The 57,671-nt window shown below is 66.7% G+C and carries 42 protein-coding genes (1 of these 42 running past the window's edge); 29 read left to right on the forward strand and 13 right to left on the reverse strand.

The features are described from left to right. Positions 1–32: 32 nt before the first annotated feature. The 4 genes from AC3WJI_RS07185 to AC3WJI_RS07200 form a co-directional block, all read right to left on the reverse strand. On the reverse strand, positions 33–1,817 hold the full coding sequence (locus AC3WJI_RS07185) for a methyl-accepting chemotaxis protein (protein ID WP_492756574.1): 1,785 nt from the start codon (positions 1,815–1,817) through the stop codon (positions 33–35). 75 nt (positions 1,818–1,892) lie between these two features. Continuing rightward, a complete protein-coding gene (locus AC3WJI_RS07190) occupies positions 1,893–3,488 on the reverse strand; it encodes a DHA2 family efflux MFS transporter permease subunit (RefSeq protein WP_492756575.1) in 1,596 nt (531 codons plus the stop codon). A gap of 1 nt (position 3,489) precedes the next feature. Next, positions 3,490–4,605 carry an HlyD family secretion protein gene (locus AC3WJI_RS07195; protein ID WP_492756576.1) on the reverse strand — a complete coding sequence of 372 codons (1,116 nt, stop codon included), beginning with the start codon at positions 4,603–4,605 and terminating at the stop codon, positions 3,490–3,492. Further along, positions 4,598–5,044 carry a MarR family winged helix-turn-helix transcriptional regulator gene (locus AC3WJI_RS07200; RefSeq protein ID WP_492756577.1) on the reverse strand — a complete coding sequence of 149 codons (447 nt, stop codon included), beginning with the start codon at positions 5,042–5,044 and terminating at the stop codon, positions 4,598–4,600. The genes AC3WJI_RS07195 and AC3WJI_RS07200 overlap by 8 nt, the downstream gene beginning before the upstream one ends. Positions 5,045–5,137: 93 nt before the next feature. Between AC3WJI_RS07200 and AC3WJI_RS07205 the strand changes: the two genes are divergently transcribed. The 5 genes from AC3WJI_RS07205 to AC3WJI_RS07225 all read left to right on the forward strand — a co-directional run bounded on the left by AC3WJI_RS07205 (position 5,138) and on the right by AC3WJI_RS07225 (position 9,735). Next, positions 5,138–5,581 carry a GFA family protein gene (locus AC3WJI_RS07205; RefSeq protein ID WP_492756578.1) on the forward strand — a complete coding sequence of 148 codons (444 nt, stop codon included), beginning with the start codon at positions 5,138–5,140 and terminating at the stop codon, positions 5,579–5,581. After that, entirely contained in the window at positions 5,562–6,323 is a 762-nt protein-coding gene (locus AC3WJI_RS07210; RefSeq protein WP_492756579.1) for an alpha/beta fold hydrolase, read from the forward strand. Before AC3WJI_RS07205 ends, AC3WJI_RS07210 begins: the two co-directional genes overlap by 20 nt. Positions 6,324–6,557: 234 nt before the next feature. Further along, positions 6,558–8,387, forward strand: a complete 1,830-nt coding sequence (locus tag AC3WJI_RS07215; RefSeq protein ID WP_492756580.1) for a M2 family metallopeptidase — start codon at positions 6,558–6,560, stop codon at positions 8,385–8,387. Next, the gene (locus AC3WJI_RS07220) at positions 8,384–8,947 is read left to right on the forward strand and encodes a hypothetical protein (RefSeq protein WP_492756581.1); all 564 of its coding nucleotides are present in this window, start codon (positions 8,384–8,386) and stop codon (positions 8,945–8,947) included. Before AC3WJI_RS07215 ends, AC3WJI_RS07220 begins: the two co-directional genes overlap by 4 nt. Before the next feature lie 47 nt (positions 8,948–8,994). Continuing rightward, positions 8,995–9,735: an SIMPL domain-containing protein gene (locus AC3WJI_RS07225; RefSeq protein WP_492756582.1), complete on the forward strand. Its 741-nt coding sequence runs from the start codon at positions 8,995–8,997 to the stop codon at positions 9,733–9,735. Positions 9,736–9,741: 6 nt separating this feature from the next. On the opposite strand, the gene AC3WJI_RS07230 is transcribed toward AC3WJI_RS07225, so the two are convergent. The 4 genes from AC3WJI_RS07230 to AC3WJI_RS07245 form a co-directional block, all read right to left on the reverse strand. Continuing rightward, on the reverse strand, positions 9,742–9,882 hold the full coding sequence (locus AC3WJI_RS07230) for a hypothetical protein (RefSeq protein ID WP_492756583.1): 141 nt from the start codon (positions 9,880–9,882) through the stop codon (positions 9,742–9,744). Between the two features lie 45 nt (positions 9,883–9,927). Further along, positions 9,928–11,364 carry an AMP nucleosidase gene (locus AC3WJI_RS07235; protein ID WP_492756584.1) on the reverse strand — a complete coding sequence of 479 codons (1,437 nt, stop codon included), beginning with the start codon at positions 11,362–11,364 and terminating at the stop codon, positions 9,928–9,930. A gap of 89 nt (positions 11,365–11,453) precedes the next feature. Beyond that, positions 11,454–11,711, reverse strand: a complete 258-nt coding sequence (locus AC3WJI_RS07240; RefSeq protein ID WP_492756585.1) for a hypothetical protein — start codon at positions 11,709–11,711, stop codon at positions 11,454–11,456. A gap of 74 nt (positions 11,712–11,785) precedes the next feature. Beyond that, complete coding sequence (locus AC3WJI_RS07245; RefSeq protein ID WP_492756586.1) at positions 11,786–12,268, reverse strand: peroxiredoxin; 483 nt, start codon at positions 12,266–12,268, stop codon at positions 11,786–11,788. 95 nt (positions 12,269–12,363) lie between these two features. Between AC3WJI_RS07245 and AC3WJI_RS07250 the strand changes: the two genes are divergently transcribed. Then, the gene (locus AC3WJI_RS07250) at positions 12,364–12,924 is read left to right on the forward strand and encodes a YqgE/AlgH family protein (protein WP_492756587.1); all 561 of its coding nucleotides are present in this window, start codon (positions 12,364–12,366) and stop codon (positions 12,922–12,924) included. A gap of 23 nt (positions 12,925–12,947) precedes the next feature. On the opposite strand, the gene rplM is transcribed toward AC3WJI_RS07250, so the two are convergent. Both rplM and AC3WJI_RS07260 read right to left on the reverse strand, forming a co-directional pair. Further along, the gene (rplM, locus tag AC3WJI_RS07255) at positions 12,948–13,403 is read right to left on the reverse strand and encodes a 50S ribosomal protein L13 (protein ID WP_492756632.1); all 456 of its coding nucleotides are present in this window, start codon (positions 13,401–13,403) and stop codon (positions 12,948–12,950) included. A gap of 178 nt (positions 13,404–13,581) precedes the next feature. Further along, positions 13,582–14,061 (reverse strand): ADP-ribosyltransferase, encoded by a 480-nt coding sequence (locus AC3WJI_RS07260; protein ID WP_492756588.1) that lies wholly within the window; start codon positions 14,059–14,061, stop codon positions 13,582–13,584. 169 nt (positions 14,062–14,230) lie between these two features. Here AC3WJI_RS07260 and ahcY point away from each other — a divergent pair, with 169 nt between their 5' ends. From ahcY to AC3WJI_RS07345, 17 genes are all read left to right on the forward strand, one after another. Further along, a complete protein-coding gene (ahcY, locus tag AC3WJI_RS07265; RefSeq protein WP_492756589.1) occupies positions 14,231–15,655 on the forward strand; it encodes an adenosylhomocysteinase in 1,425 nt (474 codons plus the stop codon). A 202-nt stretch (positions 15,656–15,857) separates the two neighbouring features. Beyond that, the gene (locus AC3WJI_RS07270) at positions 15,858–18,920 is read left to right on the forward strand and encodes a TonB-dependent receptor plug domain-containing protein (RefSeq protein WP_492756590.1); all 3,063 of its coding nucleotides are present in this window, start codon (positions 15,858–15,860) and stop codon (positions 18,918–18,920) included. Between the two features lie 373 nt (positions 18,921–19,293). After that, positions 19,294–19,545 carry a hypothetical protein gene (locus tag AC3WJI_RS07275; RefSeq protein ID WP_492756591.1) on the forward strand — a complete coding sequence of 84 codons (252 nt, stop codon included), beginning with the start codon at positions 19,294–19,296 and terminating at the stop codon, positions 19,543–19,545. A 79-nt stretch (positions 19,546–19,624) separates the two neighbouring features. Then, positions 19,625–21,958, forward strand: coding sequence for a sensor histidine kinase (locus tag AC3WJI_RS07280; RefSeq protein WP_492756592.1), 2,334 nt, complete (start codon positions 19,625–19,627; stop codon positions 21,956–21,958). A gap of 143 nt (positions 21,959–22,101) precedes the next feature. Further along, on the forward strand, positions 22,102–22,545 hold the full coding sequence (tsaE, locus tag AC3WJI_RS07285; RefSeq protein WP_492756593.1) for a tRNA (adenosine(37)-N6)-threonylcarbamoyltransferase complex ATPase subunit type 1 TsaE: 444 nt from the start codon (positions 22,102–22,104) through the stop codon (positions 22,543–22,545). After that, positions 22,542–23,516, forward strand: a complete 975-nt coding sequence (locus AC3WJI_RS07290; RefSeq protein WP_492756633.1) for an aminoglycoside phosphotransferase family protein — start codon at positions 22,542–22,544, stop codon at positions 23,514–23,516. Before tsaE ends, AC3WJI_RS07290 begins: the two co-directional genes overlap by 4 nt. Then, positions 23,513–24,268, forward strand: coding sequence for a nucleotidyltransferase family protein (locus AC3WJI_RS07295; protein WP_492756594.1), 756 nt, complete (start codon positions 23,513–23,515; stop codon positions 24,266–24,268). Before AC3WJI_RS07290 ends, AC3WJI_RS07295 begins: the two co-directional genes overlap by 4 nt. A gap of 124 nt (positions 24,269–24,392) precedes the next feature. Then, positions 24,393–27,323, forward strand: a complete 2,931-nt coding sequence (gene addB, locus AC3WJI_RS07300) for a double-strand break repair protein AddB (RefSeq protein WP_492756595.1) — start codon at positions 24,393–24,395, stop codon at positions 27,321–27,323. A 128-nt stretch (positions 27,324–27,451) separates the two neighbouring features. Next, positions 27,452–30,874: a double-strand break repair helicase AddA gene (gene addA / locus AC3WJI_RS07305; RefSeq protein WP_492756596.1), complete on the forward strand. Its 3,423-nt coding sequence runs from the start codon at positions 27,452–27,454 to the stop codon at positions 30,872–30,874. Between the two features lie 53 nt (positions 30,875–30,927). Beyond that, entirely contained in the window at positions 30,928–31,278 is a 351-nt protein-coding gene (gene trxA / locus AC3WJI_RS07310) for a thioredoxin (RefSeq protein WP_492756597.1), read from the forward strand. Between the two features lie 303 nt (positions 31,279–31,581). Continuing rightward, a complete protein-coding gene (locus AC3WJI_RS07315; RefSeq protein ID WP_492756598.1) occupies positions 31,582–33,867 on the forward strand; it encodes a GH92 family glycosyl hydrolase in 2,286 nt (761 codons plus the stop codon). A gap of 13 nt (positions 33,868–33,880) precedes the next feature. Further along, positions 33,881–35,839, forward strand: a complete 1,959-nt coding sequence (locus AC3WJI_RS07320; protein WP_492756599.1) for a glycoside hydrolase family 2 protein — start codon at positions 33,881–33,883, stop codon at positions 35,837–35,839. Between the two features lie 193 nt (positions 35,840–36,032). Continuing rightward, a complete protein-coding gene (locus AC3WJI_RS07325; protein WP_492756600.1) occupies positions 36,033–39,068 on the forward strand; it encodes a TonB-dependent receptor in 3,036 nt (1,011 codons plus the stop codon). 151 nt (positions 39,069–39,219) lie between these two features. Further along, the gene (locus tag AC3WJI_RS07330) at positions 39,220–40,275 is read left to right on the forward strand and encodes a glycoside hydrolase family 43 protein (protein ID WP_492756601.1); all 1,056 of its coding nucleotides are present in this window, start codon (positions 39,220–39,222) and stop codon (positions 40,273–40,275) included. A gap of 211 nt (positions 40,276–40,486) precedes the next feature. Next, a complete protein-coding gene (locus AC3WJI_RS07335; protein WP_492756634.1) occupies positions 40,487–42,772 on the forward strand; it encodes a GH92 family glycosyl hydrolase in 2,286 nt (761 codons plus the stop codon). Next, complete coding sequence (locus tag AC3WJI_RS07340; RefSeq protein ID WP_492756602.1) at positions 42,769–44,196, forward strand: glycoside hydrolase family 125 protein; 1,428 nt, start codon at positions 42,769–42,771, stop codon at positions 44,194–44,196. Before AC3WJI_RS07335 ends, AC3WJI_RS07340 begins: the two co-directional genes overlap by 4 nt. Before the next feature lie 176 nt (positions 44,197–44,372). Further along, positions 44,373–46,691 carry a GH92 family glycosyl hydrolase gene (locus tag AC3WJI_RS07345; RefSeq protein ID WP_492756603.1) on the forward strand — a complete coding sequence of 773 codons (2,319 nt, stop codon included), beginning with the start codon at positions 44,373–44,375 and terminating at the stop codon, positions 46,689–46,691. Between the two features lie 121 nt (positions 46,692–46,812). Here the strand turns inward: AC3WJI_RS07345 and AC3WJI_RS07350 are convergent, their stop codons facing one another. After that, positions 46,813–48,009, reverse strand: a complete 1,197-nt coding sequence (locus tag AC3WJI_RS07350; RefSeq protein ID WP_492756604.1) for an ROK family protein — start codon at positions 48,007–48,009, stop codon at positions 46,813–46,815. 100 nt (positions 48,010–48,109) lie between these two features. Further along, on the reverse strand, positions 48,110–49,438 hold the full coding sequence (locus AC3WJI_RS07355) for a sugar porter family MFS transporter (protein WP_492756605.1): 1,329 nt from the start codon (positions 49,436–49,438) through the stop codon (positions 48,110–48,112). 112 nt (positions 49,439–49,550) lie between these two features. Between AC3WJI_RS07355 and AC3WJI_RS07360 the strand changes: the two genes are divergently transcribed. The 5 genes from AC3WJI_RS07360 to AC3WJI_RS07380 all read left to right on the forward strand — a co-directional run bounded on the left by AC3WJI_RS07360 (position 49,551) and on the right by AC3WJI_RS07380 (position 55,923). Continuing rightward, complete coding sequence (locus AC3WJI_RS07360) at positions 49,551–50,498, forward strand: ROK family protein (RefSeq protein WP_492756606.1); 948 nt, start codon at positions 49,551–49,553, stop codon at positions 50,496–50,498. A 105-nt stretch (positions 50,499–50,603) separates the two neighbouring features. After that, a complete protein-coding gene (locus AC3WJI_RS07365) occupies positions 50,604–51,929 on the forward strand; it encodes an MFS transporter (protein WP_492756607.1) in 1,326 nt (441 codons plus the stop codon). 108 nt (positions 51,930–52,037) lie between these two features. Beyond that, positions 52,038–53,639, forward strand: coding sequence for a DUF4153 domain-containing protein (locus AC3WJI_RS07370; RefSeq protein ID WP_492756608.1), 1,602 nt, complete (start codon positions 52,038–52,040; stop codon positions 53,637–53,639). A gap of 11 nt (positions 53,640–53,650) precedes the next feature. Further along, positions 53,651–54,355, forward strand: a complete 705-nt coding sequence (locus AC3WJI_RS07375; RefSeq protein ID WP_492756609.1) for a response regulator transcription factor — start codon at positions 53,651–53,653, stop codon at positions 54,353–54,355. Then, positions 54,352–55,923: a sensor histidine kinase gene (locus AC3WJI_RS07380; RefSeq protein ID WP_492756610.1), complete on the forward strand. Its 1,572-nt coding sequence runs from the start codon at positions 54,352–54,354 to the stop codon at positions 55,921–55,923. Before AC3WJI_RS07375 ends, AC3WJI_RS07380 begins: the two co-directional genes overlap by 4 nt. Positions 55,924–56,354: 431 nt before the next feature. Here the strand turns inward: AC3WJI_RS07380 and AC3WJI_RS07385 are convergent, their stop codons facing one another. Further along, a complete protein-coding gene (locus AC3WJI_RS07385) occupies positions 56,355–56,960 on the reverse strand; it encodes a TetR family transcriptional regulator C-terminal domain-containing protein (RefSeq protein WP_492756611.1) in 606 nt (201 codons plus the stop codon). Between the two features lie 50 nt (positions 56,961–57,010). Here AC3WJI_RS07385 and AC3WJI_RS07390 point away from each other — a divergent pair, with 50 nt between their 5' ends. Beyond that, a protein-coding gene (locus tag AC3WJI_RS07390; RefSeq protein ID WP_492756612.1) for an aromatic ring-hydroxylating oxygenase subunit alpha crosses the window boundary here: on the forward strand, positions 57,011–57,671 show its 5' portion. The gene runs 524 nt beyond the window's last position; 661 of the gene's 1,185 nt are visible here — the first part of the coding sequence; the start codon lies at positions 57,011–57,013; the stop codon falls past the right edge of the window.

Here is a 57,671-nt window from a genome sequence, read left to right on the forward strand (position 1 = left end):
CCCCCGACCCCTCCCTTGCAGGGAGGGGAGAATTACTGCGCCGTCGTCGGACCAGCGACTTCGAAGACGTCGCGGCGGATGCTGCGGGTTTCCTGGACGCGGAAGGTGCGCGCCTGCTGGGCGAGGCGATCGACCTGCTCGGAGAGGTTGCGCGCGGCGGCCGAGGTTTCCTCGACCATGGCTGCGTTCTGCTGGGTCGAGCGGTCCATCGCGCCGATCGCGGTGCTGATCTCGCCGATCGCGGAGGACTGCGCCGAATTGTCGGTGGCGATCCGCGCGACCAGGCCGTGGACCTCGCCGACGGTGTCGACGATTCCGGAAAGCGCCGCGTCGACCTTCTCAACCGCATCGACGGCCGAGACGATGTCCGTCTGCGTAGCGGTGAGTTGGTCGCGGGCGCGGGCGGCTTCCTCTTCCGAGCGCATTGCGAGCGCGGACACCAGGTCGGCGACGACCGCGAAGCCACGCCCGGCCTCGCCGGCGCGCCCAGCCTCAACGGCCGCGTTCATCGCGAGAACGCGGGTCTGGAAGGCGATCTTGTCGAGGCCCTCGATCACGCTGTCGATGCCCTTGGCGCCCTCGGCAACCCGGCTCATCGCCTGCACCGCATCGTCGGCAACGGCACGGCCACCCGAGACGATGGTGATAGCGCCATCGGCACGTTCGACGGTGCGCGTCGCAGCCGACGCGGTTTCGCCGACGCGATCGTTCATCTGGGTAACCGCGGCAGCGGTCTCTTCGAGGCTGGCGGCATTGCTCTCGGTGCGGCGCGCCAGGTCCTCGGACGCGGTGGCAATCTCGGTCGCACCGCTGCGGATCGTGTCGGTGCTCTCGAGCACGGTGCCGACCAGGGTCGAAAGCGCACCCAGCGCGTCGTTGAAATTGGTGCGCAGCTCGGCATAGCTGGCCGGGAAGCGCGCATCGAGCGTCGCGCCGAGATCGCCCTCGGATACCCGGCGGAGCGATTCGTTGAGCACCGTCATCGCGGTCTGGCGCTCGGCATCGGCAGCGCGGCTGCTCGCTTCGATCTGCTGGCGCGCGACCGCGGCGTCGCGGAAGCTGACCAGCGCATTGGCCATGCGGCCGATTTCGTCGCGGCGGTCGCGGCCGGGAATCTCGGTGGTGGTCGAGCCTTTGGCGAGGTCCTGCATCGCCGCATTCATCGTGCCGAGCGGACGGAACATCGCCCGGCTGAGCGCGAAGATTGCCGCGGCGATTACCAGCGTCGCGAACAACACGCCGATCGCCATCGACCAGCGCAGCGACGAGACCGCGGCGAGCGCCTCGTCCTTGGGGATACCGACATAGAGCACGCCGATGACGTTGCCGTCTTTGTCCTTGATCGGATCATAGGCTGTGAAGAAGGCACGGCCGAGAATGTCGGCATCGCCGCGGAAGGGCTTGCCCTGGCCGAGCACGGCGTCATGCGCGGCGCCGGCGGCGAGCGTGGTGCCGACCGCGCGGCTGCCGTCGGGCTTGGTGACGTTGGTGGTGATGCGCTTGTCGCCGCGGAAGACCGTCGCCGTGCCGCCGACGAGCGTCTTCACGAGGTCGACCGGCTGGGTCCAGTCGTTGAGCTTCTTGTCGCCGACATAGAGGTCGTCGCCATCGGCACGGAACTGGGCGCCGTCGCGGCGCAGCACGTCCCATGCCACGCGCATGTTGGTCTCCTGGCGCTCGGCGGCCTGGCGTTCGGCATCGGCCGTGATCGAGCGATCGGCGATGACGAACACGGTGAGGGCCAGCACGAGCAAGGCGGCGATGGTGAGTACCGTCGTCTTGGTGGCGAGCGGGAGAGCATTGAACTTGGCGAGCATGGGGCCTCGGGGGAAAGCACGCGCCGGAAAGGCGAGGGGTTTGCTTTCTTTATAGAGGCTAATCCGCGGCTTGGCTCAGTGCCCCGCCGCGGAAGGGTCGTTCTCCATTTTCGCCTTGGGCTTCTGAAGCAGTACGACAAGTGGCACACTGATGGCAGTAACGATCGCCATCAGCCAGAAATCGTTGAGATAAGCGATCATGCCGGCCTGGCGGTTGACCTCTGCATCGATCATCCCGGTGACCATTGCCCCCGATGCCCCCAGCTGTCGCGCGATCGCGCCGACGCCATTCATCGTGTTCTCGGTGACGTGCTCGCCGAGATATTGGTGGCTACGCTGGATGTTCTGCGCGAGGATCGCACTGACCGCGGAGATGCCGACCGACGCGCCGATGTTACGCGTCAGATTGAGCAGGCTCGACCCCTCGGTGCGGAAGTGCGGCGGCAGCCCGGCAAAGGCGAGTCCATTGAGCGGCATGAACACAAGGCCCAAGCCCAAGCCCTGGACGAAGCCCGAGATGATGAACGGCGTGCTGCCCATCATCAGCGTCCAGCTCGACATTTCCCAAAGCGAGAAGGCGGCAATGGCGAGGCCGATGCCCACCGACCAGCGCGGATCGAGCCAGCCGCGCTGGATCAGCTGCGCGCCGACGAACATCGTGAACACCACGCCGACGCCGCGCGGCATCAGAAGCACACCGGTGTCGAATACCGAATAGCCATAGAGATTCTGCAGCATCGGCGGCAGCAGCGCCATGGTCGCCATCATCACCAGGCCGATCACCAGCATGAAGAAGATTCCGGTGACGAGGTTGCGATAGCGCCACAACTGACGCTCGAACATCGGGTTCTTCGCAGTGAAGAGGTGGACGACGAACATCCACAAGGCGATGATCGCCACCAGCATCTCGACCCAGATCTCGGTCGAGGAGAACCAGTCCTGGTCCTGGCCGCGGTCGAGCATCAGCTGCAGCGCGGCAATCCCGATCGCGAGCAACGAGAACCCGAGCGCGTCGAAGCCGCGCTTGCGGATCGGGCGCGACGGCAGCAGCCACCAAAGGAGCGCGATGCAGACCACGCCCACGGGCAGGTTGACGTAGAACACCCAGCGCCAATTGAAATTGTCGGTGAGATAACCCCCGATCAGCGGTCCCATGATCGGCCCGACCATGATGCCCATGCCCCAGATCGACATCGCCTTGGGCTGGTCGGCCGGCTTGTTGATGTCGAGCATGACGGTCTGGCTGAGCGGGTTGAGGAACGCCGCGGTGATTCCCTGGAGGATGCGGAAGGCGACCATCTCCTCAAGCGTCTGCGCAGCGCCGCACATCGCCGAGGCGATGACGAAGCCCACCGTCGAGATGAGGAACAGGTTGCGCGAGCCGATCCGGTCGGAGAGCCAGCCGGTGATCGGGATCGCGATCGCCGAGGCGACGATATAGCTGGTCAGCACCCAGTTGATCGTATCGCGGGTGGCGCCGAGCGTCGCCTGCATGTGCGGGATCGCCACGTTGGCGATCGTGGTGTCGAGGATCTGCATGATCGTCGCCATCATGACGCCGAGCGTGAGCAGGCCCTTATACTTCACGGGAAGCGCCGCGCCCCCGGCCGGTGCGACCGAGGGCGCGGCGGCCGGCGCCTTGCCGGCGCCGCCGGAGGCTGCCGTCGCCATGTTACTCGCAGGGTCCGTCGAACTTGACCTCGACGTCGGCCGACAGGCCGGCGATCATCTCGCGCGGGCTCTTGCCGTCGATCGCGATGCGCACCGGCACGCGCTGGGTGACCTTGACCCAATTGCCGTTGGCGTTCTGCGCCGGGAGCACCGAGAATTCCGAGCCGGTGCCGGCGCCGATCGACTCGACCTTGCCGCGGAGCTTGAGGTGCGGATAGGCGTCGAAGCTGACCAGGGCGCATTGGCCGACATGCATACGGTCGAGATCGGTTTCCTTGAAGTTGGCGTCGATCCAGGCGGGCTTGTTCGACACGATCGTCACCGCCGGCAGACCGGTGATCATCTGCGCACCGACCTGGAGGCTCTTGGTCTGACTGATGATGCCGTCGATCGGCGCACGCACCTCGGTGCGGGCGAGATCGAGCTGGGCCTTGGCGAGCTGGACGCGAGCCGCCGCAATCGCCGGGTTTTCACCGGGCACCGCGGCGCCGGTGGCGATCTTGGCGCGCGCCTCGGCGGCGTCGGACTGGGCGTTCTGGAGCTGCGCGCGGGCCTGTTCGAGCGCATGCTGCGCGGCGTCGTAGCTGGCGCGGGTGGTGAAGCCTTGCTTCATCAGAGCCGCCTGGCGACCGAAGGTCTCCTGCGCCTGCGCCACCGCGGAGCGCGCGGCCTCGATATCGGCGCCGGTGCCCTGATAGCTGACCTTGTCGGTATTGAGCTGGACCTGCGCCGCGGCGATCGCCGCCTGCGCCTGCGACACCGCGATGCGATAGGGCTCGGGATCGATGCGGAATAGCAGGTCGCCGGCCTTGACCAGCTGGTTCTCCTTGACCCCGACCGCGACGATACGTCCGGCGACATCGCTCGACACCGAGACCTTATCCTGCTGGACATAGGCATTGTCGGTCGAGACGCTGTGGCCCGAATTCAGCCAGAAATAGCCGACCACCGCGACCAGCAGCAGCGGCACGCCGAACATCAGCAGCGGACGCAGCCAGCTGCGGCGCGGCTTGCTGACCTCGACCGGCTCGGGCGCGGCCGTACCGGTTGCGGCAGGCTGTTCGACCGTGATCGCCTCTTCGGGCTGCTTCTGAATCTTGGGATCTGCGTCAGCCATTGGCCGCCTCTTTGCGCTCGGGGAGGTTGTTCAGGTTGGAACGGATTGCCTGCAGGCTCGCGATCAGCGCGTCCCGCGCTTCGGGGTTCAGCCCGTGCAGCGCATCTTCGATCATTTCGCCGGCCAGGATGTGGAGATCGGCGAGCACCGGGCTCGCGGCATCGGTCAGGTGGATCCGCCACGCCCGGCGGTCGGCCGGATCGCGGCGGCGCTCGACGAACCCGGCTTCCTCCATCCGATCGATCATGCGGCAGCAGGTGATCGGCTCGACCTCAAGCAACTCGGCAAGCTGTCCCTGGTTTAGTCCAGGCTGGCGCTCCAATATCTTGAGCACCCGCCATTGGGCCACGCTGGCGCCGCTCGCGCGTGCGCGCTCGTCGAATCGACGGCGCAGCAGGCGCGAGACATCGCTCAACAGAAAGCCCAAGGTTTCAGCCATACCTCACATATAATAAGCAGGCTTATCAATTGCAATTGAGGACGCGGTTGATTTTTGTGCAATGCAACAACTCAGGATGCAGGAGATGCAATCATGGCGGGCGAGATGACAGGCGGATGCCAGTGCGGACGGATTCGCTACCGCGCGAGCGTGCACGACGACGAGGGCTATCTCTGCCATTGCCGCATGTGCCAGCGCGCCACCGGCGGCGTCTCGATCGCGTTCAAGAACCTGTATAAGAGCGACGTGGCCTGGGCGACCGAGCCCGACCGCTACGAATCCTCGCCGATCGCGCAGCGCGGCTTCTGCGCCCGCTGCGGCACACCGCTGACCTACGAAGCCTATGGCCACGACCGTATGGATCTGACCATCGGCAGCTTCGACGACCCGTCGGGCTTCAAGCCGGTCTCGAACTCGGGCTGCGAGAGCTGGCATCGCGACTGGCTTGACACCAGCCACTTGCCCGCCTCACGGACCGAACAGAACCCGAGCCTCGTGCAACGCTGGATGGATAAAGTTGGCAAGCTTCCCGACTGAGACGCACCGCTTCAAGAGCTTCGACGGCGTCGAGCTCGCCTGGACCGAGATGGGAGAGGGCAGGCCGGTGATGCTGATCCACGGCTATTTCTCGACCGCGGAGGTCAACTGGATCAAATATGGCCACGCCGCCAAGCTCGCCGCGCGCGGCTTCCGCGTGGTCATGCCCGATCTGCGCGGGCACGGGCAGAGCGACCGGCCGCACGATCCTGCCGCTTATCCGCACGACGTGCTGATGCGCGACGGCTTCGCCCTGATCGAACATCTCGGGCTCGAGGACTATGATCTCGGCGGCTACTCGCTCGGCGGGCGTACGACGCTGCGCATGCTGGTGAACGGTGCGACGCCGCGGCGGGCGGTGCTGTGCGGGATGGGACTGCAGGGGCTCACTCATACGCAGGGACGCGGCGCCTATTTCCGGCGGGTGCTCACCAATCTGGGCAGCTTCGAGCGCGGCAGCTCGGAATGGCTGACCGAGGCGTTCCTCAAGACGACCAAGGGCGATCCCGAGGCATTGCTGCTGATCCTCGAGACCTTCGTCGATACGACTGAAACCGAGATTGCGGCGATCGACGTCCCGACTTTGGTCGTCACCGGCGCCGAGGATTTCGACAACGGCTCGGCGCAGGAAGTCGCCGACTTGCTGCCGGACGGGCGGTTTGTCGAGATCCCGGGCAATCACATGAGCGCGGTCACCCGGCCGGAGCTGGGCGATGCCATCGTCCAGTTTTTGACGGACTGATTCACTTGCTCCGTCACCCCGGCCTTGTGCGGGGGCCCACTGCGCCTCCTGCGATGAGCTCGAGCCTCATGCTCCATCCTCGCCTCCCGGTGGACCCCGGCACAAGGCCGGGGTGACGAGTAGCGCAGGCGCTCTTCATCGCCTTCGATCTCACCCACATGGTCTGTGCTTGACGCCCGCCGACCCGCGCGCAATCGTTATGCCATTCAAAAGATCCTCAAGGGTTCCCGACACATGATCCGTACCGGCATTTCGATGCTCGCGCTCGCCGCATTGCTCGCCACGCCCGCCGTCTCGCAAACCGCGGCCCCCACCGCGCAGGCCGCGCCCACCGCCGCCGAGGCGCAGGCCTTTCTCGACCGCGTCCAGAAGGAAGTGACCGAGTTCAACCTCACCGCGCAACGTGTCGCCTGGATCAACGCGACCTACATCACCGACGACACCGATGCGCTCGCCGCCGAATATGGCGCGCGCGGCACCGAGATGGCGGTGCGCTACGCGCTCGACGCGGCGAAGTTCCAGAAGGCCGCGGGGCTCAGCGCCGAGCAGAAGCGGCAGCTCGACATGCTGCGCAGCGCGATCACGCTGCCGGCGCCGACCACGCCGGGCGCCGCCCAGCAGCTCTCGGACATCTCGACCCGGCTCGGCTCGATGTACGGGAAGGGCAAGGGCGCGCTCAACGGCAAGCCGATCAGCGGCAGCGACATTGAGGCGGCGATGGGCGAGAGCCGCAACCCGCAAGAGCTCCAGGAGATGTGGACCAGCTGGAACGACCAGGTCGGCGCACCGATGCGCGGCGACTATGCCAAGATGGTCGGCATCGCCAACCAGGGCGCGACCGAGCTCGGCTTTCCGGATACGGGAACGATGTGGCGCTCGGCCTATGACATGCCGCCGGAAGACTTCGCCAAGCTGACCGACAAATTGTGGAACGACGTCAAGCCGCTCTACGTCGCGCTGCACACCTATGTCCGCCGCAAGCTCAACGAGAAGTACGGCGACGCGGTCCAGCCGAAGACGGGGCCGATCCGCGCCGATCTGCTCGGCAACATGTGGGCGCAGGAATGGGGCAACATCTACGACGTGGTCGCACCCGCGGGCGCCGGCGACGTCGGCTACGATACCGGCGAGCTGCTCAAGGCCAAGGGCTATGACTGGAAGAAGATGGTCCAGACCGGCGAGGGCTTCTATTCCTCGCTCGGCTTCGCGCCGCTGCCCGACAGCTTCTGGCAGCACTCGTTGTTCCTCAAGCCCGCCGATCGCGAAGTGCTCTGCCACGCCTCGGCCTGGGACGTCGACGAGAAGGACGACCTGCGCATCAAGATGTGCATCAAGGTGAATTCGGACGACTTCGTCACGATCCATCACGAACTCGGCCACAATTATTATCAGCGCGCCTACAACGACCTGCCGCAGCTCTATCGCAACGGCGCCAATGATGGCTTCCATGAAGCGATCGGCGATTTCGTCGCGCTTTCGATCACGCCCGAATATCTCGTGCAGATCGGGCTGCTCGACAAGAGCGCGGTGCCAGGCGCCGACAAGGACACCGGGCTGCTGCTCCGCCAGGCGATGGACAAGGTTGCGTTCCTGCCCTTCGGGCTGCTCGTCGACAAATATCGCTGGCAGATCTTCTCGGGGGCGATCAAGCCGACCGAGTACCAGGCGGGCTGGGACAAGCTGCGCCTGCAATATCAGGGGCTGAAGCCGCCGGTCGCGCGCGATGAGACCAGGTTCGACGCTGGCGCCAAATACCATGTCGCCGGCAGCGTGCCCTATACCCGCTACTTCCTCGCGCGCTTGCTTCAGTTCCAGTTCTTCAAGGCGGCGTGCGACCAGGCCGGCTGGAAGGGACCGCTCCATCGCTGCTCCTTCTACGGCAACAAGGAAGTCGGCACCCGGCTCAACACGATGCTCGCGATGGGCGCGTCGAAGCCCTGGCCCGACGCGCTCCAGGCGTTCACCGGCAGCCGCGAAATCTCGGGCAAGCCGATGATGGAATATTTCGCGCCGCTCAAGAAGTGGCTCGACCAGCAGAACAAGGGGCAGCCCCAGGGGTGGTGAGGCTGCTGCTCGCGCTGGCGCTCGCCGCGATTCCAGCTTCGGACGGGATTTCGGCGTTCGCCGGCGGGCGCGAGCGTTCGCCTGACGGAAAATGGGGGGTCTGGGCAGCCGCCGCCGATCCCGACAGCGAACGCGCGGCCGCAGTGGCGCGGCTCAGCGGGCCGGGGGTGCGCGATCGTGAGCTGATGCGGTTTGCTCGGCATATCGATGTGCTCTGGCCCCAGGAAGCCCCCGGCACCGTGCTGCTCGTTCAACGCACGACGCGGTTCGCAGCGGTCTACGCCTTCACGCTCGGTCCGGTGGAAACCTTGGAGGACCGCATCCAGAGCGACCTTGATCGCGGATTGGCCCGACAGGCACCGCGACTAGGGACGATCGAGAACCGGCAGATCGCGTTTGGCCGCCTTGGTCCTGCGACTTGCGTCCTCGTCGAGGAATCTGGCCTATCCCCGGGGCAGGCGACGGGCAGCTTCATCGCGCGTCGCGGCGCCTTCCGCCTCGACCTTGCCGAACGCCGCGCGGTGGCCGTTCCGGAATGTCCGGGAGCGCGGATCGACTAACCTGCCCGGGCTCGGCTAAGGCGGCGGCGACAAGGGGAGATTCGATCATGTTGAAAGCTGCATTCGCACTCGCATTGCTCGGCGCGCCGCTGGCGGCACAGGCGCAGACCGCGACCGGCCCCGTTTCGGTCGAGATCGTCACCACCGGCCAGGTCAGCGTGCCCGCGGACCGCTATCGGCTGTCGGTGACGCTGACGGCCAAGGGCAAGGACGAGACCGCTGCCGGCGCGGTATTGGCCGCGAACCGCGCCAAGCTGATGCAGGCGCTCGCGGCGCTCAACATCCGCGAAGCGACCCCCGACCTCAGCACGTCGAGCTCGATCATCAACCTGATCTCGAGCTTCGGCGGCGGCAAGTCCAAGCCGAGCTTCAGCCTCGATACGGTCGACGAGGATAGCGATGCGACGCCGCAGTCGACCGCGACCGAGACCTTGGCGCTCGACGCGCCGAACCGCGCCGCGGTCGACAAGGCGCGCGCGCCGGTCGAGGCGAATGGCGGCAAGCTCGATGACGACGTGCTGCCGTTGCTCAACGACTATGTCGCGCCGACCCGCGCCGCCAAAGCGGCGGCGATCAAGAAGGCGCAGGGCGAGGCTGATGCCTATGCTGCGACGCTGGGATTGAAGCGCAGCGTGGTCACCAAGGTGAGCGAGAAGCAGGATCCGACCGCCGGCGCGCTTGCGCTGATCGGTGAGCTGGTCGCGGTCGTCGCCCCCAAGCACGAGGCCGGCGTCGACAAGGTCACCGTCAACGCCAGCCTCGTCGTGGAATTCCAGCTCAGCCGCTGACGCGGCTCACTCCGGTATCTGATCGGGGATCGTGTTCTCGTCGGCGATCCCCGCTTCGAACTCGGCCGAGGAGTCGGTGCCGTCGGGCTGGTGCGCCTGCGCCCCTTCCTCGGTTTCGAGCGGCGGCTGGTTTTCGGGATCGGTCATCGAGGCTCTCCTTCGAGGACCCAACGCACGATCGCGCTTCCGGTCTCAGCGGAACGGCGGCTCGTTGAACGCACGCAGCTTGCGGCTGTGCAGCTTGGCGCCCTCCCGCCGCAGCTCCTCGACCGTCTCGATGCCGATGCGGAGATGCTCGTTGATCGCGCGCTCGTAGAAGCGGTTGGCCTGGCCGGGGAGCTTGAGCTCGCCGTGGAGCGGCTTGTCCGAGACGCAGAGCAGCGTGCCGTAGGGCACGCGGAAGCGATAGCCCTGCGCGGCGAGCGTGGCCGATTCCATGTCGACGCCGACCGCGCGGCTTAGCGAGAAGCGCAAAGCCGTCGCCGAATAGCGCAGCTCCCAATTGCGATCGTCGGTAGTGACGATCGTGCCGGTGCGCAGCCGCTGCTTGAGTTCGTCGCCCGACTGGCCCGACACCGTCTCGGCGGCGCGGGCCAGCGCCAGCTGGACCTCGGCGATCGCCGGGATCGGGATCTCGGGCGGCAGCACGTCGTCCATGATGTGATCGTCGCGCAGATAGGCATGGGCGAGGACATAATCGCCGATCCGCTGGCTCGGCCGCAGCCCGCCGCAATGGCCGATCATCAGCCACGCCTCGGGGCGGAGCACCGCGAGATGGTCGGTGATCGTCTTGGCGTTGGAGGGGCCGACGCCGATATTGACCAGGGTGATCCCGGTCCGGCCCGGCGCCATCAGGTGATAGGCCGGCATCTGGTGGCGGCGCCAGGCGCTGTCCGAGATCAGCCGGTCCATGTCGTCGGCGCTCTCGACGACGATCCCGCCGGCGCCCGACACGCCGGTGAAGCGGCTGCCTTCGCCCAACTGGCTGCACGCCCAGCGGACGAACTCGTCGACATAGCGGTGATAGTTGGTGAACAGGATGTACTGCTGGACATGCTCGATCGGCGTGCCGGTGTAATGGCGCAGGCGGGCGAGGCTGAAATCGGTGCGCAGCCCGTCGAACAGCGCGAGCGGGCGGGTGCCGTCGTGCGAGAACCACAGGCCGTCGGCGATCTCGTCGCCGATATGCGCGAGCTCGGTCGCAGGGAAGTGGCGCGCGAGCTCGGTCGCCGAGACCTCGTCGAGGCGCAGCGCATGGCCGGGATCGAGGACATAGGCGAACGGGATTTCCTGGCGGCCGGTCGCGGCGTCGACCTCGACGTCATAATCCTCGATCAGGAAAGTGAGCTGCTCGATCAGATAGTCCGAGAAGATCGCCGGCTTGGTGACGCTGATCCGGTATTCGCCCGGATCGATCAGCCGGCCGAACGAGCGCGGCGGGGCGGGGCGGTCGTCGCCGCCGCGATAGGTGAGGCGGATCTCGGGATAGGCGAACGAGCCGTCGGTGCGGCTCGACGGCGCCGGCGGCGTGCCGTCGGTCAGATAGCGATTGAGCGCGGTCTGCAGGCGGTCGACGGAGGCGCGATAGAGGCGGTCCAGCTCGGCGACGATGTCGGATGCTTGAGTCATCTTGGATCGCTAAAGCGCGAAGATGACGCTGGCAAGACTTTGGAAAAGACTGGGGCTCCCCTTCGTCTGAAGGAGAGCCCGAAAGTGGATTACTTCTTCGCCGGCGATCCGTTGCCGCCCTTGTCGCCGCCCAGCTGGGTGGCGGCGTAGACCGCACCGCCGACCGCGGCCGCGGTGCCGGCGGCGACCGCTGCCGCGGCGACCGGATGGTCCTTCACTGCCTGCACGGTCGCGTCGACGGCATCGCCGATCACTTCCTGCGCACTGGCGATAAAGGATTTTTCGCTGCCGGAATTCGCACTGTTGGTGGCGTTATCGTTGGTGCTGCTGTTGCTAGTGTTGGCCATGATGCTTCCCTTCGCACAAAGTCATCCCGAACAACTCCCGCACCCGCGCGCCAGTTCCGTTACGGCTCCGACGCTTACAGCCGGCCGAGCAGATAATCGGCCGAGCTGACTTCGAACGCGCCGGGCGCCTCGACGTTAAGCTGCTCGACCACGCCGTCATTGACCAGCATCGAATAACGCTGGCCGCGCGTGCCGAGCCCGAAACCGCTGCCGTCCAGTTCGAGCCCGACCGCCTTGGCGAAGGTGCCGTTGCCGTCGGCGAGCATCGTCACCTTGCCGTCGACACCCGAAGCCTTGCCCCAGGCCCCCATCACGAACGCGTCGTTGACCGCAGTGCAGGCGATCTCGTCCACGCCCTTGGCCTTCAGTTCCTCGGCCTTCTCGACGAAGCCGGGGAGATGCTTGGCCGAGCAGGTCGGCGTGAACGCGCCCGGCACCGAGAAGAGCGCCACCTTGCGGCCGGCGAAATATTCGTCCGAGCCGACCTGCTCGGGGCCTTCCTCGGTCACCTTGACGAGCTGGGTGGTGGGAATGCGGTCGCCTACCTGGATGGTCATTTCTCTCTCCTCTTGAGGTCAGCGCACCAATCGGCGCGGTCGATGACATTTTCAAGCGTGACGGACCCGAAACTCGAGCGATAAGTTGACCTGTTATGGACTCGACCCCCTTCCTCACCGGCCAATTCCTCCTCGCGATGCCGGGGATCGGCGATCCGCGCTTCGAGCGCGCGGTGATCGCGATGTGCGCGCATGACGAGGAAGGCGCGCTCGGTATCGGCATCGGCGACACGATCGAGGGGCTGGGCCTCCACGAACTCCTGCGCCAATTCGAGATCGATCCCGGCGACGTGCCCGACGCGCCGGTCCATTTCGGCGGCCCGGTCGAGCCGCGGCGCGGCTTCGTGCTGCACTCGAGCGACTGGGGCGGGCAGGACACAATCGATGTCGACGGGCGCTGGGCGCTGTCGGGCACGATCGACGTGCTCAAGGCGATCGCCGAGGGCAATGGCCCGACCCGCTGGCTGGTCGCATTGGGCTATGCGGGCTGGGGCGAGGGGCAGCTCGACGAGGAGATGACGCGGCACGGCTGGTTCAGCACCGCGGGCGACACCGACCTGCTGTACGACGTCGATGCCGAAATGCGCTGGACCAAGGGATTCGAAATCGCGGGGATCGACCCGCGACTACTCGTCAACAGCACGGGGACGGCGTGAAGTGACCAGCCTGGCGAGATTGCCTAAGGACGCGCTTTTTTGCCTATCCTATCGATGTCCAGCAGTTCGGGATGCTCGTTTTCAAAGGAATGATCGGCTCCCGTGAAAATACGTAGGTGGCGCAGTTGCTCGCGACCAAGCGGTCCGCTTGGAATCATCCGTTCTACTGCCTTCGCGAGCACGCGCTCAGGAAACTGACGCTCGAGCCCCCTGGCGGCAGTGATCCCCTTGGCACCGCCCGCATAGCCGGTGTGCTTGTAATAGACCTTCTGGCCCAGCTTCTTGCCGGAGAGGCGGATCTTGTCAGCGTTGATCACTACGACATTGTCGCCACAATCGACATGCGGCGTGAAACCGGCCTTGTGCTTGCCGCGCAGGATGTGGGCGATAATCGTCGCGGCGCGGCCCACGACAAGCCCATCGGCATCGATCAAGTGCCATTTCCTGTCGCCCTTTGTGCCTGTCAGCCCGCTCGACAACCGTGACGGCGGTGCCGCCCTGCCATAGGTGCCGGTCACTCGCCCTTCGGCAGTCCGGACCAAAACGCGGGTATCTCCCTCGACATCGCGGCCCAAGTCGAGGCTGTTCACCGGGACGCTGCGCCGAACAACCGCCAGCCCTTCCGTACGAGACAAAGTGAAGCGTTCGGAGCGATCGTCAGCCATGTATCGCCTCCACGAGGATGCTGTCCGCGGTCTCAGCGGCCAGCAGTCTGAACTCAGTACCGCGCGGAAGGAGAAACTCGCCTTCGTCCGGGTAGCTGGAGAACGTCGACATATCGATGCCTATCATACCAGATCTGATATGGACCCCTAAAATCAGGCCGCCCGGCGGCCATGCTGCGAACAGCCGTGCCGCCTCCGGTGTCATCGAGGTGCTGGCATAGCCCGAATCTATGAAACCATCGCCGACTTGCAGGTTCATCCTGCGAATATAGGCAGCAGCATCGCCATTGACACCCCTGTATGCAATCAGATCATCCCGTACCCGGCTCCTGGCTATCGCCCGATCCAGCGACGCGACGGCTGCGCGAACTTCGGCGTCGCCGTCTTCGATGCCACGAAGATAGTCGTTGATCCTTCGATGCGACGGTCCGCAATACAGACGAAATGCTTTCACTTCGTCTTCGGTCCACATAGCGAAGCTATCGCAATTGTTTCAAATGACGGCAAGCGTCATCAAGCCGGTTGGCGCAAAGACATATAAAGATATCTTTATATCTGACTTGCGCATTCCCATCTGACGCGGTAGGGCGCGCCAATCGCGGCCGGCGAGTCCGGCGCGCGCACCTTTTACACTGCTGGAGATGCAGCCCGTGGCTACCGTGCTCGACAAGAACGACTATGTCATCAAGGACATCGAACTCGCCGCTTTCGGCCGCAAGGAAATCGAAATCGCCGAGACCGAGATGCCCGGCCTGATGGCGCTGCGCGACGAATTCGGCGCGTCGCAGCCGCTGAAGGGCGCCCGCATCACCGGCTCGCTCCACATGACGATCCAGACCGCCGTGCTGATCGAGACGCTGACCGCGCTCGGTGCGCAGGTGCGTTGGGCGACCTGCAACATCTTCTCGACCCAGGACCATGCCGCCGCGGCGATCGCCGCTGCCGGCATCCCGGTGTTCGCGGTCAAGGGCGAGAGCCTGGCCGATTATTGGGACTATGTCGGCGACATCTTCAACTGGGGCGCCGACGGTGACGGTACCACCGCCAACATCATCCTCGACGATGGCGGCGACGCCACGATGTTCGCTTTGTGGGGCGCCAAGCTCGAAGCCGGCGCGACGCTGGGCGAGCCGGAGAATGACGAGGAAGTCGAGTTCCAGCGCGCGCTCAAGGCGTTCGTGGCGAAGTATCCGGGCTATCTGACCCAGACCGTCAAGAACCTGAAGGGCGTATCGGAAGAGACCACCACCGGCGTCCATCGCCTGTACGAGATCGCCAAGAAGGGCGAGCTGCCCTTCCCGGCGATCAACGTCAACGACAGCGTCACCAAGTCGAAGTTCGACAATCTTTACGGCTGCAAGGAATCGCTCGTCGACGCGATCCGTCGCGCGACCGACGTGATGCTCGCCGGCAAGGTCGCCTGCGTCGCCGGCTTCGGCGACGTCGGCAAGGGCAGCGCCCAGTCGCTCCGCAACGGTGGCGCGCGCGTGCTCGTCACCGAGATCGATCCGATCTGCGCGCTGCAGGCGGCGATGGAAGGCTTCGAGGTTGTGACGATGGACGAGGCCGTCAAGCGCGCCGACATCTTCTGCACCGCCACCGGCAATGCCGACGTGATTACCGCCGATCACATGAAGGCGATGAAGCCGATGTCGATCGTCTGCAACATCGGCCACTTCGACTCGGAGATCCAGATCGCCGCGCTCAGCAACTATGAGTGGGACGAAGTGAAGCCGGGCACCGATCTGGTGAAGTTCCCCGACGGCAAGCAGATCATCATCCTCGCCAAGGGCCGTCTGGTGAACCTCGGCTGCGCGACGGGCCACCCGTCGTTCGTGATGTCGGCGTCGTTCACCAACCAGACGCTGGCGCAGATCGAGCTCTTCACCAAGGGCGAGAACTACAAGAACGAAGTGTACGTCCTGCCGAAGCACCTCGACGAGAAGGTTGCGGCGCTTCACCTGGAAAAGCTCGGCGTGAAACTGTCGAAGCTGACGAGCAAGCAGGCCGGCTATATCGGCGTGCCGGTCGAAGGTCCGTTCAAGCCGGATCACTACCGCTACTGAGGCTTTCGGGCATCACTGCGAAAAAACGGGCCGCGCTTTCCTTGGGAGGCGCGGCCTTTTTCGTTTCACGCGGAAACCCGTATGTTGCGGAATTGCTACACAGTTGCAGAAACGCGCGTCGCGATGTCCGCGGCAGGGATCGGACATGCAGTGGAAACGTAGCTGAAGGACGCGATCGCTCGTGTTTTCGTGAGGAAGTTCCATGGCGTATCCCGTTCTCCGCTCACGCGGATTGCTTACCGTTTCCGCAGCCGCGCTCTCGCTCGCATTGCTCGTCCCCGCTCAGGCCCAGACCGCCGCGCCGGGCCAGGCGGACGACAATGTTCCCGAATCCACCGTCGCCAACGACGCGCAGAGCGACCAGGCCGAGGCTCCCGAAGTCGTCGTGACCGGCTCGCGCATTCGCGTGACGCCGGGCTTCGACACCCCGAACCCGGTGATTTCGGTCGGCGCGGAGACGATCCAGTCGTCGGGTACGACGAATTTGACCGACTTTCTCACCGGTTATCCGGCATTGCAGGGCTCGTCGACCTCGGCCGACAATTCGGGCAGCGGCGCGGGGATCGGCTATACCGGGCTCAACCTCCTCAACCTGCGCAATCTCGGCACCGAACGCACGCTGGTGCTGGTCGACGGGCGCCGTCACGTCGCAGGTGTGCCGGGCAGCGCGGCGATCGACATCAACACGATCCCGAGCGACCTGGTCGACCGCGTCGAAGTGCTGACCGGCGGCGCCTCGGCGATCTATGGTGCCGACGGGGTGACCGGCGTGGTCAACTTCATCCTCAAAAAGGATTTCGACGGGCTGACTGCGCGCGCCCAGGCGGGGATCTCCGAATATGGCGATGCCGGCCAGCGGCTGATTTCGGTCACCGCAGGGAAGAATTTCGCGGGTGGGCGCGGCAATTTCGCGATCGCCTATGAATATGGCGCCGAGGATCGGCTGCAGGATCGCGACCGCAGCAACCTGCGCGGCACCAACCGCACCGGCTTCTTCCTCAACCCGGACGATCCCGAGAACCAGCCGGGCTATACCGGCGGCGCCACCAACGGCATCCCGGACTATGTCCCGCTCAACAATGTCCGCTATTTCGACACCAATCGCGAAGGTGGCATCGACGTCAACAGCGACGGCTTCCCCGATTATTTCGTCGGCAATGGCGGCGTCCTGACTCCGTATGACTCGGGCCGCTTCGTGCCCAATTTCTACCAGCAGGGCGGCAACGGCACGCTGGTTTCGGACTATGCCAACGATCTGCTGCCGCAAGTGCGCCGCCACATCGTCAATGCGATCGCGCATTTCGACGTGTCGGACGGCCTGACCGTGTTCGCCGAAGCCAAATACGCCAACACGCGCAGCTACTCGCTCGGCCAGCCCACCTTTGATTATTATCTGCTGACCCAGCCCGACAATCCCTATCTCCCGGCGGGCGCGCTGGCGGCGAATCTCGCGGCCACCGCGGGCGGCGCCTGCGACGACCCCGATACCGCCGGCCTCGAGAGCTGCGACATCCTCGTCAATCGCGATAATTTCGACCTCGGCCAGCGCGGTGAGGACATCACCCGCGAGACGTGGCGCGGCGTCGTCGGCGTGCGTGGCGAGTTGAGCGGCCACCTCAACTACGAAGCGTCGTACACCTATGGCCGTACGGACGTGACCAGCCGCTATATCGGCGACATCCTCGACGACCGCTTCTACGCGGCGATCGACGTGGTGCAGGGTCCGAACGGCCCGACCTGCCGCGTCAACGTCGACCCGAACTGGACGCCGAACCAGCCCTATATCGGCGAGACCGTGTCGCGGCAGCCGACTCCCCCGACCACCTTCACTCCCGGCCAGTGCGTGCCGCTCAACATCTTCGGCGAAGGCGTGGCCAGCCGGGCCGCGCTCGACTGGATCCGCGTCAACACGACCGATCACGCCCGGATCGAGCAGCATGTCGCCTCGGCGTATCTCAGCGGCGATCTCGGCGGGCTGTTCACGATGCCGGGCGGCGGTGCGGTCGGCTTCTCGGTCGGTGCCGAGTATCGCAAGGAGAAGAGCAGCTTCGTCCCCGATCCGATCGCGGAGCAGGGGCTCACCTTCACCAACGCGCTCAGTGTCGACGCCGGCGACTATGACGTGAAGGAAGTGTTCGGCGAGGTCCGGATCCCGCTGATCCGCAACGGCTTCGTGCACCAGCTCGAAGTCGGCGGCGCGGTGCGCTATTCGGATTATTCGACGATCGGCTCGACCACGTCGTGGAAGGTCGACGGCAGCTTCGCGCCGGTGCGCGACATCACTTTCACCGGGACCTATTCGAAGGCGGTCCGCGCCCCGAATGTCGGCGAGTTGTTCTCCGGGCTGTCGCAGACCTTCGAGTTCATCACCGACCCGTGCAATACCAACGAGCTGGCCAACGGCACGCAGTATCGCGCCGCGAATTGCGCGACGCTGCTGAACGGGCTCGGCGCCGATCCGGCGACCTATACCGACACCCGCTCGTCGAACATCTCCGGGTTCCAGGGCGGCAACCGCAACCTCTCGGAAGAGGAAGCGACCACCTGGACGGTCGGCGCAATCCTGCAGCCGCGCTTCGTGCCCGGCCTCTCGCTGCGTGCCGACTGGTACGACATCCGCATCGAGAACGCGATCAACACGGTCGAGCCCGAGCAGATCGCGCAGCTCTGCGTCGATCAGCCGACGCTGGACAACATCTTCTGCGGCGGGATCGTGCGCCAGAATGGGGGTGCCAATGCCGGCTTCATCACCGGCTTCACGGTTACGCCGCAAAATGTCGCCCAGTTCACCACCGCGGGCCTGGACGTGAACCTCAATTATCGGCTGCGGACTGCAAGCTTGGGCACATTCAACCTCTCGGTGATCGGCAATTATCTCGATCGGCTGGAGTTCATCGGTACCCCGGGCGCCGACGTCACCAACAGCCGCGGCGAGACGTTCGCGCCCAAATATACCGTCACCGCGGATCTGACCTGGCAGAACGGACCGTTGACGCTCAATTACGGGCTGCAATGGTTCGACAAGACGCTGCGCTACACCAATCTCGAAGTCTCGGGGAATGACGACATCGTCGCGCCCGAATATTTCTACCTTAAACAGCGCTGGCAGCACGACATCTATGCCAGCTACGATGTCGACAAGCAGTTCCAGATCTATGCCGGCGTCAACAACGTGTTCGGGCAGCGCCCTGATATCGGGACGAGCAGCTACCCGGTAAACTCGGTCGGCCGCTTCGCATTCGTCGGAGCGCGAATGAAGCTCTAAGCTTGGAGGGTACATCCTCGATGGGAAGGGTCCGGCGAAAGTCGGGCCCTTTTTGTCGGAACGCCGACCTTTCTCGCCACGTTGTTCCGCCCGACAGGGAGACGGCGATGCGAGACGGGCTCTTCGCGAAACTGGCGCGGGATTCACCGGCATCTGCATGTGCGGCGGCGTGGCTGGTGTAGGCCTGGCCAATTACGCGGCATCAGGATCGTTCGAATTCTACAACGCTCGACGCGTGTCGCAGTGGCAGGCCGAACTTCCGTCGCAGCCGGCGACCCTCCAAACGACCGATCTGGCGTTTGCGGCGGATCATCGCTCTGGCGCCGAAGCGCTTGCGCCCGAAGAGCGCTGGCTTCGTTAAACCCTTAAGGTTGTGAGGAATAGCGAAGCAAACCCCGATGCCGGGCATGCACGCGAGCGGATCGCCGAGATCCTGCGTGACGCGATGGGCACCCCCGAGGAAGACGGGCTCGAAGATGAGACGCGGCGCCTGATGCTGCACCTCTCGATCGAGCCGCCTGACAATGCTGCGCGGCGTGTGCCGCCCGATCCGCACGCCGTCTCGATCCGCAAGCCTCTGCTCCGGCGCCTGTTGCGCAAGACCAACGGAGATGTTCTCCGCTAGCCACCAAGTCGCTTTCCGATTTGCCACGCTTTGCCTAAGGGTTGGCGATGATGGCAATGCGAAGCCGTGGAGTGGCGGGTTGATCGAGCTTCCGCAATCGGCGGCATTATTGGCGGGCGCGCTGCTCGCAATGCTTATTTTCGGCGCCGCCTGGATGCTGTTCGTCGGGCTGCGCGCGCGCGCCGAGGGGCGCGAGGCGGCCGATCAGAACGCACGGCTGACCGCGCTGCTGGCCGGCGCCCCGACCCAGGCGATGATCGTCCGCTCCGACGGGCGCGTCGAGGTGCCGCAGCGGCTTGCCGACTGGCTCGGCCTCGATCTGCTGCCGCGCGAGCTTTCGGATCTCGCCGGCATCGAGAGCGGGCTGGTGGCGAGCGATGCCGCGGCGCTGGAGAATTACGTCCTCGCCGCGCAAAAGGCCGGGCAGCCGTTCAGCCTGCCGGTGCGCGCGCAGGGCTCCGATCGCGCGCTGCTAGTGATCGGCGCACGCGCGCCCGACACGATGCGCGGGCAGAGCGTGATCCTGTGGTTCCTCGACGCGACCGACAGCCAGAGCGAGATCGAGCGCCTTCAGCTGGAGACGACGCGCCTGCGTGCCGCCTTCGATGCGCTCACCGCGCTGATCGAGACCGCGCCGATGCCGATGTGGTACCGCGGCCCCGATCTCAAGCTGCTGATGGTCAATTCGGCCTATGTCCGCGCGGTCGAGGGCGGCAATAGCGAGGACGTCGTCGCGCACGGGCTCGAATTGGTCGAGGGCGCCGGGCTCGGCGGGCCGCTCGCCAATGCTGCGATCGCGCGCGACACCGGCGAGGCGCAGACCGCGGCGATGCCGGCGACGATCGGCGGCGCGCGGCGGATGCTGCGACTCCATGACGTGCCGCTGCCGACCGGCGGCGTCGCCGGCTTCGCGGTCGATATCGAGGATTACGAGCAGCTTCGCGGCGGGCTGAAGCGCTTCGGCGAGGCGCAGCGCGCGATGCTCGACCGCCTTTCTGCCGGCGTCGCGCAATTCGCGCCCGATCGCGGCCTGGCCTTTTGCAACCAGCCGTTCCGCCGGATGTTCGCGATGAAGGCCGAGTGGCTCGCCGATCGGCCGGAGTTCGATCGGGTGCTCGATCGCATGCGCGAGGCCAACCGCCTTCCTGAAGTGCGCGACTATCCGGCGTGGAAGGCCGAGCGCCGCGAATGGTTCACTGCGCCCGACGCTGTCGAGGAGACCTGGACGGTCGCAGGCACGCATCTTCGCGTCGTAGCACAGCCCTTGCCCGAGGGCGGGCTGTTGCTGATCTTCGAGGACCGCACCCAGCAATTCGAGCTGCAGCGCGAGCATGGCGAGATGCAGCAGGTGCGCACCGCGACGCTGGAAAGCCTGGCCGAAGCAGTGGGCGTGTTCGGTAAGGGGCGGCTTCAGCTGTGGAACCGCAAGTTCCGCCAGGTCTGGGACTTCGAGGATGCGTTTCTCGACGGGCATCCGCAGATCGGCCAATTGGTCAAGGCGGCGGCGCCGCGGCTGGGCAACCCGGCGCGCGCCGAAGTGCTCGGCGACCTGATCCGGCTCGCGGCGAAGGACCGGCAGACGCGCGGCAGCACGGTCGCATTTGCGGATGGCCGGCATTTCGACGTGACCGCGGCGCCGCTCCCCGACGGCAACGCACTGGTGACGATGCTCGACACGACCGATCACCACCGCGCCGAGCGCGCGCTGCGCGATCGCAACGAAGCGCTCGAGGCGGCCGACCAGGTCAAGACCGCGTTCGTCGCCAATATGAGCTACGAGCTGCGCACGCCGCTGACCTCGATCAAGGGTTTTACCGAGATGCTGCACGGCGGCTTTGCGGGGCGGCTGACCAAGAATGCGGTCGAATATACCGAGGCGATCCTCTCCTCGGTCGACCGGCTGAGCGCGCTGGTCGACGACGTGCTCGACCTGACCCAGAGCGAGGGCGCGCCGCTGGAAAAGGTGCCGGTCGATCTCGAACTGGCGGCCAATGCTGCGGCCGAGGCGATCGCGCCGCTGGCCAAGGCCAAGAAGATCGAACTGGTGGTCGAGGATGCCGGCACGGCGGGGACGGTTACCGGCGATCTGCGGCGGCTGCGCCAGGTCATCGAGCATCTGCTGCGCCACGCGGTGGCCTGCACGCCCGAGGACGGTCGCGTGCTGCTCCATCTCGACGGCAATGACCGGGTGGCGCGCGTGATCGTCTCTGACAATTCGCCGGGGATGAGCCGTGAGGCGGTAGCCAGGGCATTCGACAGCTTCGCGCAGCACGGCATTTCGCGCAGCGGCGAGCGCGCGCTGGGGCTGGGGATGCCGCTGGCGAAGCAATTCGTCGAGGCGCATGGTGGGCGGATCGAGCTGATGTCCGAGCCAGGCGAGGGGACCCTGGTCACCGTGGAACTGCCGCGGTGAGCGGGCACCTGATCCTCCCCCGGAGGGGGCGGGGGGCCGCGAAGCGGTGGAGAGGTAATCTCCGCGAGCGATGGTTCAGCCCCTGGGGCGACTACCCCTCCGTCAGCTTCGCTGCCACCTCCCCCTCCGGGGAAGGATAACACATGCGGCTCGCCTCCCCGGAAGAGTCGCTCGCCCTTGGTGCGAAGCTGGCCGACCGCGTCCGCCCCGGCGACGTCGTCGCGCTTTCCGGCCCGCTGGGTGCCGGCAAGACCAGCATCGCGCGCGGGCTCCTCGCTGCGCTCGGGCTCGAGGAAGAGGCGCCGAGCCCGAGCTTCGCGATCGTCCAGCCTTACGAACCCCCCGAAGTGCGCTTTCCAGTGCTCCACGTCGATCTCTACCGGATCGATGATCCGAACGAGGCCGAGGAACTGGGGCTCGACGATGCCCGCGCTGATTCGCTGCTGATCGTCGAATGGCCCGAGCGCTTCGCCGACAGCTATTGGCACGATGCGCTGTGGCTCGCCCTGGAACCGACGCCGGACGGCGCGCGCGTCTTGACAGCGAGGGTACCGGCGGCATGGAAGGACCGATGGCCCCTGACATGAACCCGCCCGCCGCGGCGCCCGACTTCCTCATTGCCGCCGGATGGGATGGGGCCGAGATACGGCCGCTCGCCGGCGACGCCTCGTTTCGCCGCTATTTCCGCGTGGTGCACCATGATCGCAGCGCGATCCTGATGGACGCGCCGCCGCCGCATGAGGACCCCCGGCCGTTCATTTCGATTGCGCGCTGGCTGGGCGAGCGCGGCTTCGCGGCGCCCCAGATCCTCGCCGAGGATCTGAACAAGGGCCTCGTGCTGCTCCAGGATTTCGGCGATGCACGGCTGCGCGAGACCGTCGACGCCGCACCCGAGAGCGAGTTGCGGCTGTACGAGGAAGCCGTCGACCTGCTGATCCGCCTAGGTCAGCACGAAGCGGCGGACATTCGCCCCTATGATCTCGCCGAATATCAGCGCGAAGTCGGGCTGCTGCCCGAATGGTACACGCCGGCAGTGGGGCTGGAGGTCGACCGGCAGGGCTATGTCGATGCCTGGGATGCGGTGCTCGCGCCTCTGCTCGAGGGTCACACGCCGGTCACGGTGCTGCGCGATTACCATGCCGAGAACATCATGCTGATCGAAGGCAGCGAGAGCTTGGGGCTGTTGGATTTTCAGGACGCCTTGGCCGGCCACCCGGCCTATGACCTCGTGTCGCTGCTGCAGGACGCGCGGCGCGACGTCGCGCCCGAACTCGAGACCGCGATGCTCGATCGTTATCGGCGGATCACCGGCGCGGGGGACGCGTTCGACATTGCCTATCACGTGCTCGGCGCGCAGCGGAACGCCAAGATCGTCGGCATCTTCACGCGGCTGTGGAAGCGCGACGGCAAGCCGCGCTATCCGGGGCTGTGCCCGCGCGTCTGGGGCTATCTCGAGCGCGACCTCAAGCATCCGGCGCTCAAGCCGGTGGCCGACTGGTTCGACGCCAATGTGCCGGCAGAGCTGCGCGGCGATCCGCTGGCGATCGTCGGCGAATGAACGCAGTTTATTCGCTGCGGCCGCAGCCCGATGCGGCCGTGCCCGAAACCGCGATGGTGATGGCGGCGGGGCTCGGCAAGCGGATGCGTCCGCTCACTGCGACGCGGCCCAAGCCCCTCGTCCAGGTTGCGGGCAAGACGCTGATCGATCACACCTTCGATCATCTGCGCACGGCGGGGGTGAAGCGCGCGATCGTCAACGTGCATTATCTCGCCGACCAGATGGAGGCGCATCTGCGCGCGCGGGTGCAGGACATCGACGTGGTGGTCTCCGACGAGCGCAAGCAGCTGATGGAGACCGGCGGCGGGATCGTCCAGGCGCGCGACCTGATCGGCGACAAGCCCTTTCTGTGCGTCAACAGCGACAATCTGTGGATCGACGGACCGGTCGACGCGATCCGCGGGCTCGCGGCGCAGTGGGATGACGAGCGGATGGACGCGCTGCTGCTGCTGGTGCCGCTGGCGCGTGCGAACTGCCACCGCGGGCAGGGCGATTTCCGGCTCGACGCGATGGGTCGGATCACCGAGCGCCGCAAGCCGGGCCGACTGGCGCCGTTCGTGTTCATCGGCGTGTCGATCCTCTCGCCGCGGCTGATCCGTGACTGGCCCGAGGGGCCTTTCTCGACGAACCTGTTCTTCAACCGCGCGCTGGAGGCGGGACGGCTTTGGGGCGTGGTGCATCAGGGGCTGTGGTTCGATGTCGGCACCCCCGCGGCGGTCGGCGCGGCGGAGGCGGTGCTGGCGGAGATGTGATCAACGGCCCCTCCCCTTCAGGGGGAGGGGTGGAGGTGGGGCAGTCTTCCCAAGCGCCGGTCTCTGTGAGACACAGCCCCACCCCCAACCCCTCCCCTGAAGGGGAGGGGCTTCAAGAGTTTCAATGCCCGAACGCCTCCATCTCTACACCATCCCGCCGCACCGCGCGTTCGCCGATGCGCTGGCGATCGGGCTGATCCGGCGGTTCGGGAGCGACCCGCTCAAGCTCGCGCGCGGGCTGGTGCTGCTGCCCAACAACCGCGCCAAGCGCGCGATCCAGGACGCGTTCGTGCGCGCCAGCGAAGGCGGGCTGCTGCTGCCGCGGCTGGTCGCGGTCGGCGATCCCGAGCTCGACGAGGCGGTGTTCGACGCAGTGGGCGATGCTGAGCCGGTGCCGCCCGCGGTCGAGCCGCTCCAGCGCCGGATGATTCTCGCGCGGCTGATCCAAGAGGCGGGCTTGCCGGTCGACGCGGCCGAGGCGGTGCGGCTCGCGGGCGATCTCGCGACCACGCTCGACCAGCTGCTGATCGAGGAAGTGCGTCCGGCCGCTCTCAGGGAGATCGAGCTCAGCCAGGAGCTGTCGGCGCATTGGGAACGCTCGCTCGCCTTGTTCGAAGTGGTGCTGACGCGCTGGCCGAAGGAGCTCGCGCGGCTCGGCCGGATCGACCTGGCCGAGCGCCGGCGGCGGCTGATCGACAAGGTCGCTAGGACCTGGCGAACGACCCCGCCCCCGGGGTTCGTCTGTGCCGCGGGCGTTGCTGCGCCGGCGCCGGTTTTCGCACGATTGCTGCGCAGCATTTCGGAGCTGCCGCAGGGCATGGTGGTGTTGCCGGGGTTGGCGACCGGGATCAGCGACCAGGAATGGGACGCGCTCGGCCCGCACAAGCCCGATCCGGTCACCGGCCGGCGGCGGCGCAATCTTGAAAGCCATCCGCAATTCCACTTGAAGCTGCTGCTCGACCGGATGGGGGTGCATCGCAGCGAGTTCGATCCGTGGCGCGTGGTCAGCGAGCACGATGCGCCGCCCGCGCGGAGCAAGGCGATCGCCTCGGCAATGGCGCCGCCTGAGCTGACCCATGGCTGGACCGCGCTGCCGGCGGCCGAACGACGGCTTGACGGGGTGCGCGTGCTCGAAGTCGCGACGCCTGCCGAGGAGGCGCAGGGGATCGCGCTGGCGCTGCGCGAGGTGCTGGAGACGCCGGGGCGCACTGCGGCTTTGGTCACCCCCGATCGCGCGCTCGCCCGGCGGGTGGCGGCGCACTGTGCGCGCTGGGGGATCGCAGTCGACGACTCGGCCGGCCAGCCGCTGTCGATCCTTCCGCCCGGCACCCTGCTGCTCGCGCTCGCCGATGCGGCGGCGCAGGGCTTCGCGCCGTTGCCGTTGCTGACCTTGCTCAAGCACCCGCTGGTGATGGTCGAGCGCCGCGCCGAATGGCTCGAAGGCGTGCGCCGGCTCGATCGCGCGCTACGTGGGCCGCGCCCGGCGCCGGGACTCGCGGGGATCGACCGCCATCTCGCCGAGCAGGAGGGCAGGGACGGGCATCTCCGCCGCGCGGCCTTGCGCTGGTGGCCCGAAGCGCGCGCCTTGCTCGCCCCGCTCGACGCGGCGTTTGCGGCCGGAGCGCAGCCGGTTCCCGCATTGCTCGCGGCGTTGGGCGAGACCGCGCAAGCGCTGGGCGGCGATGCTTTGTGGGCACGCGCAGAGGGGCGCGAGGCGGCCGATTTGCTCGATGCCGCCGAACGCGAGGCGGCGAACGGCCCGCCGCGCGCCGAGCCCGAGGCGCTGGCGCCGATGCTGCGCACCCTGATGGACGAAGTCGCGGTACGCCCGCCGCAGGGCGGGCATCCGCGATTGTCGATCCTCGGCCTGATCGAGGCGCGGCTGCAGACCGCGGACCTGATGATTCTCGGCGGGTTGAACGAGGGTGTATGGCCGGGCCTGCCCGCGCCCGATCCGTGGCTCGCGCCGCGGATCCGCGCGGAGCTCGGGCTGCCCGGGCTCGAACGGCGGATCGGGCTGTCGGCGCACGATCTCGCAGGCGCGCTCGGTGCGCCGCGGGTCCTGCTCACGCGCGCGCGTAGAGATTCCACTGCGCCGACGATCGCCTCGCGCTTCTGGTTGCGTCTGGAGGCGCTTTCGGGCGGACTGGAGCGTGCGGGAGAAATCGCTGCGTGGCTGCGCGGGATCGACGATCCGGGCGTGCACGCTCCCGCAGAACGTCCGGCTCCCGCACCGCCGGTCGAATTGCGTCCCAAGGCGCTATCGGTCACCGAGGTCGACCGGCTGAAGGCCGATCCCTACGCCTTTTACGCGCGGCGGATGCTGCGGCTGGTGCCGCTCGATCCGGTCGACGCCGATCCGAGCGCGGCGTGGCGCGGCACGGCGGTGCACGCGGTCCTTCAGAAATGGTTCGAGCTGGACGATTGCGCGCCGGAGAAGCTGCGCGCGCGCGCGGACGAAATGCTCGCCGACGAGCGGACGCACCCGATGATGCGCGCGCTCTGGGCACCGCGGCTGATGGAGGCAGTCGACTGGATCGCCGGCCAGATCGCGGCGGACCCAGCGCGGAAGGTGATCGCGGTCGAGAAGCGCGGAGTCACCCCGTTCGCCGGGGTCGAGCTCAGCGGGACTTTCGACCGCATCGATCGGATGGACGACGGCAGCCTGGCGATCGTCGACTACAAGACCGGCAAGCCGCCCAGCCTCGCCGCGGTGCGCGAGGGGTTCAGCCTGCAATTGGGGCTGCTCGGGCTAATCGCCGAGCGCGGCGAGTTCGAGGGGATAAGCGGGCGCGCGAAGCATTTCGAATATTGGTCGCTGTCGAAGAATGCGCGCGGGGCGTTCGGCTATGTCGAGAGCCCGTGCGATCCGAAGCGCCGTGACTATCTGCCGGCGGATGACTTCGTCGATCGCGCAGTCGCACAGTTCGAGGGCGCGGCGCGGGAGTGGCTGACGGGGGATGCGCCGTTCACGGCGAAGCTGCACCCGGATTACGCGCCCTATGCGGAGTACGACCAGCTGATGCGGCGGGACGAATGGTATGGGCGTGACTGAGTTCATCCCACTCACCCTCACCCTTCCGGCGCCTTCGGCGCCTCCCTCCCTCTCCCGATGGGAGAGGGAAGGGGCCCGCCCGGCGCAGCCGGGTGGGAAGGGCGAGGGTGACCCAGTGGTTGGCGCTAATGGCTGAGATCCGCCCCCTTCACCCGCTCAAGGGCAACCAGCGCCGCGCCAGCGATCCTGCGCGCCACATCTGGCTCTCGGCCTCCGCGGGCACCGGCAAGACCCAGGTCCTCGCCGCGCGGGTCTGGCGGCTGCTGCTCGCCGGCACCGATCCCGGCGCGATCCTCTGCCTTACCTTCACCAAGGCGGGCGCTGCCGAGATGTCCGAGCGGATTACCAGCCGGCTGGCGCGCTGGGTGCGCGCAAGCGACGCCGAGTTGGTCGCCGATCTCGAGGCGCTCGGCGAGAGCATCGGGCCCGAAGGCCGGGCGACGGCGCGCACCCTGTTCGCCAAGGTGCTCGACGCGCCGGGCGGCGGGATCCGCATCCAGACGATCCACAGCTTCTGCCAGTCCTTGCTCGCGGCCTTCCCGGTCGAGGCGGGGCTGGTCCCCGGCTTCCGCCCGCTCGACCAACGCGAGGAAGCGGTGCTCGCGCGCGAGGCCCTGGCCGAGATGCTCGTCGATGCCGGCCGGGAGGGGCGCGTCGGGCTGATCGACGCGGTCGGCGCGCTCAGCCTCCGGCTCGGCGAGGGCAAGGCCGAAGCGTTCCTCAAGCTCTGCGCCGCGAACGCCGAGGCGATGGCGGCGCTGCCGAGCGGAATCCAGCCGTTCCTGCGTCGCGCGATGGGCCTGCCCAGCGGTGACATCGCCGCCGAGATCGAGAGCTGTTGCGGCGACGACTCCTTCGACTGCGTCGGGCTGCGCGAGATCGCGGCGATGAACGCTGCCTGGGGGACCAAATCGGGACTCGCCCGCGCCGAGGAAATCGCGATGTGGCTGACCCTGCCGCCCGCCAGGCGCGCGCTGCGGTTGCGCGATCTACATTCGGTGTGGTCGACCGCCAAGGGCGAGCCCCGCTCGTTCGGCAAGGGCCAGGCGCCGCAGGATGCCGGCTATGCCGATCTCGCGATGCGGCTGCACGGGCGCTGCGGCGAATTGATTGCGATGAAGGTCCAGGCCGATTTCGCCGACCTGCTCGCGAACGGGCTCGAGGCAGGGCGCCTCTATGCCGAGACCTATGGCCGGGCGAAGCGGCGCGTGGGCGCGGTCGACTTCAACGATCTGATCCGCAAGACCGTCGCGTTGCTCGCCGAGCCGGGAATGGGCGAGTGGGTGCGCTACAAGCTCGACCAGGTCACCGAGCATGTCCTGATCGACGAGGCGCAGGACACCAACCCGCAACAATGGGCGATCGTCAGCGCGATCGCCGGCGAGTTCTTCGCGGGCGAAGGCGCGCGCGGCGGTGCGGTGCGCACGCTGTTCACCGTCGGCGACTATAAGCAGGCGATCTTCGGCTTCCAGGGCACCGACCCGATTTATTTCCGCGCGGCGTTCGAGCGCTTTTTCCGGGCGTCGCGCGTGCGCGCGGAATATGATGTCGAGGCGCGCGAGCTCGAATCCTTGTCGCTCACCCACAGCTTCCGCTCGACTCGCCCGGTGCTCGAATTCGTCGACGCGGCGCTGGGCGGGCTGCCCGAGCCGGGCATGGGCGACCTCAGCGACGCCGAGCCGCACGCCAGCGAAGTGCCGGGGCCGGGGACGGTAACGCTGTGGCCGCCTGTCAACGCAGGCGGCAGCGAGGCCGACGAGGAGGCCTGGGTAGACGATGCGGTGCGCGAGCAGGCCAAGCGCATCGCTGTCGCAATCCGCGACTGGCTCGCCGGCGGGCTGATGCTCGAGAGCAAGGGCAGGGTGCTCCAGCCCGAGGACGTGATGATCCTGGTCAAGCGGCGCGGCGAGCTCGCCTCGCTGATCGTCGCGCGGCTCTATGCCGAAGGCGTGCCGGTCGCCGGGATCGACCGGCTGCGGCTCAACGCGCCGCTGGCCGTGCAGGATCTGCTCGCCGCGGTGCGCTTCGTGCTCCAGCCCGAGGACGATCTGTCGCTGGCGTCGCTGCTGGTCTCGCCGCTGATCGGCTGGAGCCAGGAGGCGCTGATGGCCGCGGCGCTGCGGCCCAAGGGCGCGTCGCTATGGTCGCATCTGCGCGATATCGCCAGCGATCGGATCGCGCCGCTCGAAGCCCTGCTCAACCGCGCCGATTTCACCACGCCGTATCGCTTCCTCGAGGAGATTCTCTCCGGGCCGCTCGACGGGCGTCGGAAACTGCTGCTGCGGCTCGGCGAAGAAGCGCGCGACCCGATCGAGGAATTGCTCAACGCCGCGCTCAACTTCGAGAATGTCGCGACGCCGTCGCTCCAGCGCTTTCTCGACTGGTTCGATCGCGGCGATGTCGAGATCGTCCGCGATGCGGCACAGCCGGCGGGGGCGGTGCGCGTGATGACCGCGCACGGCGCCAAGGGACTACAGGCGCCCTTGGTGATCCTCGCCGATGCGACCGTCGACCCGACGCGTTCCCCGCGCGATTTCCTGCTCTGGGCGCCTGAGGATCACGACGCCGCGCCGTTCCCGATCTTCCGGCCGCGCGCGGCGGAGCGCGGTGGGCCGCTCGACGCGGTGCTCGAACATTCGGACCGGCGCGAGCTGCAGGAGCATTGGCGGCTGTTCTACGTCGCCGCGACGCGCGCGGAGGAGCGGCTGGTGATCGCCGGTGCGCTCGGCCCGCAGGCCAAGGGCGTGCCGCCGGAGGCCAGTTGGTATGCCGCCTGCGCACGGGCGTTCGACGCGCTCGGCGTGCCCGAGGGCGAAATCCGCGAATTCCGTGGAATCCAGCCGCCGCTGCCGGTGGCCGCCGCGCCGGCGAAGCGCGACGCGGTGGCCGAAGCGTCGGCACTCCCTGACTGGATCGCGCAGCCCGCGCCGGTTGAGGCGCGCCCGCCGCGGCCGCTCGCGCCGTCATCGTTGGGCGAGGACCTCGCCGCCGATCCGCCGCCGACCCCGGCGCTGCGCGTCGCTGCCGAGCGCGGACGCTTGCTCCACGCCTTGTTCGAGCGGCTGCCGGTGCTCCCTGCCGATGCCCGCGCCGAGGCTGCCGAGCGCTGGCTCGCCGGGCCGGGCGGGGTGGCGGATACGGACGCGCGCCGCGAAATTGCCCAGGCCGCGCTCGCGGTGATCGCCGACCCACGCCTTGCCGAATGGTTCGCCCCCGACGCGCTCGCCGAAGCCCCGATCGCCGCGGTGGTCGAGGGGCTGGTCGTGTCGGGCACCGTCGACCGTCTGGTGGTGACGCCCGATCGCGTCCGCGTCGTCGACTTCAAGACCGCGCGCCGCGCGCCCGCGACGCTGGCGGCGATTCCTCCCTATCACCTTCGCCAGATGGCTGCTTATGCCGCGGCGCTGGCGGTGATCTTCCCCGGCCGTCAGATCGAGGCGGCGTTGCTCTACACCGCGGGGCCGACGCTGCACTTGCTTCCGCCCGAGCTGCTCGCGGCGCAAAAGGCCGGCTTGCTCGCCACGGAGCAAAGCTTGGCCTCGCGCGCTTGAGCGAAGACCGCTGCGCACATAGATATACGACCAAGACAATCAGGAGACTGTTCATGGCCACCCAGGCTACCACCGACGCCAGCTTCGATGCCGATGTCCTCCAGGCCGACAAGCCTGTGCTCGTGGACTTCTGGGCGGAGTGGTGCGGGCCGTGCCGGATGATCGCGCCGGCGCTCGAGGAGCTCGCCACCGAGCTCGGCGACAAGATCAACATCGTCAAGCTCGACATCGACGAGAATCCGGACGCACCGACCAAATACGGCGTGCGCGGCATCCCCACGATGATCCTGTTCAAGAACGGCCAGGAAGCCGCCAAGCAGATCGGCGCGCTGCCCAAGAACGGCATCAAGCAGTGGATCGAGCGCGAGCTCGACCTCGGCGGAGCTTCGGCCCAGCAAGCCTGACTTTTCATCCCTGCGCATCCCCGGCCGTCCCGAAAGGGGCGGCCGTTTGTGTTTGGGGCGCTTGCCACTCGCAAATCCGTCAAATCGATTTGCGAAACCAATTGACAAAATGTTTTATTTAATCGAGTTTCGCGGGGCGGACAGGCTCAACCCCCCGGAGCAGCCTGCCCGACGATAAAGAATTGGGCGCAAAAGCGCCTGCAGGGAGAAGGGTCGGCGATGAAATCGTGTGTCCGCACGCCAAGTCAGCGTTCGTCGATTGGCCGCGTATCTGGTCCCCTTCTCCTTCTTGCCTCCACGGCGTTGTGGTTCAGCCCGCTTTCGGCGCAGCGCGCGCCGCGCCAGCCGGTCGATGAAGCCAACCCTCTGGTCGGCACCGCGCCGCTCGATCGCCCCGAGCTGATCGGCAACGCGCCACCGGCGGGCGAGCCGCTTTATTCGGGCCTGACCTCGCCCGGCGCGCGGCTGCCGCACAGCGCGGTCGAGGCAGCGCCGGTCAACGTCAATGTCGAGCTGAGCTACCCCTGGGGCGTCGCGACGCCCTATTACTACACCAACCCGACGATGATCGGCTTCACCGGCGGCGGCGGGCCGACCTATGGCGGGCGCGCCACGCCGACCTTGATGCCCGTGGTCGGCGATTGGACGGTGCCGCCGGTCTATACCGAGGCCTATTACGACAAAGCGCGCGAGACCGCGGCGCCAGGCTATTATTCGGTGTTCCTCGATACGTTCAAGACCAAGGTCGAGCTCACCGCCACCCAGGCGACCGCGCTGATGCGCTTCACCTTCCCGGCGACCGAGCGCGCGCACGTCATCCTCAATTTGCAGGGCCGCGGCGGTACCGTCGAGATCGTCGGAGACCGCACAGTGCGCGGCGTGGTCTCCACCCGCAACGACAATGAAGCGCGCGACGGGCGCTATTTCGTCGCCGAGTTCTCCAAGCCGTTCAAAAGCTACGGCACCTTCCGCAAGGCGCCGGGCAGCAATCGCGGCTATGGTATCGGCGACAAGGACGTCCAGCCGGGCACGCGCAGCATCGACGGCAATTTCGCCGGCTCCTATCTCGACTTCACCACCGCGAAGGGCGAGGCGGTGCTCGTCAAGATCGCGCACGGCGCGAGCTACGAAGTCGCCGAGCAGCGGCTGCGCGCCGAGAGCCCGGGCTGGGATTTCGACGGCGTGCGCGGCAAGGCGCGCGCGGCCTGGGCGCAGTTGCTCGATCGGGTGCAGGTCGAGGGCGGCACGCCCAAGCAGCGGATGCTATTCTATTCGACCCTGTTCCAGTCGTTCGCCAGCCCGCGGCTGGTCGCGCGCAAGGGCGAGGACTTCACCGACGGCAAGGGGCGGACGCAGACCGCGGCCTATGACCGCTACGGGCCGGTGCCGTTCTGGGATACCGGACGCAACCAGATCGTCCTGCTCGAGCTGATGGAGCCCGAGGCGGTGCGCGACATCATGCAGTCCGAGCTCGACATGGCGCGCGAGCGCGGCTTCATGAACACCTCGTTCCACGGCGACAATGCCGTGTTCCTCTATCTCGGCGCGATGCGGCGCGGGATTCCGTTCGATTATGCCGCGGCGTATGAATATATGCGCAAGAACGCGCTCGATCCGAAGGGGCCGCGCGGCTTCCTTGCCGAATATGCCAAGCAGGGCTGGATCTCGGACGAGATCCCCGCGGGCAATCCGAGCCCTCCGCACGCCGACGGCAAGGCGGGCGTCGCCAAGACACTCGAATATGCCTGGGACGATCATGCCCTTGCCGAACTCGCCGACCGGCTCGGCAGGCATGACGACGCGCGGCTGTTCCGCAAGCGCGCGGGCAATTGGCGCAACGTGTTCGACCGCTCGATCGGCTTCGTCCGCGGGCGCACCGCCGACGGCAAGTGGATCAGCCCCTTCGATCCCGCCGAACCTTATTACAACTTCATGATGAAGGAGGCCTCGGGCTGGTCGACCTTGTGGCTGGTGCTGCACGACGTGCAGGGGCTGATCGACGCGCTCGGCGGCCGCACGGGCTTCAACGCCAAGCTCGATGAATTCTTCACCAAGCCCTATAACCCGACCGGCATCTGCCGCGACTGCACCGGGGTGATCGGCCAGTTCGTCCAGGGCAACCAGCCTGACCAGCACGCACCCTATCTCTATGCGTGGAGCGGCCAGCCATGGAAGACGCAGGAACTCATTCGCCGCGTGCTCGCCGACCTCTATGGCAGCGACGAGGCCGGTTACGGCTATCCCGGGATGGACGATCAGGGCGCGACGTCGTCCTGGTACGCGATGAGCGCGATGGGCTTCTATCCCGTCGATCCGTCGAGCGACGAATATATCATCGGCAGCCCGATCTTCGATCGCTCGCTACTCCAGATGGGCAACGGCAAGGCGCTCGAGATCATCGCCAAGAACAACTCGGCGAAGAACCTCTACGTCCAGTCGGCGACGCTCAACGGGCGGGCCTGGACCAAGCCATGGTTCCGCCACGCCGATATCGCGAACGGCGCCCGGCTGGTGCTGGTCATGGGACCAAAGCCGAGCGCCTGGGGCAGCGCGCAGGGCGACGCGCCGCCTTCCATGTCGCGGCACTAAGGGGGAAGACATGATGCGTACGATGATCCTGGCTTCGATGCTGGCGTGCCTGCCGGCCACCGCGGTGCTCGCACAGGAGCGCACCGACAAGGTCTATACCGGCGCGATCACCACGCGCTGGGGCAAGGCGGTCACCCCGGAAAATGCCTGGCGCAGCTATCCGCGTCCGCAGCTCCAGCGCGACAAGTGGCAGAACCTCAACGGGCTGTGGGACTATGCCATCGTCAATGCCGGCGCGCCGCAGCCGACCCGGATGGACGGCAAGATCCTCGTGCCGTTCGCGGTGGAATCGCGCCTGTCGGGCGTGTCGCGCAAGGTGCTGCCCAGCGACCGCATCTGGTATCGCCGCAGCTTCACGGTGCCGGCCAACTGGGCAGGGCAGAACGTCAAGCTCAACTTCGGCGCAGTCGATTACGAGGCGGTGGTCTGGGTCAACGGCGCCGTGGTTGGCGCGCATAAGGGCGGATCGGACAGCTTCGGCTTCGACATCACCGCGGCGCTCAAGCCGGGCACCAACGAAGTCATGGTCCAGGTCGCCGATCCGACCAGCGCCGGCAGCCAGCCGCGCGGCAAGCAGATCCTCGACCCCGACGGCATCTGGTACACCGCGTCGAGCGGGATCTGGCAGACCGTCTGGCTGGAGCCCGTCTCGAAGCTCCACATCGCCGACGTCCGCGCCACCCCGAACATCGATACCGGCAAGGTCGAAGTCGATGTTGCGCTGAGCGCCTGGGCCGAGGACACCGATGCGGTGCGGATCAGCGTGCGGTCGGGCGGGCAGGAGATCGCCTCGACGATCACCCGCGCCAATCGCCACGCGAGCCTGGCAATCCCCAACGCGCGTCTCTGGTCGCCCGAGGACCCGTTCCTCTACGACGTCGTCGCCGAGCTGGTGACGGTGAAAGACCCTTATGCCGGCAAGGCCGAGCGCAATCGCACCGCCTATGACGCGCGCTTCACCAAAGGCGAGAGCGACACCTATGCCGCCGCGCAAGTCGCCGGTGCGCCGCGCGATACGGTCAAGGCCTATTTCGCGATGCGCAAGATCTCGGTGGGCCCGGGCAGTGTCACCGGCCAGCCGATGCTTCTGCTCAACAACAAGCCCTATTTCCAGAACGGCACGCTCGACCAGGGCTGGTGGCCCGATGGGCTGCTCACCCCGCCTTCGGAAGAGGCGATGCGCTATGACCTCGAGTTCCTCAAGAAGGCCGGGTTCAACATGGTGCGCAAGCACATCAAAGTGGAGCCGGCGCGTTACTATTACGATGCCGATCACATGGGCATGCTGATCTGGCAGGACATGCCCTCGGGCGGCGGCGAGGACCAGTTCGTCACCGGCGCCAGCCAGAGCCAGGCGGTGCTCTCGTCGGACATGATGAGCGACCAGCAGGCCGAGCTGTCGCAGATGATCGGCGACCTGCGCGCCTTCCCGTCGATCGTCTTGTGGGTCGTCAACAACGAGGGCTGGGGCCAGTACGACTCCGCCACGCTGACCAAGTTCGTCAAGGGCCTCGATCCGAGCCGGCTGGTCAATTCGGACAGCGGCTGGATGGACGTTGCCCCGCGCGATTCCGACGTGTTCGACATCCACACCTATGAGGACGTGCCGCACGTGCCGACCCGGCAGAGCGAACGCGCGATCGTGATCGGCGAATATGGCGGGGTGGGGCGGCCGATCGAGGGGCATCTCTGGCGCGCCGGCAAGCGTAACTGGAGCTACCAGGTCGCCAAGGATTCGGACGATTATCTCGCGCGCTACCGGCGCAAGTTCGAAGAGATCGTCCGCCAGGCCAAGGTCAATGGGCTCAGCGCCTCGGTCTATACCCAGACCACCGACGTCGAGGGCGAGATCAATGGCCTGCTGACCTATGACCGGGCAGTCGCCAAGGCGCCCGCCGAGGAATTCGCCAAGATGGCGAAGCCGCTTTGGGAGCAGGCGGGCGAAGCCGCGCCGTCCGCGCCGAAGCCGTAAGCCGAACCACGATCAACCGTCCGTAGACGATCCGTTCCATCGGGTCGTCGAAGGCGGAAAACAAACTGACCCGATTCAATTGACAAATTGCTTTTTATATTATGAATCGGACCAAGTGACGCCGCGCTGAGTCCAGCCTCGGCAATCACAACCAGCCGGAGACGAGAACGTCACGGCATGAGGGAGAGAGGGAATGAAGTTTCAGGGGATCGAAAACAGGGGTGCGTCACGCAAGCGGATCGCGCGTGATCTGATGCTTTCGGTGAGCGTGGTGGTCGCCTTTGCCGGCACCGCGCACGCCCAGGATACCACGGGGCCGCAAAGCACGCCGACCGCGCCTTCCGGCCAGGACGGCACCACTCAGTTCAATAACGTGCAGGTCGAAGCCGAGGACATCGTCGTCACCGGCTATCGTCAGTCGATCGAGCAGAGCCTGTCGCAGAAGCGTGAGGCCAACGCCTTCGTCGACGTGATCACCGCCGAAGACGTCGGCAAGTTTCCCGACAAGAACGTCGCCGACGCGCTCCAGCGCGTGCCGGGCGTGTCGATCAGCCGCGATGGAGGCGAGGGCAGCCGGGTCAGCATCCGCGGCCTCAGCTCCGATCTCACGCTCACCGAGCTCAACGGCAATTTCATCGCCTCGGCGGACGACAATCCGTCGCGCTCGTTCAATTATCTGCTGCTCCCGGCGAACCTGATCGGCAGCGTCGAGGTGTTCAAGTCGTCCGAGGCCCGGCTCGACGAAGGCGGCGTGGGCGGCGTCATCATCAACCACACCCGCAAGCCGTTCGACCTCAAGCCCTGGTCGGGCACCGTCTCGGCCGAAGGCACTTATTCGGACGTCACCAAGAAGGTCGAGCCGCAGCTTTCGGGCCTGCTCTCGTGGCACAACGAAGACAAGACCTTCGGCGTCCTGCTCGCCGCCACCTATCAGAAGCGCACCAACCGCACGCTCGGCGCCAACACCGAGAGCTGGCAATGGTGGTCGGACAGCCAGACCGGAGAGCCCGCGACCGACGTCAATGGCAAGACCTACGCCAATGACGACGCGATCGCTTATTGGGGCGAAGGCACGACCACGCGCAGCGGCACGCACTATAGCGGCTATTGGGCACCCCAGTCGGTCGACGAGTCGGTCGTGATCCAGGAGCGCAAGCGCCTCGGCATCCAGGCGACCGCGCAGATGCGGCCGTTCGACAATTTCGAAGTCACCGCCAATTATTTCCGGTTCCAGGTCAAGGGCAACCAGGTCAACAACGTGCTGAAGATCCCCGAATGGGGCTATGGCAACTTCTTCACCGACGCGACCTTCGACAAGAGCGGAACCGTTCTCCAGTCGGCCACTTTCCAGGTGCCGGCGGAAGGCACCGAGTGCCGCGCCCGGGCCAATCCATGCACGATGGAAACGCCGGCGATGCAGAGCTATTTCGATCGCCAGAAGACCGTCTCGAACACCTATGACGTGCATGGCGACTGGAATCTCGGCCGGTTGAACGTCAACTTCGCGCTCGGTAAGACCAAGGCCTCGGGCGGCCCGTCCTTCCAGTTCTTCGTCCAGGCCAAGCCGCGCAAGGTCACCGGGACTGGGGCTGCCGGAAACGTCAACGGCAACCTGCTCAGCCAATGGGCATTCAACAACCAGTCGGTGGACATGGCGTTCTCGCCTGAGCTGCAGCAGAACCTGACGAACGGAATTTCGCAGGTCGACCTCGGCTCGACCGGGTCGGGCTTCAGCAACAGCGAAATCTCGCAGCGTTATGCTCAGGTCGACGTGACCCGCAAGTTCGACAGCTTCATCGACTCGATCCAGGTCGGTGCCAAGTGGCGTAATGCGCGCGTTCACCGCGAAACCGGCCGCTTCGAATGGTATTCGGACGCAGCCAACACGCGGCGCTATCAGGATACCAGCGGCGCCGCGGTCACGCAGCCCGACTTCTTCCTGAGCAAGCCGATCGGGAACATCGCGGGCGGGTTCACCACCACCGTGTTCCCGGCGTTCAACGTGCCCAACTATCTCGATTATCTGAACGCGACCTATAGCGGTCCGATCCGGGTGGACGAGCCCGAGAACCAGTACGACATCCGCGAGAAGATCTGGGCCGGCTATACCCAACTCAACTTCAAGAGCGGACCGGTGCGCGGTAATATCGGCCTGCGCGTCGCGAACACCAAGCAGTCCGGCGTCTCGACCGACGTCATCACTTATGAGCGGGACTATTGCCGCAATGGTCCGGCGGGTCCGTTCGATCCGAACGTGCCGGTCGGCCCCGACGGCAACTGCCAGGTCATTCCGCGCGATGGCGATCCGGCGACGGGTACGCCGGCCCGCCAGGTCAAGGTGTTCAGTCCGAACAGCGAGAGCAAGCAGTACACCGACTGGCTGCCGAGCTTTAACATCTCGTGGGACGTCACGCCGAACCTGCTGTTCCGCGCGGCGGCGTCGAAGGTCATTGCCCGGCCGGGCTATGGCGATCTCGCCGGCGCACGTTCGCTGACCTTTAACTCGGACGAGTTCGTCTTCGACCGTCGCCAGTTCGGCGCGCTGCCGGGTTGGTTCGGCGGCGGCGGCAATTTCGATCTCAAGCCGTTCAATGCCTGGCAGTATGACGCCGGCGTGGAATGGTATTTCCAGCGCGGCTCGGTGATCGGCGCGACGGCGTTCCGCAAGGACGTCAAGGACTTCATCGTCCCGCTCGTGCTGGACATCCAGTCCGAAGTCGCTGGCCAGGAAGTGACCGTGCAGCAATATTCGACCCAGGCGAACGGGTCGAAGGCGGTCTCGCAGGGTATCGAAGTCTATGCCCAGCACACGCTGCCCTTCGGGTTGGGTGCGCAGGTCAACTTCACCTATAACGACACCTCGGTCGCCGACGTGACGCTCAATGGCACGAAGGTGGGCACGTCGCCGCTCGTCGGCAGCGCCAAGACGCAGATCAACGGGTCGGTCTTCTTCGAGACTGACAAGGTGCTGCTGCGCGCTTCGTACAATCGCAAGGGCGAGACCGTCGGCGGGATCCAGTCGGGCCTGAACGCCTATGGCGATCCCTATGAGCAGGTCGATCTCAACGCGTCCTACAGCTTCTTCGACAATCTCCAGCTGACCGCCTCGGTGATCAACCTGACCAAGTCGGAGCAGCGCTATCACCTCGGCAACGATACCAAGGCGCGTTTCCTCTCGAACGAATATTCGGGTCGCCGCGCCTATCTCGGCCTCGCGTACAAGTTCTGAGGCGTCGGCACTGCTGACGCACGCACGTTAAGCCCCCCAAGGCTACTCAGGAGGTGACCCGTTCCGCGGGTCACCTCCATCTTTCTCCGGGGGCCGATTTCATGCGACAAGCCGGCCACACCGGCGCAACATTTTCGCGGGAACAGGCGGCATGAAGCGCAAGATACTCACCGGCCTCGCCACCGCGGCGGCTCTGCTCCTCGCCGGTTCGGCGCCGGCGCCCAATCCGGTCGTGCCGGGCTGGTATGCCGATCCCGAGATCCACGCCTTCGGCGACCGTTACTGGATCTATCCGACCTATTCGGATCACGGCGCAGTGCCCGATGTCTCGCCGGGCTTCACGCCTGCGCAGACCGAATTGCGCAAGCAGAAGATGGTCCGCCCGTCCTACGGCATCCAGACCTTCTTCAATGCCTTCTCGTCACCCGACCTGGTCCATTGGACCAAGCATGAACATGTCTTCGACGTGAAGGATGCCGCCTGGGCGGCCTTCGCGATCTGGGCGCCCTCGGTGATCGCGGCGAACGGTAAATATTACATGTTCTTCAGCGCCAACGACATCCAGAAGGATGGCGAATTGGGCGGCATCGGACTCGCCGTGAGCGATACGCCCGGCGGGCCGTTCAAGGACGCGATCGGCAAGCCGCTGATCGGCCAGTTCCACAACGGCGCGCAGCCGATCGATCCCTTCGCCTTCCGCGACAAGGATGGGCAGGTCTATCTCTTCTACGGCGGCTGGCAGCATTGCAACGTCGTCAAGCTGAGCAAGGACCTCAAGTCGATCGTCCCGCATGCGGACGGCTCGCTGTTCAAGGAGATCACGCCCCCCGGCTATGTCGAGGGCTCGTTCGTGATCGAGCGCAAGGGCGTCTATTATCTAATGTGGTCCGAGGGCGGCTGGACCGGCCCCGATTACAGCGTCGCCTATGCGATGGGGCCGAGCCCTAACGGCCCGTTCAAGCCGATGGGCAAAATCCTCCAGCAGGATTTCAAGATCGCGCGCGGGGCAGGGCACCATTCGGTGGTCAACGTTCCCGGCACCGACGAATGGGTGATCGCCTATCACCGCCGCCCGCTCAGCGAAGACCGCGGCGAGCGCCGTCAGCTCGCGCTCGACCGGATGGTGTTCAACGCCGACGGCACGATTCGGCCGGTGGTGATGACCAACGAAGGCGTCGCGCCGCATCCGCTGGGGCGCGCGCGATGAAGCGCTTCGTTTCGACTGGAGCCTGCTTGTTCCCCGGCGAAGGCGGGGGCCCAGTCTCGGCGTCGTATGATCTGAATGGCTGCCATCTCGATGGCATTGCAACTGGACCCCGGCCTTCGCCGGGGAACAGCTAAGGGGGAGAGTTGCCTTGAAGAGTTTTGCTCGATCGCTGCGCGGCGCAGTCGCGCTTCTCGCGACCACCGGCCTCTGCCTGCCCGGCATCGCCGTCCAGGCCCAGACCGCGCAGAGGGAAGCGCTGGTCGACCTCGCCAATCCCTTGATGGGCACCGATTCCAGCCACGGGCTATCCTACGGCAACACCTATCCCGCGGTCGCGGTGCCGTGGGGGATGAACTTCTGGACCCCGGTCACCGGCAAGATGGGCGACGGCTGGGGCTACACCTACGACGCCGAGAAGATCAACGGCATCAAGCAGACCCACCAGCCCAGCCCGTGGATGAACGACTATGCCGTCTTCGCGCTGTTCGCCGAGACCGGCGCGCTCAAGATCGGGCAGGAGGACCGCGCGAGCTGGTTCAGCCACAAGGCCGAGGAAGCGCGGCCGTACAAGTACAAGGTCTATCTCGCCGATTATGACGTGACTGCCGAGGTCGCGCCGACCAACCGCGCCGCGCAGTTCCGCTTCACTTTCCCCAAGAGCGACGACGCGCACATCATTCTCGACGGCCAGAATGGCGGTGCGATGGTCAAGATCGATCCGGCGCGGCGCCGGATCACCGGCTATGTCCGCAACAATCACGGCGGCGTGCCCGACAATTTCAAGAATTACTTCGTCGCCGAGTTCGACAAGGATTTCGACACCACCCGCACCTGGGACAGCAACGGCCAGCTCAGCGCGGCGCTGACCCGCGAGGACGGCCGCGCCGGCGCGGTGGTCAGCTTCAAGACGCGCGACGGCGAGCAGGTCGCGGTCAAGGTTGCCTCGTCGTTCATCAGCCTCGATCAGGCCGAGCGCAACCTCGCGCGGGAGATCGGCCGCGACAGCTATGACGCGACCGAGGCCAAGGCCAAGGCGGCGTGGGAGCGCGAGTTCGAGCGAATCCAGGTCAGCGACCCCAATATCGACAATCGCCGGGTCTTCTATTCCGCGCTGTACCGCATGCTGCAATTCCCGCGCATGTTCCACGAGGTCGATGCCGCGGGGAAGACCGTCCATTACAGCCCCTATGACGGTAAGCTCCATGATGGCCCGCTGTTTACCGACAACGGCTTCTGGGACACGTGGCGCGCGGTGTTCCCGTGGTTCGCGCTCGTCTATCCCGAGCTCGACAGCCAGATCATGCAGGGGCTGGTCAACACCTATAAGGAATCGGGCTGGCTGCCCGAATGGGCGAGCCCCGGCCATCGCGACGTCATGATCGGCTCGAACTCGGCCAACCTCATCGCCGACGCCTATCTCAACGGCGTCCGCGGCTTCGACGTCGAGACCTTGTACGAGGCGATGGTCAAGAACGCGACGACTTCGGAGGGGCGCCCGCGCGACAAGCGCGGCGACGTCGTCGGCGCGGTCGGGCGCGAAGGCGTCGAATATTACAACCAGCTCGGCTACGTCCCGTACAATGTCGGCATCAACGAGAGCGCCGCGCGCACGCTCGAATATGCCACCGCCGATTTCTCGCTCTCGCGGCTTGCCGCGGCATTGGGCAAGACCGAGGACGCGCAGAAATACGCCGCGCACGCGCAGAACTACCGCAAGCTCTACGATCCGGAATCGGGCTGGATGCGCGGACGCAACAAGGACGGCAGCTGGATGGCGCCGTTCAATCCCTATGCCTGGGGCGATGCCTTCACCGAAGGCAATTCGATGCATTACAGCTGGTCGGTGATGCAGGACGTCCAGGGGCTGATCGACCTGATGGGCGGCGACAAGAAATTCACCGACCGGCTGGACTCGATCTTCACGCTGCCGCCCTTGTTCGAGAACAGCTATTACGGCTCGGTGATCCACGAGACCCGCGAGATGCAGGTGGTCAACATGGGCCAGTACGCCCATGGCAACCAGCCGATCCAGCACATGATCTACCTCTATGACTGGGCCGGCCAGCCGTGGAAGGCGCAGAAGCACGTCCGCGACGTGATGACCAAGCTCTATTCGGCGACACCGGACGGCTATCCGGGCGACGAAGACAATGGCCAGACTTCGGCCTGGTACGTGTTCTCGGCATTGGGCTTCTATCCGGTCACCCCGACCGTCGGCCAATATGCGATCGGCAGCCCATTGTTCGAGAAGGTCCGGGTGACGATGCCGACCGGCAAGGTGCTGACGATCGAGGGCGTCAACAACAGCGCCAAGAACGTCTACATCCAGTCGGTCACCTTCAATGGCCAGCGCCACGACAAGACCTGGCTGACTCGCCAGGCGCTGCAGGCCGGCGGCACCCTGCGCTTCGTGATGGGGCCGACCCCGAACCAGCAATGGGGCGCCGCCAAGGCGGACGCGCCCTTCTCGATGAGTGTACCTGGAGAGCGTAAATGAACCGTCGTGAACTGATCGCTGGCACCGGCGCGCTCGCTGCCGCAACCGCGCTGCCGATACGCGCGCTGGCGGCGGAGGGCTTCGTCTCGAAGCGCCCGCCCAGGGCGGAGCGCCGCTTCACCAGCAAGGCAGTCGAGGCCGAGATCGCGCGGGTGAAGAAGAAGATCGCCGATCCCGAGCTCGCCTGGCTGTTCGAGAATTGCTATCCGAACACCCTCGACACGACGGTTACGGTCGGCGAAGTCGACGGTAAACCCGACACCTTCGTGATCACCGGCGACATCGACGCGATGTGGCTGCGCGACAGCTCGGCGCAGCTCCAGACCTATGTCCACCTAACGCCGAAGGACGCCGACCTTCGCCGGCTGTTCCACGGCGCGATGCAGCGCCAGGCGCGCTGCATTCTGATCGATCCCTATGCCAATGCCTTCACCCGCGATCCGGCGGCGAAGTCGAATCTGCCGGCGATCAACGACCGGACCGAGATGCGCCCCGGCGTCGCCGAGCGGAAGTACGAGATCGACTCGCTCTGCTATCCGATGCGCCTCGCCCACGCTTATTGGACGCACACGCGCGACAAGGCGCCGTTCGACGATCTCTGGGCCAAGGGCATGGCGCTCGCCGTGGCGACCCTGCGCGACCAGCAGCGCAAGAACGGCCCCGGCGGCTATCGCTTCCAGCGCCTCGACACCTCGCCGACCGAGACCCTGATGTTCGGCGGCTATGGCGCGCCGACCAAGAAGGTCGGGCTGATCCATTCAGGTTTCCGCCCTTCCGACGATGCGTGCGTTTATCCCTTCTTGATCCCGTCGAACCTGTTCGCAGTCTCGGCGCTGCGCATGCTCGCGACCGTGCTGCGCGAGGCGCGCGGCGATACCGCCGCCGCGGCGGATGCCGAGGCGCTCGCCGCCGAGGTTCGCCAGGCCCTCGACACCTATGGCAAGATGCCCGACGGCAAAGGCGGCGAGGTCTGGGCGTTCGAAGTCGACGGCTATGGCAATGCGATCTTCATGGACGACGCCAACGTGCCCAGCCTGTCGGGCCTGCCCCTGCTCGGCGCCGCCGAGCGCAACGATCCGCTCTACCGGCGCACCGCCGCGCTCGCCTGGAGCCCGCGCAACCCCTATTTCTTCGCCGGCAGCGCGGCCGAGGGGATCGGCGGGCCGCATGTCGGCATGGACATGATCTGGCCGATGTCGATCATCACCCGCGGCATCCTCACCGATGATCCGGCGGTGCTGCGTGAGTGCGTCAGCAAGCTCAAGGCGACGCATGGCGGCACGGGCTTCATGCACGAGAGCTTCCACAAGGACGATCCGGCCAAGTTCACGCGCAGCTGGTTCGCCTGGGCGAACGGACTGTTCGGCGACCTGATCCTCGACGTCGAGAAGCGCGCGCCCGCGCTGCTAGGGCAGAAACTCTGACGGCACGGTGCGGCGATCCTCCCCGGAACGGGGAGGGGGACCGCGCCCGAAGGGCGTGGTGGGGGGGGGGGGGGGGGCCTCTCCGCGCGCGATCCGCTTGCGGCACGCCCCCTCCACCATGCTGCGCATGGTCCCCCCCGTTCCGGGGAGGAACACGAAGGTTCGAGGAATTCGAAATGATCACCGCCAATCGTCGCCAACTCCTCGCAGGCGCAGGTCTCGCCGCGCTGACCACTGCCGCGCCTGGCGTCGCGCAGACAAAGCTGCGGGTCGCCGCGACCAGTCCCGACCTGTTCATCGGCACGGGCGGCCACGGCCACACCTTCCCGGGCGCGTCGCTGCCGTTCGGCATGGTCCAGCTGAGCCCCGATACCGACAACAGCCGCTGGGACGCCTGCTCGGGCTATCACCGCACCGACACCTCGATCATGGGCTTCTCGCACACCCATCTGTCGGGCACCGGCATCGGCGACATGCTCGACGTGCTGGTGGTGCCGACGCGGGGGCCGCTCGAGCTCGATCCGGGGAAGCTCGACGACCCCGACAAGGGCTATCGCCAGCGTTTCTCGGAGGAACATGCCGAGCCCGGCTATTACCGCGTCAAGCTCGAATCCGGGGTGCTCGCCGAGCTGACCGTCACCGAGCGGACCGGGCTCCACCGCTATCACTTCCCGAAGGGCGCCGGGCACATCCTGATCGACTTCGCCCACATGATCCTCGACGTGTGGGACAAGGGCACGATCATCGACCAGGCTTCGCTGGCGATCGACGCGGACGGCGTGCTCACCGGCAGCCGTCGCGTGCACCGCTGGGCCAAGGGCCGCCAGATTCACTTCGCGCTGCAGCTTTCGCGCAAGCCCAGCCGCGTCGAATTCTTCGGCGATGAGAATAAGCCCGCCGGCGCCAAGGGCGTTACCGGCAACAAGCTCAAGGCGGCATTGTTCTTCGACGAAGCCGGCGGCGCGCCGATCCTGGTGAAGACCGGCATTTCGGCGATCGATGTCGCCGGGGCGAAGGCCGCGCTCGCGGCCGAAGCGCCCGGTTGGGACTTTGACGGCACCGCCAAGGCCGCGCGCCGCGCCTGGGCGAACGAACTCAGCCGCGTCCGCGTCGAGGGTGGCACGCCGGACCAGCGCACGATCATGGCGAGCGCGCTCTACCATTGCTTCCTCGCGCCGACCTTGTTCACCGATCGCGATGGGCGCTATGTCGGGATGGACCGCCAGGTCCACCAGGCACCCGCCGACACGCCCGCCTTCAGCACCTATTCGCTATGGGACACTTATCGCGCGCTGCATCCGCTGCTCACTTTGGTCCAGCCCGAGCGCGCGGCGATGTTCACCCGCGATCTCGTCCGCCAGACCCAGCAGAGCCCGTACGGCCCGCCGGTCTGGCAGCTCCAGGGCGTCGAGACCGGCTGCATGATCGGCTGGCACTCGGTGTCGGTGATGGCCGAGGCCTGCGCCAAGGGCATCAAGGCCGATTATGCCGCCGCCTGGCCCAATATCCGCCGCCGCGCCTTCGATCGCACTTTCAAGGACAGCGACGGCTCGCTCGGCCGCGGTTATTATTACGACCTCGGCTATATCCCCGCCGACAAGATCTGGGAATCGGTCAGCCGCACCCAGGAATATGCCTATGACGATTGGGCGATGGCGGTGCTCGCCGATGCGGCGGGGGCGAAGGACGATGCCGAGACGCTGCGCCAGCGCAGCCGCAACTACCGCAACGTGCTCGATCCGTCGGTCCGCTTCGCGCGGCCGCGTTTCTCCGACGGCAAATGGTGGGCGGACTATGATCCGATCCAGATCGGCCACGAACCCAAGAAGCATCGCGATTATACCGAGGCGAATGGCTGGCAGGCGACCTTCCTCAACCAGCACGACGTCCACGGCCTGATCGCGCATTTCGGCGGCGACGCGGCGTTCGAGGCGCAGCTCGACGCACTGTTCAACGCGCCGTCGACCTTGCCCGAGAATGCGCCGCCGGACATTTCGGGGCTGGTCGGGCAATATGCGCATGGCAACGAGCCCAACCACCATGCCGCCTATCTCTACGCCTTTGCCGGCGCCCCGGCGAAGACCCAGGCGATGATCCGCCGACTGTGCACCGAGATGTACAAGGCCGACCCCGACGGCGAGATCGGCAACGACGATTGCGGCCAGATGAGCGCATGGTTCGTGCTGAGCGCATTGGGCTTTTATCCGGTCGATCCGGTGAGCGGCGTGTACGTGTTCGGCTCGCCTTTGTTCGATCGCAGCGAGGTGCAGCTAGGGCATGGGCGGACGCTACGCGTCGTCGCCCGCGGCAACGCGCCCGATGCGCCTTATGTCCAGTCGCTGCGCTGGAACGGCAAGCCTTGGACGAAGAACTGGATAAGCCACGCCGAATTGGCGAAGGGCGGCGAGCTGAAGTTCGTCATGGGCCGCAAGCCCTCGCGCTTCGGCACCGCCAAGGCGGATCGGCCGCCTTCGTTCGGGCGAGCGGCGGGGTAATAAATCTCCCTCTCCCATCGGGAGAGGGAAGGGTGGGTGACAGCGAGTGCATCCCGCTCACCCTCACCCTTCCGCCGATTTCATCGGCTCCCTCCCTCTCCCGATGGGAGAGGGAGTCTGATCAAGCGCTAGCTTTCCACAGCGCCGCCTGCTTGGGGAGAAGGAAGTGGCTGAATGGCAGGATCGCCGCGCCGACCGCGGGCGCGTCTTCGGACAGCGCCGCGCGGATGACCGGCGCCAGCGTCGGGAGCGTCCCGGCGTGACTGCGCATTAATTCGTTGGCACGCTCCGCCAGCCGCTCCAGGATCGCAGTCGGCAGCCGGCCGCCAACCAGCACTGCGGCGGGGTTGATCAGGCAGTTGATCGCATCGAGCGGCACCGTCAGCCGCTGTGCCGCATCCTCGATCCACGCCGCGACGCAGGCCTTGGTCGCGTCGCCCGGATCGGCGTCGCCCATCACGTCGGCGAGATGGCAGCCATTCTGCTCGAGGTGCCGCGCGAGCCCCGACAGCGACACCGTCTGCTGGACCTGCTCGCCCGGCGCCGCGCCGTTGGCGGCGCGCATGAAGCCGAGCTCGCCGCTGCGCCCGTCGGCGCCGCGCAGATAGGAGCCGTCGACGACCAGTCCCCCGCCGAGCCCCGATGAGATCAGCACATAAAAGAAGCTGTTGTTCTTCTGGCCGAGGCCCAATTGCATCTCGCCCATCGCTGCGGCGGCGGCGTCGTTCTCGACGAACACCGGCAGCCGCAGCGGTTCGCTGAACAGGTCGGCGATGTCGACGCTGTCCCAGGTCGCATAATCGGCGGGGCGGCCCGGCAGGTCGACCAGCCCGAGATCGTCGGGGACCGCGACGCCGATTCCGACGACCTTGGCGACGTCGACCTTGGCCTTGCGCAGCATGTTCTTGATCGAGCGGCGGTAGAGCCCGCGGACGTGATCGGGGAGCGCGAAATTGACCTCCTCGGAGACGCGGATCAGCGTCTGTCCCGAGAAGTCGACGAGCACGATCGTGATATGGTCGCGGTCGACGTTGATGCCGATCGAATAGCAGGCGTCGGCGCGCACGACGAGCTTGGTCGGCGGCTGGCCGCGCCCGCCGCGGCGCTGCCCCGCTTCCTCGATCAGCCCGTCCTGGAGCAGGCGCTTGGTGATGTTGGCGATCGCCGGCCCGGTCAGCCCGGTGAGGCCGGCGAGTTCGACGCGGGTCAGCGGTCCGAGCACGCGGATGCCGTGCAGCGTCACGCGCTGGTTATGGTCGGCGGCACGCTCGAGATTGGTACCCGAAAGACGCGGGCGTTCGCGGGGCGCCGCCGTCATGCGTGCGCGGTCGCGCAGTGGATGGAGGGTGTTGCCGCGTCGGCCGGCGCTGCCGGAAGGGGTACACTACCAGCAGTCCGTACCGTCATTTGCATGCCTGTCATCCTCGACCCTCGACCGTCCTTTCCATCGTCTCCAGCGTCACGCCGCGGGTTTCGGGGAAATAGCGCCAGATCACTACAGCCTGCACCAGCATTGCGCCAGCGAACAGCCAGAACGGCGCGGCCTGGGTATATTGTGCCACTATTGGAAAGCCAAAGGCGATCAGCGCGTTCATCCCCCAATGCGTCGCGCTGCCGAGCGCCTGTCCGCGTGCGCGGACCGCCGTGGGGAAAATCTCCGACAGATAGACCCAGATCACCGCGCCCTGCGAGATCGCGAAGAACAGGATGAAGCCGATCAACGCCGGCAGCAGCAAGTGCTGTCCCTGACCGGTCGAGTAGATCGCCGCCACCGCCGCCAGCGCGACTGCGGTACCGATCGCGCCGATGAGCAGCAGCGGCTTGCGGCCGACGCGATCGATGATCGCCATGCCGAGCATCGTCGCGAAGAGATTGGCGACGCCGATCGCCACTGCCTGGAGGTCCGAAGACAGTTTGTCGAAGCCCGCGGCGGCGAAGATGTCGCCAAGATAATAGAGGATCGCGTTGATCCCCGAGAGCTGGTTGAACATCGCCAGCGCGACTGCGAGCAGGATCGGACGGTGGTGCCGGCGCCAGCTGAGCCGGGCGTCGCCGGTGGCGGTGGCGCCTTGGGAGAACTGGTCGAACAACGTGTCGGGCTCGCCCATCGCCAGCGTCTCGATCGCCGCTCTCGCCTCGTCGGTGCGGCCGCGGTGGAACAGCCAGCGCGGGCTCTGCGGCACGCGCAGCATCAAGGCGAGGAAGAGCAGGGCGGGGACCGCCGCAACGCCGAGCTTGAGCCGCCAGGCAAAGTCACCCTCGGTCGCCGACCCGATCAGGAAATTGCTGACATAGGCGCCGAGAATCCCGAGCACGATGCTCAACTGGAAGAAGCCGACCAGCATGCCGCGGCGATCGGCTGGGCTGACCTCCGCGATATAGACCGGCGCCAGGACCGACGATCCGCCGATCGCGAGCCCGCCGAGGAAACGGAAGGCGACGAGCATCGCCAGCCCGCTGCTGAGTGCCGAGCCGAGCGCCGACACGATGTACGCGACCGCGATCCACAACAGGATGTTGCGGCTGCCATAACGATCGCCGGGCCGGCCCGCGCCGAGCGCGCCGACCAACGTCCCGATCAGCGCGGCGGATACCGCCGCACCCAATTGCGCCGCCGACAGGTCGAAGGTCCCGCGCAGCGCCTCGGTCACCCCGGCGATCACCGCGGTATCGAATCCGAACAAAAGCCCCGCAAGGCTTGCGGCGATCACCGCAGATGGATTCGGCTTGCCCTCGGTTGCTCTCATCGCAATCCTCTCCTCGGCCGTTGAATTATGTAATTTGCATTATTAATGCCGGCTCTGGGCCTGTACATGCCCAAGGATTCTCAGGCGGACAATAGCCGCGAATGGAGGGGGAATGTCGAACGGTTTGCCGTCGTCCGGTGAAGTGAGCGTTTCGGACGGCGCTGTGACGGGCGAACGACCCTATGCGGGCGTCGAACTGGGCGGCACCAAATGCGTGTGCACGCTGGCGTTCGGGCCCGATCGCGTGCTCGATCAGCGCACCGTGCCGACCACCAGCCCGGCGGATACGCTGCCGGCGTTGCTCGCGATCCTGCACGAATGGCACGCGGAGCACGGCTTCGCCGCGCTCGGCATCGCCTCGTTTGGGCCGATCGAGCTCGACACGCGCTCGCCGCGCTACGGCCAGATCCTCGCGACCAACAAGCCGCGCTGGCCGGGCACCGATGTCCGCGGCGTGCTATCGGCGCCGTTCAACGTGCCGGTCGGCTTCGATACCGACGTCAATGGCGCGGCGCTGGCCGAGATCGCCTGGGGCTGCGGCAAGGGAATGGACGACTTCGCTTATGTGACGATAGGCACCGGCGTCGGCGTCGGGCTGGTCGTCCACGGCAAGCCCACCCGCGGCTTCGCACATGGCGAATGGGGGCACATGCGCGTGCCGAGGCTCGTTTCGGACGATCACCCCAGCGTTTGCGGCTATCACGACGACTGCGTCGAGGGGCTGGCCTCGGGCTCGGCATTGGTGTCGCGCCTCGCGGGCCGGACCGTCGCCGAGCTGGCCGAGGACGATCCGGTGTGGGAGCCGATCGTCGGCTATATCGCCGCGATGGCGCATGCGTTGGTCTGCGGCGCTGCCCCGCGCCGCATCGCGATCGGCGGCGGCGTGCTCACCGCGCAGCCGCATCTGCTCGCGCGGATCGAGCAACGCCTGCTCGACAGCCTCAACGGCTATATGCAGATGCCCGAGGGCGGGCATTACGTCACCAAGCCAGCACTGGGCGACATGGCGGGGCCGCTCGGCTCGATCGCGCTGGCCGCCGCCGCGGTGCACGTCGCGTGAGCGACGACGCTGCTGGCCAAGCCGGCAAAGCCGTGCAAATTAGCCAACCAAACATAAGAAATGCGGGCGCGGCACGGCGCTCGCGACATCAGGAAGGATAAGGCCTTGGCGCGTACGAGCTCTCGAACCACGCTGGCATTCGCCGCGGTGACGACATTGTTCTTCGCCTGGGGGTTCATCACCTCGCTGATCGATCCGCTGGTCGCATCGGTGAAGGGCATCTTCACGCTCACCAACCTGCAGGCGCAGGCGGCGGCGTTCGCCTTCTTCATCGCTTACGGCGTGATGTCGTTCCCCGCAGCCGCCTTGCTGTCACGCGCCAAGTCGATCCCGACCATCCTCATCGCGCTGGGGCTGATGATCGCCGGCTGCCTGGTGATGCTTGCCGCGGCCAACCTTGCGGTGTTCACTCTGGTGCTGCTCGGGCTGTTCATTCTCGCCAGCGGGATCACCATCCTCCAGGTCGCCGCAAATCCGCTCGCGGCGGCATTGGGCGATCCGCGCCGCAGCCATCTTCGCCTGACGCTCAGTCAGACCTTCAATTCCTTCGGTACCTTTCTCGGCCCGCTGCTCGGCGCGCACCTCTTCCTCAAGGGCGTAGAGGTCAAGAAGGGCGAAGTGATCACCGAGGCGGTGCGCGCCAACGCGCTCGCCGGGATCGATTCGGCCTATCTGTGGATCTGCGGGCTGATCGCCGCGCTTGCCTTGTTCTTCTGGCTCAGCCGCCGCGTCGTCACCGATGCCGCACCGCCGGCCGCGTCGACCGCCGGACTGTTCTCGGCGCTCAGTTCGCCCTGGGCGCTGTTCGGCGGACTGGCGATCTTCCTCTATGTCGGTGCCGAAGTCTCGATCGGCACGCAGATGGCGTTCCTGCTCAACAGCAACGGGGTATGGGGCCAGTCGGACGCGGCGTTCAGCGTCCCCGTGCTCGGCTACCTCATGGGTAGCGACGGTGTACCCGGCGTGTCGCTCCAGGAGGCCGGCAAGGCCGTCGCACTCTATTGGCTCGGCGCGATGGTCGGCCGCGCGATCGGCTCGGCGCTGCTCGCAATGGTCCGCGCGCACCTGCTGCTCGCTTTGTTCACTGCCATCGCCGCGGCGATGTGCTTCTATGTCTTCGCGATCGGCGGGGTGACCGCGGGCTTCGTCGCGCTGTCCATCGGACTGTTCAACTCGATCATGTTCCCGGTGATCTTCACGCTGACGCTCGAGCGCTCGACCGGGACCGTCGAATCGACCTCGGGGCTGCTCTGCACTGCGATCGTCGGCGGCGCGTTGCTGCCGCTGCTGGTCGGGATGGTCTCGGACAAGCACGGTTACGCCTTCGCGCTGATCGTCCCGGCGGCCTGCTATGCGGCGCTGTGCGTCTTCGCGTTCGTCGCCGGACGCGCGCCGATCCTGCGGCGCGAGGCAAGTGCCTCGCTCCACTGACCGTCTGCACCGGATCTGCACGGCATCCCCACCATAGGCTGACGCCGACCACCGCACGACCGGCACAGCGAGGCGTCAGGAAGCTCCCCGACTGAAAGGGAGCTTCCGATGCTGCTGCGAATATCGTCGAGTTTCATTGCCAAGGTGCTCGCCGCGGGCGCCTTGGTGGTGCTGGCTGATCAACTATTCTGGGTCCGGCAGGGCGTCGGGTCCACGCTCGGAATCGCCGCGCTCGCCTGGACGATCGCGACCTTTGCGCTCACCCCGACGGCATGGCGCGACCGGCGCAGCTGGATCGCGATCATCGCGGCATTGCTGCTCGCGGTGCCGCTGCTTTACGCGCCCGGGCTGCTTGCGCTGGTCCTATTCTGGACCAGCCTGACGATGGCGGTGCTGCTGCCGCGCACGTCCCGCTTCGAGCATGCCGGCCGCTGGGTGCTGCGGCTGATCCTGCACGGGCTCACCAGCACGGTCGGTCCCTGGGCGGACCTGATCCGGCTCCGCCGTCCGCTCGGCCGCAACCTGCCGAAGCAGAAGATCCTGCCGCTGTTGCCGCTGCCGCTGATCGGCGGCGCCGTGTTCCTCGCCTTGTTCGCCAGCGCCAACCCGGTGATCGGCGATGCGCTCGCCCGCATCGGCATGCCAAGTTTCGACGCTGCGGCGATTGCCCGCTTTCTGTTCTGGGGGATGCTCGCGACGACAGTCTGGGCGACCCTGCGTCCGCGCCGGGTCCGCCTCCCGGAATTGGTGTCGTCGCCGGGGACGCCGTTGGCGCTGCCCGGAGTCACGATCGGATCGGTGCAGCTCGCGCTGATCACGTTCAATGCGCTGTTCGCCCTGCAGAATGGGCTCGACCTCGCCTTTCTGTGGAGCGGGGCGCCGCTGCCCGAGGGCGTGAGCCTGGCCGATTACGCGCATCGCGGCGCCTATCCGCTGATCGTCACGGCGCTGCTCGCGGGGCTGTTCGTCCTCGTCGCGCTGCGGCCCGGTTCGGCCACCGCGGCGGTGCCGGCGATCCGGCGGCTGGTGGTGCTATGGATCGCGCAAAACGTCCTGCTCGTAGCCTCGAGCATCCTGCGCACGGTGGATTATATCGAGGTCTACTCCCTCACCGGGCTGCGCATTGCCGCCTTGTTGTGGATGGCGCTGGTCGCGCTCGGGCTGGTGCTGATCGTCTGGCGGATACTGCGTGGACATAGCGCGGCGTGGTTGATCAATGCCAACGCCGCCGCGGCGCTCGTCGTGCTCGCCGGGTGCACGATGGTTGGGCTGGGATCGACCGCCGCGGCATGGAATGTCCGCCACGCCAGCGAGGTCGGTGGCAAAGGCGCCGCGCTCGACCTGTGTTATCTGAACGAGCTCGGGCCGTCGGCGCTCACATCACTGGTCGCGCTCGAACTGCGCCATGACCTGCAGCCCGACTTCGCCGAGCGCGTGGCCTGGGTTCGTCACAGCGCGCTGATGCAGACAATCGATGGACAATCTGGCGGCAATTGGACGTGGCGCAATGCGCGGCGTCTGAAGCAAGTGCGGGCAATGCTGGCCGGTCACAAGCTGCGCGCCGCGCCAGCGGAAGGCCCGACCGGACGCGATTGCGGCGGGGCACTGCGCCCGCCGCCCGCACCAGTCGAGCCCGCGCCCGCGCCGACCGAGCCGCTCGCCGCGCAAGTCCTGCCCCAGCCGGCATTGACGAACGAGGCTGCGCGATGATCATGTGCCCCATGCCGCGCACCATCCTGATCGCCGACGACGATCCGCACATTCGCCAGTTGCTCGCCTTCGCCTTTGCCAAGGCGGGTCTCGACACGGTGGAGGCGGACGACGGCGAGGCGGTTCTCGACCTGGCGGAGCGGCAGCGCGTCGACCTGGTCGTGCTCGACATCAACATGCCGCGGATGGACGGGCTCGAGACCTGCCGGCGGCTGCGCGCCGCGGGCGACCTGCCGATCCTGTTCCTGTCGTCGCGCGACGACGAGATCGACCGCGTGCTCGGGATCGAGCTCGGCGCGGACGATTATGTCGTGAAGCCCTTCTCGCCGCGCGAGGTGGTGGCGCGCTCAATGGCGATCCTGCGCCGGGCGAGCGCCAGGCCGCCAGAGACCGACGAGGGGCGGCGGATCGAGCATGGCCGGCTCGCGCTCGATATCGACGGCTGGCGCGCGACCTGGGCGGGGACAGAGGTCGCGCTGACGGTCACCGAATTCTCGATCCTGCGCACGCTCGCGGTGATGCCGGCCAAGGTGTTCAGCCGCGACGCGATCATCGACCGGCTCCACGGTCCCGGCTTCGCAGTGACCGACCGCACGATCGACAGCCATATCCGCAACCTGCGCGGCAAGTTCGCCGGCGTCGGCGCCACCGACGTGATCGAGACGCGCGCCGGCGTCGGCTACCGGATCGGGAGCTGCACGGGCGCGGCGGCGTGATCGCTGCGCTCAAGACGATCCTCAAGCGCCACTGGCCGGCGCTCAAGCTGCGGACGATACTGTTCGGCACCTTGTTGTTTACCGCGGCGCTGCCCGGGGTGGGGGCGCTGTTTCTGCGCGTCTACGAGAACACCCTGGTCCGCCAGACCGAGGCCGAACTGATCGCCCAGGGCGCGGCGCTGGCCGGCGCGGCACAGGCGCTTTGGCCCGGCACGCCGCCGGGGTCGAGCGACCCGCGGCCTTATCGCGCCGAGGCGTCGACGATCGACCTGCGCACCACCCGCGTCCTTCCCGAACGCCCGCATGCGGTGCCACGCAGCATGCCCCCCGATGCCGATGCGATCGCGATGGCGCAGCGCCTGCATCCGATCCTCGCCGCCACCGCGCGGACGACGCTCGCCTCGCTCCAGTTGATCGACCGCAACGGCGTCGTCCTGATCGGTCACGAGGCAGGTGGGTCCTATGCACAAGTGCCGGAGGTGGCGGCGGCGCTGCAGGGCAGGGTGGGCACGGTGCTGCGCACCAACGGCCGCTACAGCCAGCGTTACGCGTTCGAATGGCTCAGCCGCGCCTCGTCGCTGCGCATCCATCACGTCCGGCCGATCCTCGTCAACGGCCGCGTGGTCGGCGCATTGCTGCTGTCGCGCTCGCCGCGCGCCTTGTTCCGCGGGCTCTATGAGGATCGCGGCAAGATCCTGCTCGGCATCGCGTTGATCTTCGGGGTGCTGCTGTTGCTCACCGCCTTGCTGTCGCGCGGCATCGCCCGGCCGATCGAGGCGCTCGGCGAGGCGACGCGCGGAGTCGCCAAGGGCACGGGTGCGGTGCCCGACACGCCGGTCACCGCGGCGATCGAGATCCGCGCCTTGTTCGAGAATTTCCGCGCGATGGCCGCGGCGATCGACCGCCGCTCGCGCTATTTGCGCGATTTCGCCGCTTCGGTGAGCCACGAGTTCAAGACGCCGCTCGCGGGCATCTCGGGCGCGATCGAATTGTTCGAGGATCACGGCGCGACGATGACGCCGGCCGAGCGCGAGCGATTCCTCGGCAACATCAAGGCCGATGCGGCGCGGCTGTCGCAATTGGTCACCCGGCTGCTCGATCTCGCGCGCGCCGACATGGCGCAGCCCGATCCCGGCGTCGCGGTCGACGCGCTGGCGGCGATCCGGCGCGTTGCCGATGCGCATGACGGGGCTGATTTCGGTGTGCGGGTGGGGGACGCGCCGGGATTGCCGCTGGCCGCGGTGCAGGCATCGACGGTCGAAATGGTGCTCACCACCTTGATCGAGAATGCGCGCCAGGCCGGCGCCCGCGCGGTGACGATCGCGCTGCGGCAGGCGGGCGGCGATCTCGAAGTCGTGGTGGCCGATGACGGCCGCGGCATCGCGCCTGCCGACGCCGAGCGCATCTTCGAGCCGTTCTTCACCACCCGCCGTGCCGCGGGCGGGACCGGGCTCGGGCTCGCGATCGCCGTGTCGCTGCTGCACGGCGAACATGGCGGTATCTCGCTCGCGCCAAGCGAGAGCGGCGCGCGCTTCGTCGTGCGCCTGCCGGTCGTCCACGACGCCTAAGGACCTCATCAAGAGCTGGAAGGTCACGCTAAGGTCACACCATCAGCATGCCCCGCGGGATGTCGCATCCCTCCTTATGTCAAAGAGCGGCGGACCTTAGCCCAGGGGAAGCCAAGCAGGCGAAGTCCTACATTTCAAGCCTCGGCGTGGCCGAGACAGTAGGTCGTGAATCCATAAACGACCGCTATCGTCGCGACGGCTGAACGTTCAAGATCGGTAGGAAGCAGTCCTTGCTCCTTCTCCCCTTGTGGGAGAAGGAAGGGGCCCGCTCGATGAAATCGAGTGGGAAGGATGAGGGGGACGTAACCTGCTACGACTCCCCCTCACCCTTCCGCCGATTTCATCGGCTCCCTCCCTCTCCCACAAGGGGAGAGGGGATGGGATGTCCGCAATTGGGCATTTCGCTCTGGCAGCCTTTATGAGCCTCCGCCCTAATGCGCCAGCGCACCCAGCAGCGCGGCGATCTGCGCTTCGGTGATCGCGCGGGCTTCGTCGGCGTCGAGCACTTCGGGGGACAGGCAGAGTTCGAGCCATAGCCCGTCGACCAAGGCGGTGATCGCGATCGCTGCGCGGCGGCGCGCGGCGGGTGCGAGGCCGCAGGTGGCGAGCAGCGTTTCGAGCTCGGCGCGGTAGCGGCCATATTGCGCGTCGTGGAGCGCCGCGATCGCGGGTTGCGCGATCACCAGCCCCCAGAACGCGGTCCAGGTCGCGAGCAAGATGCGGTCGGCGATCGGCGGCGCGAAGCTCGCCGCGACATAGGCCATGACGCGCGCGCGCGGGTCCGCGCCGGCCGCCGCGACCGCGGCATCGAGCGCCGCCGACACCTGCTCGCCGATATGCGCATAAGTCGCGGCGACCAGCGCATTCACGCCGCCGAAATGGTGCGCGATCAGCCCCTGCGACACGCCCGCCTCCTGCGCGATCGCACGCACCGACGCGCCGCCCGCGCCGTCACGCGCCAGCACCCGCGCGGTCGCTTCGATAAGCGACAGCCGGCGGGCATCGGGCTCGGCACGGGTGAAGGCGGGATTGCGCATTGCCGAGGCTTACTATACGATCGTTCAACAAGCAATTGCGGAGCCCGGTGTTGGCAACCTTCGCCACTTTCTCGCCAAGCCCCGACGTCGATCCCGACGCCGACTGGTCGCTGCCCGGCTGGATTTACACCGACGCCGAATTCCTGAGCGTCGAGACCGCGCGCATCCTGCGGCCGTCCTGGCAGATCCTGTGCCACGAGAGCGATCTCGCCGAGGCTGGCGACTGGCGGACGCTCTCTTTGCTCGGCGAGAATGTCGTCGCGCTGCGCGGGCGCGACGGCGTGATCCGGACCTTTCACAATGTCTGCGGCCACCGCGCGATGCGGATCGTCGAGGGCGATGCCGGCTGCGCGCACAAGCTGGTCTGCCCGTATCACGCCTGGACCTACGAACTCGACGGCCGCCTTTCGGGCGTGCCGATGCGGCGCGATTATCCGGCGCTCGACATGGAGGCGAACGGGCTGGTCCCAGTCGACCTGTCGATCTGGCGCGGCTTCGTGTTTGTCCGGCTCGAGGATGACGGCGGGCCCTCGGTCGCCGAGATGATGGCGCCCTATGATGCGGAGATCGCGCCATATCGCTTCGAGGAGATGCGCCGGATCGGCGACGTCCGAACTCGCAGTCGCGCGGTCAATTGGAAGAATGTCGGCGACAATTATTCGGACAATCTCCACATCCCCGTAGCGCATGACGGGCTGACCCGGCTGTTCG

It is taken from the genome of Sphingomonas sp. FW306-1B-B10E (assembly GCF_058782005.1).

Coding starts and splice junctions, on each gene's coding strand:
- AC3WJI_RS07185 (WP_492756574.1), bottom strand. CDS start 1,817: ATGCTCGCCAAGTTCAATGCTCTCCCGCTCGCCACCAAGACGACGGTA.
- AC3WJI_RS07190 (WP_492756575.1), bottom strand. CDS start 3,488: ATGGCGACGGCAGCCTCCGGCGGCGCCGGCAAGGCGCCGGCCGCCGCG.
- AC3WJI_RS07195 (WP_492756576.1), bottom strand. CDS start 4,605: ATGGCTGACGCAGATCCCAAGATTCAGAAGCAGCCCGAAGAGGCGATC.
- AC3WJI_RS07200 (WP_492756577.1), bottom strand. CDS start 5,044: ATGGCTGAAACCTTGGGCTTTCTGTTGAGCGATGTCTCGCGCCTGCTG.
- AC3WJI_RS07205 (WP_492756578.1), top strand. CDS start 5,138: ATGGCGGGCGAGATGACAGGCGGATGCCAGTGCGGACGGATTCGCTAC.
- AC3WJI_RS07215 (WP_492756580.1), top strand. CDS start 6,558: ATGATCCGTACCGGCATTTCGATGCTCGCGCTCGCCGCATTGCTCGCC.
- AC3WJI_RS07225 (WP_492756582.1), top strand. CDS start 8,995: ATGTTGAAAGCTGCATTCGCACTCGCATTGCTCGGCGCGCCGCTGGCG.
- AC3WJI_RS07230 (WP_492756583.1), bottom strand. CDS start 9,882: ATGACCGATCCCGAAAACCAGCCGCCGCTCGAAACCGAGGAAGGGGCG.
- AC3WJI_RS07235 (WP_492756584.1), bottom strand. CDS start 11,364: ATGACTCAAGCATCCGACATCGTCGCCGAGCTGGACCGCCTCTATCGC.
- AC3WJI_RS07240 (WP_492756585.1), bottom strand. CDS start 11,711: ATGGCCAACACTAGCAACAGCAGCACCAACGATAACGCCACCAACAGT.
- AC3WJI_RS07245 (WP_492756586.1), bottom strand. CDS start 12,268: ATGACCATCCAGGTAGGCGACCGCATTCCCACCACCCAGCTCGTCAAG.
- AC3WJI_RS07250 (WP_492756587.1), top strand. CDS start 12,364: ATGGACTCGACCCCCTTCCTCACCGGCCAATTCCTCCTCGCGATGCCG.
- AC3WJI_RS07260 (WP_492756588.1), bottom strand. CDS start 14,061: ATGTGGACCGAAGACGAAGTGAAAGCATTTCGTCTGTATTGCGGACCG.
- ahcY (WP_492756589.1), top strand. CDS start 14,231: ATGCAGCCCGTGGCTACCGTGCTCGACAAGAACGACTATGTCATCAAG.
- AC3WJI_RS07270 (WP_492756590.1), top strand. CDS start 15,858: ATGGCGTATCCCGTTCTCCGCTCACGCGGATTGCTTACCGTTTCCGCA.
- tsaE (WP_492756593.1), top strand. CDS start 22,102: ATGCGGCTCGCCTCCCCGGAAGAGTCGCTCGCCCTTGGTGCGAAGCTG.
- AC3WJI_RS07290 (WP_492756633.1), top strand. CDS start 22,542: ATGAACCCGCCCGCCGCGGCGCCCGACTTCCTCATTGCCGCCGGATGG.
- AC3WJI_RS07295 (WP_492756594.1), top strand. CDS start 23,513: ATGAACGCAGTTTATTCGCTGCGGCCGCAGCCCGATGCGGCCGTGCCC.
- addB (WP_492756595.1), top strand. CDS start 24,393: ATGCCCGAACGCCTCCATCTCTACACCATCCCGCCGCACCGCGCGTTC.
- addA (WP_492756596.1), top strand. CDS start 27,452: ATGGCTGAGATCCGCCCCCTTCACCCGCTCAAGGGCAACCAGCGCCGC.
- trxA (WP_492756597.1), top strand. CDS start 30,928: ATGGCCACCCAGGCTACCACCGACGCCAGCTTCGATGCCGATGTCCTC.
- AC3WJI_RS07320 (WP_492756599.1), top strand. CDS start 33,881: ATGCGTACGATGATCCTGGCTTCGATGCTGGCGTGCCTGCCGGCCACC.
- AC3WJI_RS07325 (WP_492756600.1), top strand. CDS start 36,033: ATGAAGTTTCAGGGGATCGAAAACAGGGGTGCGTCACGCAAGCGGATC.
- AC3WJI_RS07330 (WP_492756601.1), top strand. CDS start 39,220: ATGAAGCGCAAGATACTCACCGGCCTCGCCACCGCGGCGGCTCTGCTC.
- AC3WJI_RS07340 (WP_492756602.1), top strand. CDS start 42,769: ATGAACCGTCGTGAACTGATCGCTGGCACCGGCGCGCTCGCTGCCGCA.
- AC3WJI_RS07345 (WP_492756603.1), top strand. CDS start 44,373: ATGATCACCGCCAATCGTCGCCAACTCCTCGCAGGCGCAGGTCTCGCC.
- AC3WJI_RS07350 (WP_492756604.1), bottom strand. CDS start 48,009: ATGACGGCGGCGCCCCGCGAACGCCCGCGTCTTTCGGGTACCAATCTC.
- AC3WJI_RS07355 (WP_492756605.1), bottom strand. CDS start 49,438: ATGAGAGCAACCGAGGGCAAGCCGAATCCATCTGCGGTGATCGCCGCA.
- AC3WJI_RS07360 (WP_492756606.1), top strand. CDS start 49,551: ATGTCGAACGGTTTGCCGTCGTCCGGTGAAGTGAGCGTTTCGGACGGC.
- AC3WJI_RS07370 (WP_492756608.1), top strand. CDS start 52,038: ATGCTGCTGCGAATATCGTCGAGTTTCATTGCCAAGGTGCTCGCCGCG.
- AC3WJI_RS07375 (WP_492756609.1), top strand. CDS start 53,651: ATGCCGCGCACCATCCTGATCGCCGACGACGATCCGCACATTCGCCAG.
- AC3WJI_RS07385 (WP_492756611.1), bottom strand. CDS start 56,960: ATGCGCAATCCCGCCTTCACCCGTGCCGAGCCCGATGCCCGCCGGCTG.